This is a genomic window from Corynebacterium sp. KPL2825 (genome assembly GCF_037908445.1).
Lineage (GTDB): Bacteria > Actinomycetota > Actinomycetes > Mycobacteriales > Mycobacteriaceae > Corynebacterium > Corynebacterium kefirresidentii.
The window spans coordinates 1-56,273 of record NZ_JBBMGI010000008.1 but is presented as its reverse complement, the minus strand read 5'-3'; the positions used below and the strand labels follow the sequence as shown (position 1 = coordinate 56,273).

Annotated in this window: 53 protein-coding genes; 25 read left to right on the top strand and 28 right to left on the bottom strand. The window is 58.1% G+C overall.

The window, feature by feature from the left end:
• Positions 1-58 precede the first annotated feature (58 nt).
• Positions 59-529, bottom strand: coding sequence for an SdpI family protein (locus WMQ00_RS07690; protein WP_023020172.1), 471 nt, complete (start codon positions 527-529; stop codon positions 59-61).
• A gap of 192 nt (positions 530-721) precedes the next feature.
• On the opposite strand from WMQ00_RS07690, the gene WMQ00_RS07685 reads away from it, so the two are divergent.
• On the top strand, positions 722-1,933 hold the full coding sequence (locus tag WMQ00_RS07685; RefSeq protein ID WP_316330826.1) for a dicarboxylate/amino acid:cation symporter: 1,212 nt from the start codon (positions 722-724) through the stop codon (positions 1,931-1,933).
• A gap of 68 nt (positions 1,934-2,001) precedes the next feature.
• Here WMQ00_RS07685 and trpA read toward each other — a convergent pair whose 3' ends face one another.
• The 6 genes from trpA to WMQ00_RS07655 are packed head-to-tail and all read right to left on the bottom strand — an operon-like array spanning position 2,002 to position 8,690.
• A complete protein-coding gene (gene trpA / locus WMQ00_RS07680) occupies positions 2,002-2,868 on the bottom strand; it encodes a tryptophan synthase subunit alpha (RefSeq protein WP_023020170.1) in 867 nt (288 codons plus the stop codon).
• Entirely contained in the window at positions 2,868-4,073 is a 1,206-nt protein-coding gene (gene trpB, locus WMQ00_RS07675; RefSeq protein WP_340440848.1) for a tryptophan synthase subunit beta, read from the bottom strand. Before trpB ends, trpA begins: the two co-directional genes overlap by 1 nt.
• A gap of 13 nt (positions 4,074-4,086) precedes the next feature.
• Positions 4,087-5,493 (bottom strand): bifunctional indole-3-glycerol-phosphate synthase TrpC/phosphoribosylanthranilate isomerase TrpF, encoded by a 1,407-nt coding sequence (gene trpCF, locus WMQ00_RS07670; RefSeq protein WP_248100255.1) that lies wholly within the window; start codon positions 5,491-5,493, stop codon positions 4,087-4,089.
• Complete coding sequence (gene trpD / locus WMQ00_RS07665) at positions 5,493-6,527, bottom strand: anthranilate phosphoribosyltransferase (RefSeq protein ID WP_340440847.1); 1,035 nt, start codon at positions 6,525-6,527, stop codon at positions 5,493-5,495. The genes trpCF and trpD overlap by 1 nt, the downstream gene beginning before the upstream one ends.
• A gap of 1 nt (position 6,528) precedes the next feature.
• Positions 6,529-7,176, bottom strand: a complete 648-nt coding sequence (locus WMQ00_RS07660; protein ID WP_340440846.1) for an anthranilate synthase component II — start codon at positions 7,174-7,176, stop codon at positions 6,529-6,531.
• Complete coding sequence (locus tag WMQ00_RS07655; RefSeq protein ID WP_340440845.1) at positions 7,173-8,690, bottom strand: anthranilate synthase component 1; 1,518 nt, start codon at positions 8,688-8,690, stop codon at positions 7,173-7,175. The genes WMQ00_RS07660 and WMQ00_RS07655 overlap by 4 nt, the downstream gene beginning before the upstream one ends.
• 336 nt (positions 8,691-9,026) lie before the next feature.
• On the opposite strand from WMQ00_RS07655, the gene WMQ00_RS07650 reads away from it, so the two are divergent.
• Entirely contained in the window at positions 9,027-10,502 is a 1,476-nt protein-coding gene (locus WMQ00_RS07650) for an NAD-dependent succinate-semialdehyde dehydrogenase (protein WP_248100246.1), read from the top strand.
• A 328-nt stretch (positions 10,503-10,830) separates the two neighbouring features.
• Positions 10,831-12,042, top strand: coding sequence for an MFS transporter (locus tag WMQ00_RS07645; RefSeq protein WP_200288506.1), 1,212 nt, complete (start codon positions 10,831-10,833; stop codon positions 12,040-12,042).
• 168 nt (positions 12,043-12,210) lie between these two features.
• Here WMQ00_RS07645 and WMQ00_RS07640 read toward each other — a convergent pair whose 3' ends face one another.
• Together WMQ00_RS07640 and WMQ00_RS07635 are read right to left on the bottom strand one after the other, a co-directional pair.
• Positions 12,211-12,843, bottom strand: coding sequence for an MOSC domain-containing protein (locus WMQ00_RS07640; RefSeq protein WP_023020162.1), 633 nt, complete (start codon positions 12,841-12,843; stop codon positions 12,211-12,213).
• A gap of 10 nt (positions 12,844-12,853) precedes the next feature.
• Entirely contained in the window at positions 12,854-15,427 is a 2,574-nt protein-coding gene (locus WMQ00_RS07635; protein ID WP_340440844.1) for a hypothetical protein, read from the bottom strand.
• Positions 15,428-15,600: 173 nt separating this feature from the next.
• Here WMQ00_RS07635 and leuS point away from each other — a divergent pair, with 173 nt between their 5' ends.
• Positions 15,601-18,447 carry a leucine--tRNA ligase gene (leuS, locus tag WMQ00_RS07630; protein ID WP_340440843.1) on the top strand — a complete coding sequence of 949 codons (2,847 nt, stop codon included), beginning with the start codon at positions 15,601-15,603 and terminating at the stop codon, positions 18,445-18,447.
• Here leuS and WMQ00_RS07625 read toward each other — a convergent pair whose 3' ends face one another.
• Complete coding sequence (locus WMQ00_RS07625; RefSeq protein WP_340440842.1) at positions 18,448-19,089, bottom strand: hypothetical protein; 642 nt, start codon at positions 19,087-19,089, stop codon at positions 18,448-18,450. It abuts the gene before it with no gap.
• Positions 19,090-19,421: 332 nt separating this feature from the next.
• Here WMQ00_RS07625 and WMQ00_RS07620 point away from each other — a divergent pair, with 332 nt between their 5' ends.
• Entirely contained in the window at positions 19,422-19,892 is a 471-nt protein-coding gene (locus tag WMQ00_RS07620; RefSeq protein ID WP_200288508.1) for a MarR family winged helix-turn-helix transcriptional regulator, read from the top strand.
• A gap of 63 nt (positions 19,893-19,955) precedes the next feature.
• Here the strand turns inward: WMQ00_RS07620 and WMQ00_RS07615 are convergent, their stop codons facing one another.
• Positions 19,956-20,930: an MDR family oxidoreductase gene (locus WMQ00_RS07615; RefSeq protein WP_034655607.1), complete on the bottom strand. Its 975-nt coding sequence runs from the start codon at positions 20,928-20,930 to the stop codon at positions 19,956-19,958.
• Positions 20,931-21,008: 78 nt separating this feature from the next.
• On the opposite strand from WMQ00_RS07615, the gene WMQ00_RS07610 reads away from it, so the two are divergent.
• The gene (locus WMQ00_RS07610) at positions 21,009-21,599 is read left to right on the top strand and encodes a VanZ family protein (RefSeq protein ID WP_232212565.1); all 591 of its coding nucleotides are present in this window, start codon (positions 21,009-21,011) and stop codon (positions 21,597-21,599) included.
• Here the strand turns inward: WMQ00_RS07610 and WMQ00_RS07605 are convergent.
• The 4 genes from WMQ00_RS07605 to WMQ00_RS07590 all read right to left on the bottom strand — a co-directional run bounded on the left by WMQ00_RS07605 (position 21,596) and on the right by WMQ00_RS07590 (position 25,112).
• Positions 21,596-22,345, bottom strand: coding sequence for a DUF364 domain-containing protein (locus WMQ00_RS07605; RefSeq protein ID WP_239207693.1), 750 nt, complete (start codon positions 22,343-22,345; stop codon positions 21,596-21,598). The genes WMQ00_RS07610 and WMQ00_RS07605 overlap by 4 nt on opposite strands.
• An 82-nt stretch (positions 22,346-22,427) precedes the next feature.
• On the bottom strand, positions 22,428-23,402 hold the full coding sequence (locus tag WMQ00_RS07600; protein ID WP_340440841.1) for an NAD(P)-binding domain-containing protein: 975 nt from the start codon (positions 23,400-23,402) through the stop codon (positions 22,428-22,430).
• Positions 23,402-24,019, bottom strand: a complete 618-nt coding sequence (locus WMQ00_RS07595) for a response regulator (RefSeq protein WP_023020153.1) — start codon at positions 24,017-24,019, stop codon at positions 23,402-23,404. Before WMQ00_RS07595 ends, WMQ00_RS07600 begins: the two co-directional genes overlap by 1 nt.
• On the bottom strand, positions 24,012-25,112 hold the full coding sequence (locus WMQ00_RS07590; protein WP_308767208.1) for a sensor histidine kinase: 1,101 nt from the start codon (positions 25,110-25,112) through the stop codon (positions 24,012-24,014). The genes WMQ00_RS07595 and WMQ00_RS07590 overlap by 8 nt, the downstream gene beginning before the upstream one ends.
• Positions 25,113-25,265: 153 nt before the next feature.
• On the opposite strand from WMQ00_RS07590, the gene WMQ00_RS07585 reads away from it, so the two are divergent.
• Both WMQ00_RS07585 and WMQ00_RS07580 read left to right on the top strand, forming a co-directional pair.
• Positions 25,266-26,249 carry an ABC transporter permease gene (locus WMQ00_RS07585; protein WP_239207690.1) on the top strand — a complete coding sequence of 328 codons (984 nt, stop codon included), beginning with the start codon at positions 25,266-25,268 and terminating at the stop codon, positions 26,247-26,249.
• Position 26,250: 1 nt separating this feature from the next.
• Positions 26,251-26,892 carry an ABC transporter ATP-binding protein gene (locus WMQ00_RS07580; protein ID WP_023020150.1) on the top strand — a complete coding sequence of 214 codons (642 nt, stop codon included), beginning with the start codon at positions 26,251-26,253 and terminating at the stop codon, positions 26,890-26,892.
• Here WMQ00_RS07580 and WMQ00_RS07575 read toward each other — a convergent pair.
• Both WMQ00_RS07575 and WMQ00_RS07570 read right to left on the bottom strand, forming a co-directional pair.
• Entirely contained in the window at positions 26,889-28,466 is a 1,578-nt protein-coding gene (locus tag WMQ00_RS07575; RefSeq protein WP_239207689.1) for a bifunctional ADP-dependent NAD(P)H-hydrate dehydratase/NAD(P)H-hydrate epimerase, read from the bottom strand. The two genes, WMQ00_RS07580 and WMQ00_RS07575, sit on opposite strands and share 4 nt — an antisense overlap.
• An 18-nt stretch (positions 28,467-28,484) precedes the next feature.
• Positions 28,485-29,300, bottom strand: coding sequence for an Fpg/Nei family DNA glycosylase (locus tag WMQ00_RS07570; RefSeq protein ID WP_259825417.1), 816 nt, complete (start codon positions 29,298-29,300; stop codon positions 28,485-28,487).
• Between the two features lie 127 nt (positions 29,301-29,427).
• Here WMQ00_RS07570 and WMQ00_RS07565 point away from each other — a divergent pair, with 127 nt between their 5' ends.
• The 4 genes from WMQ00_RS07565 to WMQ00_RS07550 all read left to right on the top strand — a co-directional run bounded on the left by WMQ00_RS07565 (position 29,428) and on the right by WMQ00_RS07550 (position 33,254).
• Complete coding sequence (locus tag WMQ00_RS07565; RefSeq protein WP_023020147.1) at positions 29,428-30,924, top strand: DUF1846 domain-containing protein; 1,497 nt, start codon at positions 29,428-29,430, stop codon at positions 30,922-30,924.
• A gap of 112 nt (positions 30,925-31,036) precedes the next feature.
• A complete protein-coding gene (gene trhO, locus WMQ00_RS07560) occupies positions 31,037-31,978 on the top strand; it encodes an oxygen-dependent tRNA uridine(34) hydroxylase TrhO (protein ID WP_023020146.1) in 942 nt (313 codons plus the stop codon).
• Between the two features lie 370 nt (positions 31,979-32,348).
• On the top strand, positions 32,349-32,870 hold the full coding sequence (locus WMQ00_RS07555) for a hypothetical protein (protein WP_152687310.1): 522 nt from the start codon (positions 32,349-32,351) through the stop codon (positions 32,868-32,870).
• 21 nt (positions 32,871-32,891) lie between these two features.
• Positions 32,892-33,254, top strand: a complete 363-nt coding sequence (locus WMQ00_RS07550; RefSeq protein ID WP_023020145.1) for a hypothetical protein — start codon at positions 32,892-32,894, stop codon at positions 33,252-33,254.
• A 191-nt stretch (positions 33,255-33,445) separates the two neighbouring features.
• Here WMQ00_RS07550 and WMQ00_RS07545 read toward each other — a convergent pair whose 3' ends face one another.
• From WMQ00_RS07545 to WMQ00_RS07520, 6 genes are all read right to left on the bottom strand, one after another.
• On the bottom strand, positions 33,446-34,198 hold the full coding sequence (locus WMQ00_RS07545) for an aminotransferase class IV (protein WP_023020144.1): 753 nt from the start codon (positions 34,196-34,198) through the stop codon (positions 33,446-33,448).
• Positions 34,189-36,048 (bottom strand): chorismate-binding protein, encoded by a 1,860-nt coding sequence (locus tag WMQ00_RS07540; RefSeq protein WP_023020143.1) that lies wholly within the window; start codon positions 36,046-36,048, stop codon positions 34,189-34,191. Before WMQ00_RS07540 ends, WMQ00_RS07545 begins: the two co-directional genes overlap by 10 nt.
• 19 nt (positions 36,049-36,067) lie before the next feature.
• Positions 36,068-36,550 carry a hypothetical protein gene (locus tag WMQ00_RS07535; RefSeq protein ID WP_023020142.1) on the bottom strand — a complete coding sequence of 161 codons (483 nt, stop codon included), beginning with the start codon at positions 36,548-36,550 and terminating at the stop codon, positions 36,068-36,070.
• A gap of 9 nt (positions 36,551-36,559) precedes the next feature.
• On the bottom strand, positions 36,560-37,531 hold the full coding sequence (locus tag WMQ00_RS07530; protein ID WP_248100227.1) for a universal stress protein: 972 nt from the start codon (positions 37,529-37,531) through the stop codon (positions 36,560-36,562).
• Between the two features lie 89 nt (positions 37,532-37,620).
• Entirely contained in the window at positions 37,621-38,121 is a 501-nt protein-coding gene (locus WMQ00_RS07525; RefSeq protein WP_023020140.1) for a MarR family winged helix-turn-helix transcriptional regulator, read from the bottom strand.
• 54 nt (positions 38,122-38,175) lie between these two features.
• Positions 38,176-39,264, bottom strand: a complete 1,089-nt coding sequence (locus WMQ00_RS07520; protein ID WP_023020139.1) for an inositol-3-phosphate synthase — start codon at positions 39,262-39,264, stop codon at positions 38,176-38,178.
• 118 nt (positions 39,265-39,382) lie between these two features.
• Here WMQ00_RS07520 and WMQ00_RS07515 point away from each other — a divergent pair, with 118 nt between their 5' ends.
• The 8 genes from WMQ00_RS07515 (at position 39,383) to dnaB (ending at position 47,083) form a co-directional block, all read left to right on the top strand.
• A complete protein-coding gene (locus WMQ00_RS07515; protein ID WP_034655603.1) occupies positions 39,383-39,760 on the top strand; it encodes a DUF5318 family protein in 378 nt (125 codons plus the stop codon).
• 75 nt (positions 39,761-39,835) lie between these two features.
• On the top strand, positions 39,836-42,088 hold the full coding sequence (locus WMQ00_RS07510; protein ID WP_239206488.1) for a transglycosylase domain-containing protein: 2,253 nt from the start codon (positions 39,836-39,838) through the stop codon (positions 42,086-42,088).
• Between the two features lie 6 nt (positions 42,089-42,094).
• Positions 42,095-43,492 (top strand): glycosyltransferase family 87 protein, encoded by a 1,398-nt coding sequence (locus tag WMQ00_RS07505; protein ID WP_034655600.1) that lies wholly within the window; start codon positions 42,095-42,097, stop codon positions 43,490-43,492.
• On the top strand, positions 43,489-43,677 hold the full coding sequence (locus tag WMQ00_RS07500) for a hypothetical protein (RefSeq protein ID WP_023020135.1): 189 nt from the start codon (positions 43,489-43,491) through the stop codon (positions 43,675-43,677). Before WMQ00_RS07505 ends, WMQ00_RS07500 begins: the two co-directional genes overlap by 4 nt.
• Positions 43,678-43,799: 122 nt before the next feature.
• On the top strand, positions 43,800-44,090 hold the full coding sequence (gene rpsF, locus WMQ00_RS07495; RefSeq protein ID WP_023020134.1) for a 30S ribosomal protein S6: 291 nt from the start codon (positions 43,800-43,802) through the stop codon (positions 44,088-44,090).
• Between the two features lie 49 nt (positions 44,091-44,139).
• The gene (locus WMQ00_RS07490) at positions 44,140-44,688 is read left to right on the top strand and encodes a single-stranded DNA-binding protein (protein WP_023020133.1); all 549 of its coding nucleotides are present in this window, start codon (positions 44,140-44,142) and stop codon (positions 44,686-44,688) included.
• Between the two features lie 48 nt (positions 44,689-44,736).
• Positions 44,737-45,189 (top strand): 50S ribosomal protein L9, encoded by a 453-nt coding sequence (gene rplI / locus WMQ00_RS07485; RefSeq protein ID WP_023020132.1) that lies wholly within the window; start codon positions 44,737-44,739, stop codon positions 45,187-45,189.
• Positions 45,190-45,652: 463 nt separating this feature from the next.
• Positions 45,653-47,083 carry a replicative DNA helicase gene (dnaB, locus tag WMQ00_RS07480; RefSeq protein WP_023020131.1) on the top strand — a complete coding sequence of 477 codons (1,431 nt, stop codon included), beginning with the start codon at positions 45,653-45,655 and terminating at the stop codon, positions 47,081-47,083.
• 1 nt (position 47,084) lies between these two features.
• On the opposite strand, the gene WMQ00_RS07475 is transcribed toward dnaB, so the two are convergent.
• The 4 genes from WMQ00_RS07475 to WMQ00_RS07460 are packed head-to-tail and all read right to left on the bottom strand — an operon-like array spanning position 47,085 to position 51,251.
• The gene (locus WMQ00_RS07475) at positions 47,085-47,588 is read right to left on the bottom strand and encodes a VanZ family protein (RefSeq protein ID WP_023029499.1); all 504 of its coding nucleotides are present in this window, start codon (positions 47,586-47,588) and stop codon (positions 47,085-47,087) included.
• Positions 47,578-48,879 (bottom strand): MFS transporter, encoded by a 1,302-nt coding sequence (locus WMQ00_RS07470; protein ID WP_023020129.1) that lies wholly within the window; start codon positions 48,877-48,879, stop codon positions 47,578-47,580. The genes WMQ00_RS07475 and WMQ00_RS07470 overlap by 11 nt, the downstream gene beginning before the upstream one ends.
• Positions 48,880-48,888: 9 nt before the next feature.
• Positions 48,889-51,042: a heavy metal translocating P-type ATPase gene (locus WMQ00_RS07465; RefSeq protein ID WP_200288523.1), complete on the bottom strand. Its 2,154-nt coding sequence runs from the start codon at positions 51,040-51,042 to the stop codon at positions 48,889-48,891.
• Positions 51,043-51,050: 8 nt separating this feature from the next.
• Complete coding sequence (locus tag WMQ00_RS07460; protein ID WP_023020127.1) at positions 51,051-51,251, bottom strand: heavy-metal-associated domain-containing protein; 201 nt, start codon at positions 51,249-51,251, stop codon at positions 51,051-51,053.
• Between the two features lie 64 nt (positions 51,252-51,315).
• Here WMQ00_RS07460 and trxA point away from each other — a divergent pair, with 64 nt between their 5' ends.
• Entirely contained in the window at positions 51,316-51,738 is a 423-nt protein-coding gene (trxA, locus tag WMQ00_RS07455) for a thioredoxin (protein ID WP_374048517.1), read from the top strand.
• 84 nt (positions 51,739-51,822) lie between these two features.
• The gene (locus tag WMQ00_RS07450) at positions 51,823-52,560 is read left to right on the top strand and encodes a PspA/IM30 family protein (RefSeq protein WP_086588336.1); all 738 of its coding nucleotides are present in this window, start codon (positions 51,823-51,825) and stop codon (positions 52,558-52,560) included.
• Here WMQ00_RS07450 and WMQ00_RS07445 read toward each other — a convergent pair.
• Positions 52,557-53,654, bottom strand: coding sequence for an NYN domain-containing protein (locus WMQ00_RS07445; RefSeq protein WP_023020125.1), 1,098 nt, complete (start codon positions 53,652-53,654; stop codon positions 52,557-52,559). The genes WMQ00_RS07450 and WMQ00_RS07445 overlap by 4 nt on opposite strands.
• A 203-nt stretch (positions 53,655-53,857) precedes the next feature.
• On the opposite strand from WMQ00_RS07445, the gene WMQ00_RS07440 reads away from it, so the two are divergent.
• The 3 genes from WMQ00_RS07440 to WMQ00_RS07430 are packed head-to-tail and all read left to right on the top strand — an operon-like array spanning position 53,858 to position 56,000.
• The gene (locus WMQ00_RS07440; RefSeq protein ID WP_023020124.1) at positions 53,858-54,232 is read left to right on the top strand and encodes a GntR family transcriptional regulator; all 375 of its coding nucleotides are present in this window, start codon (positions 53,858-53,860) and stop codon (positions 54,230-54,232) included.
• Complete coding sequence (locus WMQ00_RS07435; RefSeq protein WP_023020123.1) at positions 54,229-55,032, top strand: AAA family ATPase; 804 nt, start codon at positions 54,229-54,231, stop codon at positions 55,030-55,032. The genes WMQ00_RS07440 and WMQ00_RS07435 overlap by 4 nt, the downstream gene beginning before the upstream one ends.
• Positions 55,029-56,000 carry a hypothetical protein gene (locus WMQ00_RS07430; RefSeq protein WP_023020122.1) on the top strand — a complete coding sequence of 324 codons (972 nt, stop codon included), beginning with the start codon at positions 55,029-55,031 and terminating at the stop codon, positions 55,998-56,000. The genes WMQ00_RS07435 and WMQ00_RS07430 overlap by 4 nt, the downstream gene beginning before the upstream one ends.
• The last annotated feature ends 273 nt before the right edge of the window (positions 56,001-56,273 follow it).

Here is a 56,273-nt window from a genome sequence, read left to right as displayed (position 1 = left end):
CCCCTCTGGATGAGGCGTAATTCTTATCCAGAGGGGGGCGGTTGTGCAGCAGGCGCTGCTATCTGTCAGATTCTCGTGCGGCGTGACGGAGTGCGTCGACATCGACCTGGGGTGCAGAAGCCGCGGCAGCCTCTTCCCCGCCGCAACCGTCGGAGCCACAATTGCAGGAATCTCCACAACCTTCTTCACTAGCGTGTGCCTGTTCGTAGAGGAACGCGGCACGCGAGCCGAGGTTGGAACCTACAGATAGGGCGAGAACTGCCGCCACAAAGGTAAGAACCGGAAGGAGCCACATCCAGCCCTCAGCGCTAAGGGCGACGATTCCACCGAAAATTAGGCAGACACCGCTGAGGATCCAGAATGGACCAGCGATGCGATGGGCGTTATCCCACGCTTCGCGAGACTTGCGGATTTCTTGCAGTCGCAAGCCAATGTAGTTATTTCCGGGTAGGCGCTTGGTTGAGGCCATGGTACCTACAACGATGAGGAAGACGGCGAGGATGAAGAAGATGATTCCCACTGCGATCATGTATTCAGTTTAGCCTTGTAGTGCTGAGATAAAAATTGCGCCTAGGCCGAGTGTTCTGTCGTTGTGTGCGCTCAGGTAGTATGCATTTAAGGTCGATTGATAGATATTAAATCGACCTTGGCCTCCGCACTGCGCTGTTTCGCCTCGGTCGTTTGGTCCTAGAGGTAGAGCACCCGATCTGATTGTAAGTATATGAATCTCAAGAAACTCTCGGAATCTTTGTTGTTCCGCATTATCGTTGCCATCATCCTTGGCGTGGTGGTCAGCCGATTCGCTCCAGAATGGTTTGGTCGCGTATTCGCCACCTTCAATGGACTATTTAGCAACTTCCTCAACTTCTTTATCCCGGTCCTCATTTTCGCGCTGATCGCTCCGTCCATTGCGGGTCTCGGGCGTGGTGCCGGTAAGTGGCTGGGGGTTACAGCGGGGATTTCCTATGGCTCCACTATTGTCGCCGGTCTTCTTGCCTTCGTGCTTGCCCACTGGCTCTACCCCACCATGCTTAGTGGTCAGAATCTGATTACTAATGTCTCCGATATTGATGAGGGTGCACTCTCTCCCTACTTCGAGGTGGAGATGGCGCCGCCTTTTGAGGTTATGACTGCCCTCTTGTTGTCGTTCTGCATCGGTGTAGCTATGACTACCGTGAAGTCCGATACCTTGTACGCTGTCACCAAGGAATTGGAGAACGTCGTAGTCAAGGTAATCTGGGGCTTTGTTGTGCCGATCTTGCCCTTCTACATCTTTGGCATGTTCTTGGGATTGGGCATGAATGGCAATTTGGGCTTGGTACTTTCGGCCTTTGCCAAGGTTTTGATTTTGGCGGTTGTTATGACCCTGGTCTACCTGGTCTTGCAATACATCATTGCTGGTGCGATTACCGGGAAGAATCCCTTCAAGGCTCTTCGCAATATGCTGCCGGCTTATTTCACGGCTTTGGGAACCTCCTCTTCTGCCGCGACCATCCCGGTGTCCTTGGAGTCTACGCTTAAGAATGGCATTTCAAAGCCGGTGGCAAGCTTTGTTATCCCGCTGTGCGCGACCATCCACTTGTCCGGTTCGATGATTAAGCTGACGCTCTATGCCTTTGCGATCGTGTATATGGCAAACCTTGATATTAGTACCGGTACTGGACTTGGCTTCATCTGCTTGTTAGGCATCATGATGATTGCGGCTCCGGGCGTTCCGGGTGGTGCCGTCATGGTGGCGGCCGGCCTTCTGGCAGACATGATGGGCTTTGATGATGGCATGGTGGCACTCATGATCGCCGCCTACATCGCCATCGACTCGGTCGGCACTGCCGCCAATGTCACCGGCGACGGTGCTATTGCGATGATCGTAGAGAAATTCGCAGGCGACAAGAATGACCCCTCCGAAGAGGAATCTGCAGAAGCAACCGCGTAGAGGCTCACCAAAACCAAACCTCTCGTTCAGCTGTCGAGAGCTGACGAGGGGTTTAATGCGTTGTGGGACTATTTTCGGGTCGCCGCCTTCATGCGGGTGACAAACTTAGCGAGTTCTTTGTGCAGCGCGGGGTCCACGCGAGCGCGGCCTGAGGTCCCTTCGATTTGGGTCCGCTCTGCAGCGGTTTCACGTGAAACGTGGCGATCAATGATTTTAGTAATGGCCGAGCCAGTAATAGCCCCCTCCGCTCCGGCTGCCACGGCATCGCGCACATGCTCGGGTGCTGAAATGCCGAAGCCGAGCAGTACCGGCGGGCCATCGAATCTATTGATGTTTGCTACGACTTCTTCAAGCCCGATGGTTTTAGATTCTCTTTCGGTACCTGTCACACCGTCGCGCGAAATGGCATAGATATAACCCCGCGAGCTGTGAGCGACGCCTTCGAGGGTGCTCGCGGTGGCACGAGCCGGGGCGATGAAGATCGGATCTATACCGGCCTTTTCTGCTGCAGCGATGAATGGAGCGCCTTCGCGTACGGGGACGTCGGGAAGCAAGATGCTATCCGCGCCTGCCTTAGCGAATTCGGAATAGAAGCGCTCGGAGCCGCGCGTGAAAGCCACGTTGCCATAGATCAACATGCCAATGGGAAGCTCAGGGAATTCTGAGCGAATCGTCCGCACCTGTTCTAGAGCGGAATCTACGGTGGCGCCAGCCGCTAGCGCCCTAAGGTGAGACGCCTGAATGGTCGGTCCATCGGCCACGGGATCAGAAAATGGGACGCCAAGTTCTAGTGCATCTGCACCGGCCGCGACAACGGTTCGTACAATGTCCAGCGTGTCCTCCGGGGTGGGATCGCCCAACATGAGGAAGGGGACGAACGCGCCCTCTCCCCTTTCGCGCAGTGATCGGAATAGGTTCTCGTATCGATTGCTCATTAGTGCTTCTCCTGCAGTTTAAATTCTGGGTGGGCCTCAAGTGCGCGGCGAACATGGTCGATATCTTTATCGCCGCGACCAGACAAAGAGACCACAATGGTGATGTCCTCATCCTTCCGTTTCAAGGCATAAGCAAGAGCATGGGAAGACTCAAGGGCGGGAATGATCCCTTCCCGCTGGGATAGCAGTTGGAACGCTTCCAATGCCTCGGCGTCTGTAATGCCCACGTATTGTGCTCGGCCGCTGGAGTGAAGGTAAGCATGCTGTGGACCGACTCCCGGGTAGTCGAGTCCGGCGGAAATGGAGTATGACTCTTCCACTTGGCCGTCTGCGTTCCTCATGAGGTAGCTGCGTGCGCCGTGGAGTATTCCTACGGTCCCGTTGTTGATGGTGGCACCGTGCTTGCCGGAGTCCAGTCCTTCACCGCCCGGTTCAGTGCCGACGAGTTCCACTTTTTCCTCCGCAATGAAGTCTGCGAACATACCGATTGCATTGGAACCGCCTCCGACACAGGCGACGACTACATCCGGCAGGCCGCCGGTACGCTCAAGCATCTGCTGCTTAGCTTCTTCGGAAATGACCTTATGGAACTCCCGGACGATAGTCGGGAAAGGGTGTGGCCCAGCCGCAGTGCCGAGGAGATAGTGGGATTCATGGAACGTAGCGGTCCAATCGCGGAGCGCTTCATTCACCGCGTCCTTAAGCGTTCCGGACCCGGTATCAACGGCTACGACTTTCGCGTTCATTAGCTCCATACGGAAGACATTGGGCTGCTGCCGCGCGACGTCTTTTGCCCCCATATAGACCACACACTCGAGCCCTAAGAGTGCGCAAGCCAGTGCGGTGGCGGTGCCGTGCTGGCCCGCTCCCGTTTCTGCAATGATGCGAGTCTTTCCCATACGTTTGGCGAGGAGGGCCTGTCCGAGGACTTGGTTCGTCTTGTGCGCGCCACCGTGTACGAGGTCCTCACGTTTGAGGAAGATCCTCACCTTACCGCCTAAATTTTTTGCCTCTGTCAGTGGCGTGGGCCGGCCAAGGTAGTCACGCAGAAGGCCGCTGAGCTCTTCGCGAAAGGACGGGTCATTCTGTGCTTCTACAAAAGCCTTCTCAAGTTGGTCGAGGGCGGGGATAAGGGATTCTGGGACGAACTGTCCACCGAATTCACCAAGGTATGCTGGAAGGAGTGTTTCACGTGAAACGGTCATGATCGTGTCCTTTCTATGGGTGTGTATAGCGTCGGATGATGTGGAAGGCTTGGGACACAAGCGAGGAATCCTTGCGGCCGGGTGCGTACTCTAGACCCGAATTGAGATCGAGCCCCATCGTGCCGATCGACAGAGCCTCTTCGAGGTTGTCTAACCGGAGGCCACCGGCGAGGAAGGATTTATCCTTAACTTCAGGGGGGATAGTGCTCCACTCGAATGAGCTTCCTGACCCGCCGCTTCCGGAGTCCAGGACTAGCGCTTCTACTTCTGGGACAAGGTCAGTTGCCAGTCCTGCGAAATCGGGGCTGAGCATATCGACGGCACGCCAGACGGATAATCCGCCCGCGACGCTGCGTACCTGGCGTAGGAATTCTCTTTCCGCTTCCCCACTTCCTTGGAATGGGGTGTGGAGCTGAAGTGCCTTGAGTCCTGGGAGCTCAGAAAGTCTCTGTAGCTCTTCGATATCCGAAGAACGTGTCACGGCCACGTAGTCCAGACCCGGCTCTGCGGAGATGATGTCACGCGCGGTTTCACGTGAAACAGTGCGCGGCGATTCCCGTACGAAGATAAGTCCTCCGTAGCGGGCCCCTGCAGCACGCGCCGCTTGCGCAGCGGAGGCAGAGTTAAGCCCGCATACTTTATTGCCACCGTAGACAAGATCGCGAGCGGCGCGATCGATATCCTCTTGGCGGCTGAGTTGTGAGCCTACAAGGAATGCGTGCACGTGAGAGCCCAGCCGGCGGACGGTGGCATTGTCGCGGATTCCGGATTCCGAGACGATCGTTTTTCCTTCAGGGATATGGCTAGCGAGGCGCTCGGTTCGTTCTAGGTCGATGCTGAGATCGTGGAGGTTGCGGTTATTGATACCGATGATGTCGCCACCTAATTGCAGCGCTCGTTCCACCTCTTCCTCGGTGATGGCTTCAGTCAGGACGTCTAACCCCAGTTCATCAGCCAGCGCCTTGAGTTTAACGTAGGTGTCATCATCCACGATGGACATCATGAGCAAGATGGCATCGGCTCCGTAGTGTCGCGCGGCGTAAACCTGAATGGGGTCAACAATGAAGTCTTTGCACAGCACCGGCAGGTGGGTAGATTGGGCGACGGTTTGCAGATGGTCATAGTCGCCGCCAAAGCGCGCAGGCTCGCACAGCACCGAAATGGCGGAGGCATAGCGTGAGTAGATGCGAGCGATATCGCCCGGACGGTAGTCCGCGCGAATCAACCCCAGGGATGGCGAGGCAGACTTACATTCCATGATGAAGCGATTGGTGCCATCGAGGGCTTCGACAAGCGAACGCTCCGAAGGCGGTACGCTAGCGAGGTCCACGTAGGACAACCTGTCGCGAATGGCCGGCAGATGAGTGCGGCGCTGGGCGACGATCTCTTGTAGCACGGTTGGCAATTCCTTCGCCGTCATTAGTTCTTCTCCCCTACCGCATAGTTGGCGCTTTCGTGGATATGGAGCCACTTTTCGACAGCGCCGCTATTAATCAGATCCTTAGCGTGAGAGACTCCTGCTGCGATACTCCTCGTGGTCCCGTTGAGGTAAAACATGGCTCCGGCGGTGGCAGCGATGGCGTCCACGTGTGCGGGCTTACCTCGGCCGGCAAATACCGCGCGGAGGGCTAAGGCATTTGCAGCGCCATCCCCACCGGCAAGCTCCGCGAGCTCGTGGCGCTCGATACCGAGCTCTTCAGGGGTGAGTTGGTAGGTGATAATGTCGCCGTTCCTGAGCTCCCAAGCCTGCGTGGTGCCATGAGTGGCAATCTCATCCGTGCCGGCTCCATGGACGACTAAGGCGCGCTCGCGGCCAAGTTCTCGAAAGACCTCTGCAATGAGTTGGCCTTGATCTGGGTTTGCAATGCCCATGATTTGGAGTGATGGGTGTCCTGGGGACAAGAGCGGGCCGAGGGTATTAAATATGGTTGAGATGCCCAGTGCCTTGCGCACCGGTTGGACGTGGGCGATGGCTGGGTTGTAGGCGGGGGCGAAAAGAAACGTAAAGTTCGAGGCCTCAAATTGGCGGACCGCTCGGGCGGCGTCTAAGTCGAGCGGGATATTAAGAGCCTCGAGTACATCCGCAGATCCGGACTTGGAAGAGACCGAGCGGTTGCCGTGCTTGATCATCTTCACTCCCCCGGCAGCGGCGACGAGCGAGGCCCCCGTCGTGATATTGATGGTATTTGCGCTATCGCCCCCAGTGCCGGCCGAATCCATAAGGCCTTTTCCGGTGATGGGGAAGGGATAGCCCACCTTTAAGAAAGCCTTGGCGGCGCCGGCAACGTCCGCGAAAGTCTCGCCCCGAGCCCGGATATGAGCGAGCAATGCCGCGATATGGATATCGTCGTAGGCGCCCACGGCCAAGGGGGTAAATACCTCCGTGGCTTCTTCGATGGTGGGTTGTGGATTGCTTAGATAGGCCTGAAAGGTCCGCAGTGGTGTTCGGCTCATTTTAGTTTTCCTTCTCCATAGTGGTGTGGGTAGATAGTTGGCGAATGCAGCGTTGGAGCATTACGGGTCCAGTGGGTGTGAGGACGGATTCTGGGTGGAATTGCAGACCTAGCCCCATACCGTCTTTTGTCTCCGCGGCCATCACTACTTCGCCGATATCTGAGGAAGTGTGTGCTAGGCAGCGCATCTCGTGCGGGATATCCGTACAGCCGAGCGAGTGGTAGCGTGCCACCGGAATCTGTGTGCCGAGACTATTTGGTTGATCAGGTTCGGTATCGGTGGCAAGCCCTTGGAGTACGGGATGCTGAACCCCGGCTGGCGTGAGAGTCATCGGAACGGATTTCCCGTGTACCGGGCCGGAGGGCGCAACTGCCCCACCGTGGTATTCAAGAAGCGCTTGGAAGCCGAGGCAGACGCCGAGAATGGGAGTGGTGCCCAGGGTGGCGTCGATAAGCTCCATCATGCAGCCGGCCGACCGTGGATGGCCGGGTCCGGGGGAAAGCACAATTATGTCGGGCCGCGCCGCCAATACCTCATCGACCGCAACGGTGTTACGAAATACTGTGGTATCGAACCCAGCTAGGGCATCGACGAGGTTATAAACAAAAGAATCGTGGTTATCCAGAAGGACAATGTGTGGCGAACTCATCGCTGCACCTCCAACTCGGCACCGTGTGCTACGGCAATGGCATTGAGCACGGCGTAGGCCTTATGCACCGTTTCATCGGCCTCGGCCTGTGGGACGGAATCTTTGACAACACCGGCACCGGCTTGCACTACTGCGGTGCCGTCTTGGACGTAGGCGGAGCGGATGACAATGCAGTTATCCATGGCGCCATCGCCGCGCAAGTAACCTACTGCCCCGCCGTAGGATCCGCGGCGTGTCCCTTCCGTTTGCCGCACCAGCTCGGTGGCACGAAGCTTGGGCGCACCCGTCAGGGTGCCCATGTTCATACAGGCTCGATAGGCATCGAGCGCATCGAAATCTGAGTGGAGCTTCGCCGTGACTCGGGAGACCAAATGCATCACACGGGAGTAGCGGTCCACCTGCAATAGCTCTGCCACCTGGCGGCTACGAGGAACGGCCACCCGCGCGAGATCATTGCGTGCTAGGTCTACCAGCATCGTGTGTTCCGCAATCTCTTTGTGGTCAGTACGCATCTCTAATTCATTGCGGATATCAAGCTCATGGCTGATGCTCCCATCCGGGCGCAGCCCGCGCGGCCGAGTGCCAGCGATGGGATAGAGCTGCACTCCCCTATCTTCCGGCGTGAACCTGAGATTGGATTCTGGCGACGCGCCAAATAGCTCATAGCCGTCGCCACGAACGTAAAACATATAGGGCGAAGGGTTAGTGTCTCGTAACGTCCGGTAGGCCGCGAGGGCGCTTGGACATTCCAGCGCGAAGGAACGCGCGGGCACTACTTGGTAGATATCGCCGGCGTGAATCTTGCGTTGGAGCTTTTCCACGTCTGCGCGAAACGTTGCGTCATCCGCATCAGCCACCGCACGGATCTTGCTTCTCTGTGGTGCCGTGGGGCGTGGGGTCTCCGGCCGCGTGGCTAGGGAATCAAGTTCCGCTTTAAGGTGGTCTTCGTCGATATCCCAGCCCTCTAGGCGCGCAGTTCTTTGCAGGTGGTCTACCTCCAGGACCGTTTGAGCCACCAAGAACTCATAGTCTGGGTAGGAATTCGGCCCCGGTTTAACCTCGGGGAGATCTTCGAAGGTGGCCAGGTAGTCATAAGCGAACCCGCCCCCTAGAAATGGTAGTAGCGGAGAGGAATAGGTGGCCTCTAATTGGAAGAATCGCAGAATGTCAGCGGTTGATTCAGCAAGGAGTCGCTGCCGCTCGTCGGGTTCGGCAGAAGGCGGGAATTCGAATACAGCGGTAGTAGTTTCACGTGAAACTAGGCGGTGGCGGAACCGGTCTCGGAGAGGAGGAAGGAGCACCTCCCCCGCGTTGGTGAGGGCCCGCACCTCCACCCTGTGGCCATGGCACGTGACTCTGAGTGCTGCCTTGAGGATGGCGAGACAGTTGAGGTTTTTCTTAGTCTCGATGTCTGCGCTTTCGAGCAACAGGGAGTCGTGCGGTTGCGCGAGCGCGTCAAATGTGGCGGCCGCATCGCTGTCGTAGGGTATGTCGCGGGTAGCCGTGTATGGCATTGCAGTGCCCTTTCGGAGAGGGTGGGTATGGGAAACGAAAATTAAACTTCCACGAGCACAGGCACAAAAACGCCAAAAGGCCCGCAGAATGCGAGCCTGAAAATAGCTTGCGAAAGATGGCCCGCGGGTTACGCGCGCCACCACCAAGCAGTAGTCATGTTCTTCATGGCAGCTACTTTAACCCAAATTTCTATAACTCGGAAGATATTGCCGATAAATATTCTCACAGCCCGAGCTGGCTTTCTCGCAGAAGAACGTATTCGGGACTTTAAAGACTTTAAAGAAACGAGTGGGGTACTGTTGGGTGCATTAACAAAGGGAAGAAAGGTGATGTAAATGACTATGAGTCCTAATGAGGTAGTGGCAAAGGTTCCTACCCAACTTTTGATTGGAGGCGAGTGGCGAAAGGCATCTTCCGGCGAGACTTTCACGGTGGAAAATCCCGCCACCGGAGAGACCATTGCTACGCTCGATTCTGCTAATTCCGCTGATGCGGTAGCCGCTCTAGATGCTGCTTGTGCGGTGCAAGATGAGTGGGCACGAACCACTCCGCGCGAGCGGGCGAATATCCTCCGCCGGGCCTTCGAGCTGGTACACGAGCGCGCCGATGAGTTCGCGACGCTGATGACACTTGAAATGGGAAAGCCTTTTGCCGAGTCTCAAGGTGAGGTCACCTATGGTGCTGAGTACCTGCGCTGGTTTAGCGAAGAGGCAACGCGCGATTATGGCCGCTATTCCCCCGTTCCGGAGGGCACTTTGCGTATGGTCACACGCCGCAAGCCGGTCGGGCCATGCCTGCTAATTACCCCATGGAACTTTCCCCTCGCGATGGCCACGCGCAAGGTGGCGCCTGCTGTTGCGGCAGGCTGCACCATGGTTCTGAAACCGGCCAAGCTCACCCCACTGACTACGCAGTACTTTGCGCAAACCATGCTCGATGCCGGCCTGCCCAAGGGCGTGCTCAATGTGGTTTCCGGAAGCTCTGCCTCAGCCATTTCGGAGCCTTTGCTTGCCGACGATCGCCTGCGCAAGCTTTCCTTCACCGGCTCCACCCCAGTGGGCAAGACTCTACTGAAGGGTGCCGCGGATAATGTGCTGCGCACCTCCATGGAGCTGGGCGGCAATGCTCCGTTCATCGTCTTTGAGGATGCGGATATCGATCAGGCCGTAGCAGGGGCCATGGGTGCGAAGATGCGCAATATTGGTGAGGCCTGCACTGCGGCCAACCGTTTCATAGTGCACGAGTCCGTGGCGGAAGAGTTTACGCAGAAGTTGGCGGCGGAGTTTAACAAGCTCGTCGTGGGCAATGGCCTGGACGAAGGCGTTACCTGCGGTCCCCTCATTGAGGCCAAGGCGCTCGACAATATTGCCGCCTTAGTGGATGACGCAGTGGAAAAGGGCGCCACCGTTGTTACCGGTGGCAAGCGTGGCGAAGGTGAGGGTCACTTTTATGCCCCCACGATCTTGAGCAATGTTTCACGTGAAACCCGCGTGGCCCAGGAGGAAATTTTCGGCCCGGTTGCACCTATCTTTACCTTCAGCGAGGAGGCGGAAGCCCTAGAGTTAGCAAACGAGACGGAATATGGTCTTGCGTCCTATGTTTTTACGGAAAACTCAGACCGCCTGTGGCGCGTGGCCGATGGTCTCGAATTTGGCCTGATGGGATTCAATGCCGGTGTCATCTCCAACGCCGCTGCCCCATTCGGCGGCGTCAAGCAATCCGGTTTGGGCCGCGAAGGTGGCGCCGAAGGTATTGAGGAATATACCTCAGTTCAATACCTGGGCATCCGTGACCCTTATGTCAATGTTTAGAAACGCAAGCGTCTGAAAAGACACACAGGCCAGCCGGGCTCCCTTTCGGGGCCCGGCTGCGGCTTAATAATGTAAACATTCATTAAAAATGAGCCCGTTTTCCCGAACTAAAGCATTTATCCTGCTCAAACCGTCAATATTGTTTGCATTGGGCTGCAAAAAGTGAGGCCGAACAAGACCAAGAGAGCCTTTTGATTAACCATTGAAGCTTGAGGGGCGTATAGTTCCTCTCCGTATAATTTAATTCGTATTTCCTTCGACTGCGCAGCGTGGCCTCATGGCCTGCTCGTGGAGAGGGAATTTTCTTTTTGTTATTTGGAGTGAGTATATGACGTCTACTGAATCTGCAGCGGCTAAGCCGCAGCTGATTACACCCACGTTCGTTCTCGCGTGGGTGGCTAATTTCTGTCAGTTTTTGGTCTTCTACCTGTCCGTGACCACCATGGCCCTCTACGCGGTAGAGAGCTTCGGGGCATCGGATACCGTGGGTGGTTTTGCCTCCAGCGCCTTTGTTCTGGGCGCGACGTGTATGCGCGTATTCTCGGGCTGGCTCGTGGACCGCGTAGGCCACAAGAAGGCCGCCCTGACCTCTCTAGTCTTCGTCACAGTTGTTGCTGTGGCGTATTTTTTTGCACAGAACGTCGCCGTTCTTATCATTGTCCGTTTCCTGCACGGCACGGGTTACGCTTTGACCTCCACCGCGCTTATGGCGGTGGCACAGTCCGTCATTCCGCACGAGCGCCGCGCGGAGGGTACTGGCTACTTCGCCCTCGGTACTACCTTGGCAACGGCCTTCGGCCCAGCACTCGGCCTCTTCTTGGCTAATAACATTGGCTACAACACGCTCTTTGCTGTAGCGCTAGGCGCTAATGTCGTGTCTTTGGTCCTGGCCTTGGTGCTGCGCTACCCAGCTGAAGTTTCCGCCGAGAAGCCGGCCTTTACGCTGCGCAATGCCGTGCACCCCAACGTGGTTCCCATCGGCCTGTTTATGTTGTTGGTCGGAATCGCCTACTCCGGTGTGGTCACCTATCTCAACGCTTATGCGCGCAAGGAAGACCTTGTTACCGGTGCAGGTCTGTTCTTTATTGGTTACGCAGTAACCATGCTTATCATGCGCTTTGTTTTGGGCCGCATCCAAGACCACAAGGGCGATAACGCCGTTATGTACCTCGGCCTTGCAGCCTTTATTATCGCTCTGCTCCTCATGGGCTTCCCCACCAACGACGTCATGCTGGTGGTTGCAGGCGCCTGCACCGGCCTAGGTTTCGGTACCCTCAGCCCCGCCTGCCAGGCTATCTCTGTGCGCTCGGTACCCGCCGCACAGATGGGCGCGGGCATCTCCACCATGTTCCTCCTGATGGACCTAGGCATTGGCCTGGCTCCGTTCGGCCTAGGCCCCATTGTTGGGGCAACCGGCTTTGACACCATGTACCTCATCCTTGCGGCCCTCGTAGTCATCGCAGCCATCTACTACTTCTTTGTGCACGGTCGCTTCCCCAAGGCCAAGGGGCACCATCTACACTTCGACGAAGGTAAGTAACACGGCACTCCCCTGTTAGCCTGAAGCATTAAAAGCACACCAGCCACCGAGGTTGGTGTGCTTTCGCTTTAGGTAGACCGTGCGGTTGTAGTTTGAGGGTCCGGAGGCTGGGGGTCGCGCGCAGCGCAGGAACGGAAAACTCGCCGAATAAGAGTCCAGGGTGTAGGGCTAGGCGCGCAGACTGTTGTTCTGGTGAGGGGGCAAGCAGCCAGCCTCGATTACGCGCTGGGCAAGGGTACGGTTGCCCATTTTGGCGGCAAAGGCGATGCGCATAGTGATGTCATGGTTGGGTGGCGCATCCATTGTGATGCAGTCGCCGGGTTGGATGCGGCCGGGAGAAATAATGCGCAGATAAGTACCGCAATCGCCACGGGCGGTCCAACGCTTGAGCCACCCGCGCTCCCCTAGCCAGCCGGCAAAGGTGGAACAGGGTTGGCGGGGAACGGATACCTCAAGTACAGCGGTGCCGATTCTTAGGCGTTGGTTAATGAGTAGAGCGGACAGATCGACGCCTTGGGTGGTGAGGTTTTCACCAAAGCAGCCAGACGCCAGCGGGCGGGAAAGCTCGGATTGCCAGTAGTCCAACTCTTCGCGGGCGTAGGCGTAGATGGCTTTATCATTGCCGCCATGATGTTGGGTATCACCAATTATATCGCCGCGCACGCCGGAACCGTCGCCATAATGGGGGCCGGGCGCAGCCACATCGATGAAGGATTGCGGCTGCTTATCGATGCCCGAAAACTCGTGCCGCCCGCTCGGGTCTGGCCGGCGGACGGCGACATTGGTGGAAATGACCTGCATGCCTGCCACACTAGCTGAGCGTGAGCGCCTCCGCGGTGAGAATATCGCGGTAAAACAGCTGCGGAGCGAGGGAGACGGCCTCGGCTAGCTGCGGGAGGGCGCCGTCAAGCGCGGCGGCGAAAGCGGGATCAGCCAGCTTGCCATTGGCCACGCCGCGCGCCGTGATGGCAAAGACGTAGGAGATAAACGGCATCCAGGCGGAATCGCCGAGCTCCGAATTGCCATCACCAAAGGCATCGAGCGCGAGCAAGGTGTGCAGTACGGACTTATCCACACCTAGCTGCTGCAGCGTTATCCGCAGCTGCAGGGCGGTGCTGCGCAGGTTGGAGATGGTGCCCAGGCGGGTGAGCGCGAGGTCGTTGGCAAAGCATTCGCGCAGTGCAGCGATTCGGTGAGCATCGTCGCAGAGCTGATCGTTGGCCGTCGATGGTGTGGGCGCCTCACCTGTGGCGCTCATCAGCAGCATTGGGCGGGTGACATCGTCGACGCCGGTGGACGGCACGCGCGCGAGCGCGGCGGAGCCGTGGGCTTCGATGTAGTCATGGGCGGCGTCGGCAAGCGCGGCCAGCAGTGAGGAAGGCTTTTCGGCCGGCTCCTCGCGGCGGAAATTGCGGGAGACCAAGCCGGTGCGGACAAAGGCGCGCATGCGCTGGCCCGGCTCAAAATCCGCCGCCATGAGGGCATCCATGCTGGCACGCGGATCGGCCTCAATCTCCTTGATGATCGCCTCGAAAGTTTCCTTGGCCTTGGGCGCTAGGCGGCGCATAGCCGCGTAGGTGGGCCACAACCCTTCGGTGTTTGCGGTTTCACCGTCCTGGAAGATGATAAGCGCGCTCGCCGGCGGGTACTGCGGCGCGGCCAAGTCGCTGGCCGGTTCGTCCTCCCGGAAATCCACGATGAGGTGGCCGGCATCCAGCAGCTCCTCGGGCAGCTCGAAGCCTTCCTCGGTGGGGTCCAGTGGCATCGGCTCGCCTGCGGGATTGCCCAGTGGCCAAGCCCATGCCAGCAGCTCCACCTCTTCCTCGTGTGGCTGCTCGGGGACGAGGATGCCATCCTCGATGGTGGCGCGGGAGACCAACGGAGCTTTGCGCACGGTGGCGATGGCGGCATAGATGAGGTCGCTGGCCGCCGTGGCTTCATATTCCATAACGCGCCGGTCAAAGCTGCGCTTTTGGTGCGCTGCGCGCTCCTTTTCCGGCAGGCCCTCGAGATACTCCTCATAGGAGAGCGTGGACCACAAGAGATAAAGCTCCAGCGAGGTCTTTTTCGTCAGTGCAGATTTCAGCGCGCGATTCGGCACGGATAGGCTGGGAGCCGCCTCCGTAGAGCCATTGGCGGTGACGAGGTCCCTGATCTTTTGGTTTTTATCAATGACCACGAATTTTGCCAGCGGTAATGGCTCCGGCGAGTGGATGGTAAAGAGGGCATCGGCATCGAGCTGATCTGCCAGGATGACTTGTTTATCGAGGTAATCGACTGGTTCGGCCGCGGTGCGCTTGACCCGGGTACGAATCGTCGCCGGTTCCACCTGGAAGGTCAGCTCATAGCCGGCCTCGCTGCCGATGGTCTCCTCGCGCACGCTCTCGTCCTCACCAAAGACGCGCTGGCCATTTTCCATCTGGATGGGCTTGCTCGGCGCAGAGGCCAAGGCGTAGCTAAACGGTGAAAGATTGCCTAGGGCGTCGATGAAGCGGAAGTTAGTGCCGCGCGGGCCCTCGTTTTTGGCGCGCATATGCAGTGTTTCCGCGAAGTTAAGGTACTGGATATCCACCAGTTCCTCATCCTTGTACAAGCTAAAGCGGTAACGACCTACCCAGGGATCTTCGAAGGCATCTGCCGGGAGCACCTCGTGGATGCCCTCCGGTAGCTCATCCTCCAGCACGGCCTCTTCTTCCCCACCGATGGGGACATAGGTCAATTCCATGCTGAGCTCTGTGTTCGCGATGACGCGCGGTGACTGGGTATAGACCAGCTCGCCATCTAGCCCGTGGGCATTGGGCAGCGACTTGACGGCCATATCCCAGGCAAAGTCAGGGCTGCCAGACACCTTGATGGTGGCGGGCTCCTGTTGTGGTGCCTCCACCGTGAAGGATTGGCTCACCTCTAACGGGAAGATGGACCAACCCTCCCAGGCGCCGTGTGGGCGAGCTTCGCCGGCCTTAGCCTTGGTGAATTCCGTGCCAGCAGGGGCGATGCAGGTATATGAGCCTTTAGGCATCGCTGCGGTGGTATCGACCGGACGATGGGTGGAATCCAGCACTAAGCCGCCATTGGCCACGCCGGCGAATTCCAAGGTGTGCTCCTCAAAGGAGACGCTCAGGTGGCTAAAGGGGTGGGGCATGCTGATCCATAGCCCAGGCTCCTCGCCCTCCACGTAGTAGAACTTACGAGTGTCCTCGCTGTCGTCGAGCAGCTGAGCGGACACGGTCCACTGGGGATCCTCTGGCTCATAACCTGCGGTTAAGGCTGGTAGGTACAGCTCCAGAGTGTGGGTAGCTGGGGAGAGGCGCAGGTGCGGAATCCCCTGAAATACCGCTGCGTCTGCAAAAGATGAAAGCTGGCTGCGAAACTTCTCCTGGCTCATTTACCCCAGCCTAGATCATTTTCATGCAGATCTGCATTTTGGCTGCGAGCGGGGGAAATGACCCGAAAGCCGGGGGTGAGTCCAGCGGAGATTTTGGGTGCGCGTGCCCAGCAGGACGCGGAACGGGCAGCGAACTACACCGCACCGGCACGCGGCTATTACACTGTGTGATTATGAATACCCAGAGCGATTCCACCTCGTACCGCTATACCCCGGAGCTGGCGAACCAGATCGAGAAAACCTGGCAGCAGTACTGGAAAGACAATGGCACTTTCAACGCCCCGAACCCGGTAGGCGAGCTCGCCTCCGATGCGGGCGAGCTGCCTAAGGAAAAGCTCAATGTGCAGGATATGTTCCCCTATCCCTCCGGTGCGGGCCTGCACGTGGGACACCCGCTGGGTTATATCGCCACCGATACCTATGCTCGCTATAACCGCATGCTGGGCAAGAACGTGCTGCACACTTTGGGCTACGATGCCTTCGGCCTGCCGGCCGAGCAGTACGCCATCCAGACCGGTACGCACCCACGGACCACCACCGAGGCGAATATTGAAAACATGCGCCGCCAGTTGGGCATGTTGGGACTCGGCCACGATCCGCGCCGCTCCGTAGAATCTACGGATCCGGAGTTTTTCAAGTGGACGCAGTGGATTTTCCTGCAGATTTATAACTCCTGGTTCGATGAGGAGCAGCAAAAGGCTCGCCCCATTGCGGAGCTCATCGAGGAACTAGAGGCCAATAAGCGCACTACCAAGGACGGCCGCTACTACGAGGACCTCACCGAAGAGGAAAAGGCCGCGGCTATCGATGAATTCCGCTTGGTCTACCTGTCTAATTCCACGGTGAACTGGTGCCCAGGCTTGGGTACCGTGCTGGCAAACGAGGAGGTCACCGCAGAGGGCAAGTCCGAGCGCGGCAACTTCCCCGTATTTCGCAAGAATTTGTCCCAGTGGATGATGCGCATTACCGCCTATTCCGATCGTCTGCTCGATGATCAAGAGCTTTTGGATTGGCCGGAGAAGGTCAAGTCCATGCAGCGCAATTGGATTGGGCGTTCCCGCGGCGCGGAGGTCTCCTTCCCCGCTGAGGGCTATGAGATCGAGGTCTTTACCACTCGACCGGATACGCTTTTCGGCGCCGAGTACGTGGTGCTGGCCCCAGAGCATGAGCTTGTCGATGCCCTCCTCTCCCCCATCCCTTATGACGATGACGTAGACGAGCGTTGGACCTACGGTCACGATGATCCCAAGGAGGCCGTGGAGTCCTACCGCACCGATATTGCCGCCAAGTCTGATCTAGAGCGGCAGGAAAACAAGGAAAAGACCGGCGTCTTCCTGGGTACCTATGCCACCAATCCGGTTTCTGGGAAAAAGGTCCCGATCTTTATCGCCGACTACGTGCTGACCGGCTACGGCACCGGCGCCATCATGGCAGTTCCAGCGCACGATACCCGTGACTACGAGTTTGCCAAGACCTTCGGCCTGCCCATTACGGAGGTTGTTTCTGGCGGCAACGTGGACGAAGAAGCCTGGACCGAGGACGGTGCCCTGGTTAATTCTGCCAATGACAAGGGCCTAGATCTCAACGGCCTGAATAAGGCCGAGGCTATTGCCAAGGCCATTGAATGGCTGGAAAAGGACGGCTCTGGCCGGGAAAAGGTGCAGTATAAGCTGCGGGATTGGCTCTTCGCCCGCCAGCGCTACTGGGGCGAACCCTTCCCCATCGTCTATGACAAGGATGGCTTTGCCCACGCCCTGCCAGAATCCATGCTGCCAGTGGAGCTTCCACAGGTAGAAGATTATAAGCCGGTTTCTTTTGATCCAGAGGATAAGGATTCCGAACCACAACCCCCGCTAGCTAAGGTGCGCGACTGGGTCGAGGTAGAACTTGATTTGGGTGACGGCCCGCAGACCTACTTCCGCGATACCAACGTAATGCCGCAGTGGGCAGGTTCTTCCTGGTACCAACTGCGCTACATCGATCCCCGCAACGATGAGGCATTCTGCGATATCGAAAACGAGCGTTATTGGACGGGCCCGCGACCGGACCAGCATGGTCCACAGGATCCGGGCGGTGTCGACCTTTATGTCGGCGGTGTCGAGCACGCCGTATTGCACCTGCTTTACTCCCGCTTCTGGCATAAGGTGCTCTTTGACCTGGGATTTGTCAGCTCTCAAGAGCCCTACCGTCGCCTGTACAACCAGGGGTATATCCAGGCCTATGCCTACACCGATTCCCGCGGCGTGTACGTGCCAGCTGCTGAGGTAGAAGAAAAGGACGGCAAGTTCTACTACAACGGAGAAGAGGTCAATCAGGAATACGGCAAGATGGGCAAGTCCCTGAAGAATGCTGTAGCTCCGGACGATATCTGCCGCGTCTTTGGTGCCGATACCCTGCGTGTGTATGAAATGTCCATGGGTCCGTTGGACACCTCCCGCCCGTGGGCTACCAAGGACGTCGTCGGCTCCCAGCGCTTCCTGCAGCGCCTGTGGCGCCTTGCCGTCAATGAGGACACCGGAGAGCTGGCCACTACCGACGCCAATTTGAGCGAGGATGATCTCAAGCAGCTGCACCGCACCATCGCGGGCGTGCGCGATGATTATGAGAACCTGCGGCTTAATACCGTGGTGGCCAAGCTCATCGAGTACGTCAACTACCTGACCAAAACCTATCGCACCGAGGCACCGCGCGCCGCCGTGGAACCAATCGCCCAGTTGGTCTCCCCCATCGCCCCGCATATCGCGGAAGAACTGTGGCAGCGCTTTGGCCACGACGAGACCATTACCTATCAGCCCTTCCCCGCCTTTGAGGAAAAGTACCTGGTAGATGATGAAATCGAGGTGCCCGTACAGATCAACGGCAAGGTAAAGGCCCGCATCAACGTAGCTGCCGATGCCGACCAGGAGGCGGTCTTCGAGGTTGTTCTGGCCGATGCCAAGATCGCCGAACTGACTAGTGGAAAGAACGTAGTGAAGAAGATCTACGTGCCGGGCCGCATGGTCAACCTCGTCGTCAAGTAGTCACTCCTCCCAAAACTCCGTGGCGCACAGCGCTATGCCGTGTGCCCGGATTCCCTGGCCGACCTCCAGTTTCTCGTTCACAATGAGCGGCAGGCCGTCGAGGTCGCATACCCAAAACTCCCCCATGCCCAGCTCATTGCTGTGCTTGGCGATGTGCCCGATGGTTCCCGCCACCTCTACCTGCGGGTTGAGCATGCTGGGCTTTAAGTTCCGATAAAAGCGCTCGGTAGCAGGAGAATTCAAAGAAAATTCCTCCGGCTCCCCCACCTCGTACCGCAAGGCCACAACCGCCGGCTGGACCTGTCCCTCTAGCTTTTCGCCTCCGACGGGGTTTCCCGCTGGCAGGGCAAAGGGTGCATCCGCCAGTGCTGCGAACCGTAAATCCCCCGTCTCCACAATGCCGATATAGGGCGTTGCGCGATAAATCGTTCCTAGGGCCTGTTCCCCTCCCCGATACAAAGGAACTGCGGCCCACTTCCCTTCGTACTCCATCGCGGTGACCGCCATATCGGACGGATCTGCGTGAAAAAGGACTCGATCAAATCCAGGTGCATCCCATATTTCGCGGCTTGTGGGTAGCTCTGCGATGAGCTCTTCTATATCCATTAGATCAAAACCACATGTGCTAAATAGCTTATCCATGCTCGCCATTTTAAACACTTCGGTCGCTTCTCCCGAGACGCCGTTTGTTCCAGCGGACGGATCGCTACTAAGACTTTTTGTTTAACTATTTAATTTTTGCGGCAATAACATAACGGATTAAATATTTGGATAACCCGGCCAATAGTGTTCCAAAAGCAAAGCAATTATGACTTTGGCCCTAAAGATGTAGGGGCATTAAATTGTTGACATGCTATACGCCCGCCGTATTAAAGTAGTAGGAGTTGTTGTATCAACTCCCGATCGCCTAATGGGTTGCTAGATCAACTGCGCTGTTTAAGCTGTTAAATAACGGCAATCGAAGGAGGATAGCCATGCGTGTGGAGCAGAGTGCGGCATGGGGAGATTTTGTCACTATGCAAGAGGCGCTCCACGTGCGACTTTCTACACAGTTGCAGAGAGACTCTAGTCTGAGCGAGGCGGACTATGCGGTGTTAGCGGTGTTGCATCGCCGCCGCAAGATTCATACCCGTCCGCATGAATTGGGGACGGAACTACGATGGGAAAAATCGCGCCTGCATCGACAGCTGGTGCGCATGGAATCACGAAAATTGGTCTCCAGGCGGGAAGCGCCGGAACTTGGGCCTCGAGCCATTGAAGTCACTGTGACGGAAAAGGGGAGTGCTGCCTTCAGTGCGGCAATAGCGCGCCATACCGCCGCAGTTGATGAAATCGTGGTGAGCACCCTTAGTGACGAAGACCTACAAACTTTGGGGGAAATTTCTCGGAAGTTGTTGCGTGGGATTGATGAGCAGGGCGCTGGAGAGTTCGCTTCTGAAGCCTAACCGCGTATGCAAAAGGCACCCGCCATGACGGCGGGTGCCCGGGAAAATTAGCTAGGGCGCAGCCTAGGAAATCTTGAGGACGGTGCGTCCGTGGTGGGTGCCCTCTAGAAGGGACTTGGATTCCTCGACCACGTCCGAAAGTGGAATCGTTGTGGTCAGGGACTCAAGAATGGAACGGTCTAGCTTGCGGGCCAAGAGCTGCCAAGCGTTCTGGCGGTAGTGCAGTGGGGCGTCTACGGAATTGACGCCTGCCAAGTGCACATTGCGCAGAATGAATGGCAGCACGGTGGTGGGAAGATCCGGGCCGGCGGCCATACCGGTGGAGGCGACGGTACCGCCCCAAACCGTGCGAGCCAATACATTGGCCAAGACATGGGAACCGGAGGTATCGACAGCACCGGCATAGGTAGCCTTCTGCAAGGGTTTTCCGGCCTCGGCGAACTCGGCGCGGTCCACAATGGTGTGGGCACCGAGCTCGTGAAGATACTGGGAATAGTCATCTGGACGGCCGGTCATGGCGTGGACCTCGTACCCGGCATTGGACAGGAGGTTCACGGCGATGGAGCCGACACCGCCAGTTGCGCCGGTGACCAAAACGGGGCCATCGGGAAGCCCGCGCAAAGAGTTGACGCACAGTGCAGCGGTATAACCCGCGGTGCCGACAGCAGCTGCCTGTTCTGCGGTGAAGTCTGCGGGGAGCGCGACGGTGGCCTGGGAGTTAACGCGCTGCTTCGGGGTGTAGCCGCCGTGGCGGAACTCGCCAAGGCCATCACCGAAGGAGGCGACCAAGGTACCCACCGGTAGACGCTCTACGCTGGACTCGGCAACGGTGCCGACCACGTCGATGCCTGGAACCAAGGGGCTGGTGCGCATCACACCGCGGTCGCCCGCGATTGCCATGGCGTCCTTGTAATTCAGGGAAGAATAAGAAACATCAACGGTAAGGTCACCCTCGCTGAGGAACTCTCCCTCTTCAAAGGAGGTCGTGACGGTTTTGTCTTCGTTGCGAGTTACTAGTAGCGTGCTCATGCTCACCATCGTACGTTAAATGTGATGCAGGGATTCGACAGCGAATCTCCCGGGAATTTTTCAGACAGGCTTGTTAACTTGGGCATTATGACGACGACCACTGGATCCACCCGCACTTCGCACCAGGTAAGGGCGCAAGGCGCGCCTTCCAAGCGCACGTTGTGGCGCAGTGCTGGCGTTGCCTGCGTGGTCGTTGTGGTGGCTATTGCCGTAGCTACAGTGGGCAAGCCGTTTATTGATATTCCCGGCGTGCTCGATGCCTCTGCACATGCCCGCCGCAGCCTGGATCTGCAAATGTTCAACGGCTTTAATAACCCTCATCCGTGGTGGGGGCCGTGGACCAATACCTTGGGCAATATAGCGCTCTTTTTCCCACTTGGCGCGTGCTTGGTAGTGATGGGGCAAAATTCGCGCCACGTCCGCTTTGGCCGTGGCGGAACCATCCTTCTAGCGATGGCGCTCAGCTTGGGCATCGAAACTACCCAATATGTATTCTCACTGGGCTTTAGCGATGTCGACGATGTGGTTTTCAATACCCTTGGAGCGTCCTTGGGCGCGTTCCTAGTTAGCCGCAAGAGCGCACAGGCGCAGCTGCGAGCCGTCCGCGCTATCGGCTGGATGGCTGCATTGGGCTTGGGTGCCCTCGCCGCTGCGATTGTGGCCGGAGTAATTGTCTAAGTACCCAGGCTGACGCGGTGCCCGAAATTAAACATATCGAGGGAATCTCCCTCTTCGAGGCACTCAAACATACCGGCGGCGTCGGTGGGAACTATGCCGGTTACCTGTGATACCCCGTAGTCCTGAAGGAGAATAGGGGCCAGAGGCGTTGAGGGCCCCAAGATTACATTGATGGACTCGCGGGAGAGCTCGAGCAGGCGGGGCGCGGTCTTATTAACAAAGGCGGAGCCGGTAATGAAGACATAATCGCACTCGGGCAGTATGTACTCGGCGGCGGAATCGGGGTAGTCGCCCTCATTGAGCGAACGCTCTAGCATATAAAAATCCGCCGCCTGGTTGAGCGCCTTAGGCGCAAAAGGGAAGTGGCCAATTACGGCGACCTTCTTACCCGCGACGGCTTCGCGGAAGGGATCGAAGATTTGGGGCCAGGGGGCGTCGGCAAGCGCAAAGCCATGTTCATCAGCCACGGAAGGCGTGGCGTAATAGGAATTGAGCGCAGCCATGCCGAAGGACGCCTCTGAGAAATTCCAACTCTTGGCCAGCTGTGCGATGGCACGTAAGGGAACGCCGGAGTACTCAGCGCTCATCTGGGCGGGGCGGGAGGTTGCTGACATGGTCATGGCCACGCCGCAGCTAGGACTTTCGGTGTAAACGCGGGTCCACCGCGGGTTTTGGGCAGCGCGGGAGACCACTATGTCACGGGGAATGGCATCGATGAGGTCATCGTAGAGATCCCAGGCGGACATGAATAAACCAGCTTTTCCTTATTGTTTGGCACTGCTTGTGAGGAGGCAGTTTAGTCGAATAGGTGGGGAGCACCCTATAGCTTTAGTCACATATATTCGCAACGGCTTGCGCAGTCTGTTTAGCAAAGGGGCTTACCCCAGTAATGGTGGCGGAGCCGGGTCCGGTCCAGGTGCCGTAGCCTACGAGGAAGAGACCGTCGACGGTGGGGGAGGTACCATCAAGGAGCCCGCGGATAGGCCGGAGGGCAGGCCGGAAGCCGGTACACCAGATGAGGTGGTCTGTGTTGACCTCATCGAGGGATGAAAACATTGGAGTGGCCTGCAAGAGCCCGGAATCCCGCGCCCGCAAGACAGGTGGGACCATCACGATATCGCCCAGGTTCGAATCCGCGCCGGGGTCTGGTTCGCCGCGCAGCATTGCGTTGAGGCGGGCGCGATTGCGCTGAAACAGGACTCGACCATCAACATCATCGGGCATCCACCGCGGGGAGCTGCGGGTGTACCAGGTTGTCTCTACGCCGGAGAGTAGGAGCTCGGCCGCGATTTGGGCACCGGAATTGGCCGCGCCCACGACCGCCACGGTAGATTCGGCAAAGTCCGCGGGGCCTGGATAGAAGGCGGAATGCCATTGCCTTCCGCCAAAGTTGCCGGGGTAGTAGGGAATAAAAGGTGCGGACCACGTTCCCGTTGCCGCTACGACCGTGCGCGAGGTGAGTTTCTCTTCCCCCGCATAAACGTGGAAGTACGCGCCGTCATGGGTCACCTCATCCACTGTGACTGGCCGACGAATGGGCAGTTCATAACGCTGCTCATAGCGTGCAAAATAATCAATAACATGGCTGGCCGGTGGAAAGCCCTCGTAGTGGGGCATGGGCCATCCCGGCAGGTTGGAAGAGGTCGCATTGCTAAAAAGCGTCAGGGAGGGCCAGGTATGGCGCCAGGCTGCGCCAGGACCGGATTCTGCATCCAGAAGGACAAACTCTAGGCCCTTCTTGCGCAGGTAATAACCCACCGCGAGGCCTGCCTGGCCGGCACCAATGACTATGCAGTCCAGCATCAAATGAGCTTTCTCTCTCGTGCCACGGTCACCGCGGCGGTGCGGGTTTCCACGCCCAACTTTTGGAAAATATGGATGAGGTGGGTCTTGACCGTGGCCTCGGAAATGAACAGCTGCTTGGCTAGCTCCTTATTAGAGGAACCGCTAGATAACGCCCGCAAGATTTCCAGCTCGCGGGTGGACAGTGATTCTTGCGGTCGGCCTACACGCTGGGCGAGGAGATCCACAACCTCCGGCGCTAGGGTGCGGCGGTGCGCGGCGGTATTGAGCACGGCTTCGTGCAACGCCTGCTCGGGGGAGTCCTTGAGCAGGTAGCCCATCGCGCCGGCTTCCACGGCGGCGAGGATATCGGCCTGCGTGTCATAGGTGGTCAAGATGAGCACGGGCGGGCCGCCGGCGTCTACTACGCGCTTGGTGGCTGCGATGCCATCCACGTCGGGCATCTGGATATCGCAGACCACAGCGTCTACCTGCGGGGCATCTGCAGTAAAAAGCTTATCCACATCCGCGCCGGTGGAGCCCTCCATTACTACCTCGACATCGGAGAAGGTATTGAGGATGGCGCGCAGGCCGGCGCGGACCACTGGGTGATCATCAATCAGCATGACATTAACCATTGCTTCGCTCCTTCAGCGGGATACGGACGGCCAGGGCGGTGCCTTCGCCCGATTCTAGGTTCATAGTGCCGCCCACGCTCTCCACGCGGTCGCGCAGGCCGGTAAGCCCGAAGCCATGATCCTTATTATCCCTGCTAGGGGAGGCGGTTACGCCGCATCCATTATCAACAACGTCCAGGGTGACAGCATCTTCGAAAAGTCCGAGCGTGACCACTGCGCGCGAGGCGTGGGCGTGTTTGATGACGTTGTTGAGACCCTCCTGCGCGGCCCGCACAATGACCTTTTTGATCTGGGCAGGCACCTTGCCGCTGCCGGAGACCACCAGTTCAAAGGTGGTATCTTCGCCCAAGGCTTTCACGCGGCTGCGCATTTGGGATAGCAGGGAATTGAGCTGGGTTTCCAGCCGCTCATCGGGGCCGGCGAGCTCTCGGACAAAGCGGCGGGCCTCGGCGAGATTCTCGCTGGCGACTTCCTCGATAATTTCCAGCTGTTCTTCTTTGGTTGCTGGATCAGTGGTGCCGCGGGCCGCACGGGAGAGCAGCAGAATAGAACTAAGACCTTGTGCGACGGTGTCATGAATCTCGCGAGAGAGCCGCTCGCGCTCCTCCAGCCGGCCGGCTTGGTGCTCGCTTGCGGCTAGCTCGGCCTGGGTTTCGCGCAGCTGCCTAGCGATGTCCCTGTGGTGCGCCGCCTCCGCCTGCAGTCGCCGCTGGATGAAAAAGACCGTGGCCGCAAAGGCGGTACCGATAAGCGGTCCTACCGCCGCAGCGATGGACCAGCCCTCAGGATGTAGCCAGGCGGGGATGAAAGCGGCAGCCGCCCACAATATGGCGATGGATACCAACCCAGGAACGGTGGGCAAGGCGCGCAGAAAGACAAAAATAAGCGGGAATTCCAGCCACATGAAATCCTGCGCATGGACCATCAAGCCCAGCCAGAGGAGGCAAAGTCCACCCAGCCAAAGCCACGTGGGCAACCAGCGTTGTGCGGCATACACCACGGCGAGTGCGATGGCTAGGCCAATAACGCGGGCATCGAGCCGGCCGTCCACGTAGGCACGCGCTACGCCGAAGACCAGCAGAAACGCGAACATGGCGTGCAAACCATAGACCCATAATTTCTGTCCTTTAAACACAACCACCCAGGATATCCGCGCAAGGGTGGACAGTGAATCAACCACTTGGTTGACTAGAGGTTCAGCGAGCTGGCCGATTACTTCTGACCTGCATAAAGCGAATATAGAAGTATGTTCCTAGCAATCAGAGAAATCACCACAGCGCGCGGCCGCTTCGCGCTTATCGGCGGCACGGTTGCGCTCATCACCCTTTTGCTGGTGATGCTCTCCGGCCTAACGGAGGGCCTTTCCAAGCAAAATACTTCCGCTTTGGAGTCCCTGGAAAAGGAGTACCCGTATATTTCCTTCTCTACCGAGGACCCCTCCTTCAGCGAGTCCGCGATGCATGCCGGCGATATCGCCAGCGACGGTATTCCCCTCGGCGCGGCGCAGACCAAGCTGGAGGGTCACGGCGGCGTTGCCGTCCTCAGCTTGCCAGCCGGCACCCAGGTTCCGGGCACCGATAAGACCATCCCAGAGCAGGGCGTGCTCCTGCCAGATTCCATCGATGCGGCCGAAACCGTCACCCTAGGCGGCACCGATTTCTCGGTGGAGGGCACTGTTCCGGAGACCATGTACTCCCACTCTGCGGTGGTATGGGCTTCCACCGAGTCTTGGCAGCAGATTAGCCACGCCCCGAAGGGCGTGGTGAGCACCGCCGCACTGTATAAGCATGAGGTTCCCGGCTCCGTCAAGGTTTCTAAGTCCTTCACCGGTCTGGCGGGCTATCAGTCTGAACGCGGCTCGCTGCTTACCATGCAGGGCTTCTTGTACGGCATCTCCGCGCTAGTCACCGTCGCTTTCTTGACCGTATGGACCATTCAGCGCACCCGAGACCTGTCCATTTTGCGCGCGCTGGGCGCCACCGTGCGCTACCTGCTGCGCGATGCCCTGGCACAAGCCGCCATCATCTTGGCTGCCGGCACCATCCTGGGCGCTGTCGTTGGGTGGGCGCTCGGCGCGCTCGCCTCCGGCACCGTTCCTTTCGATGTCTCTTTGCGCAGCATTGCCGTTCCTGCGGTTGGTATTTGGGTCCTCGGTATGGCCGGCGCCCTCGTCGCTACCCGCCGCGTAGCTAAAGCCAACCCACTCGATGCACTTGGAGGAAACGCTTAACATGTCCACCATTCTTGATATTCGCAATGCCACCGTGACCTACCAGGACGGCGAGACAACCACTACTGCGCTTGCCGACGCCTCCCTCAAGGCCGAATCCAATAGCCTGACCGCCATCGTGGGCGAGTCTGGCTCCGGCAAGTCCACTCTGTTATCCGTAGCCGCTGGGCTTATTACCCCGGATTCTGGTTTCGTACAGGTAGATGGCACCCGGTCCATCATCTTTCAGCAGGCCAACTTGCTGTCCTCGCTCAATGTGCGCGACCAACTATTGATTATGGATCACATCGCTGGCCGCAAGCTGCGCCCACAGCGTGCCGATGAGCTATTGGACTTTGTGGGCCTGGCAGGTATGGGAAACCGCCGCATGGGCCAGATGTCTGGCGGCCAGCGCCAGCGCGTCAATATCGCTCGTGCGCTCATGGAGCAGCCAGACCTGCTGCTGGCGGATGAGCCTACCTCTGCGCTCGATTCTCACCTTTCCCAGGAGATCATCCGCCTTTTGCGCGATGTCACCCAGGAGATGAAGACCGCTACCGTGCTGGTGACCCACGACCGCTCCCTGCTGACCTTCGCTGACCGCGTGGTCGAGGTCAAAGACGGCCACGTTTCTGAGCAGGAGAAGGTTTCCGCGCTCAGCTAGCGTCGCATCACTAGCAACCGTGCGATTGCTTGGGGCACCGCCGCGGCAATCTGGGAGGCGGAGCAAATTCCGAAGCCGTCTGGGGTATGGGCGGCAATAGCGGCAGCGTGTTGGTGTATGGCTGCGGCGTGCAAGATCTCCGCAATGATCCCCTTCGCATCCACCTCAGCGATATTCAGCTGGGCTAGCGTGGCGCCAAGGATGCCAGAAAGCACGTCACCGGATCCGGCGGTAGCTGCATAGGAGTGTCCCGCGTTCATGCCATAAATTTCCTGACCGGGGGCCGTGACCGTGGTGATCCGGCCTTTGTGCAGGATAAAGCAGTCGAGCGCTAAGGCAAGCTCCTGTAGGCGTACGCCTAAACCCTCCGAAAGATCGAGTGCGCGGCCAAGCGTAGCCGTATAGAGCCGCTCAAATTCCCCGGCATGCGGGGTCAGAATGGCGCAGGGATGATCGCGCACAAGTTTGCGCAGATCCTCATTTGTTGCGAGCACCGTGAGCGCATCCGCATCGATAATTGTAGGCAGCTTGCGTGCCAGCACAGCCTGTAATTCCGCTGCCGCTTTCGGCCCGGTGCCTCGCCCTGGGCCTACCACCCAGGCTTGAGCATGGACCTTTTCTTCGGCGCATGCATGGGGCACTACCTCCGGCAGGCTTGCGACTACAGAGTCATTTCCTACGACGCGGACCATGGAGGGGGTGGCCCGCACCGCGCCCGTGGCGGCGAGTATGCCCGCGCCGGGAAAGGTAGTGCTGCCAGCGCATACCGCGGTAACCCCACCGGTGTACTTGGTGCTTTTCGCCCCCGGCGTCGGATCCAGAATTGGCCCCGTGCAGCCCACCGGCTTTGGGGCGGTAACCAGGCCTTGGTCACCCGTGAGTACCGGCTCGGTTGGCCACTGATAGGGCAAGGGGATGGTGGGTTCATTGGCGATATGGCCCACCGGTTCTGCGGTGGCAGACAGCTCTTCTGCAAAAGAGCGCGGCGCGCCTGGCAAGAGGAGATCGCAGAGCACCACCGCGCCGCATTCTGGGGCACAGAAGTGTCCGGCGCGGGCCCAGCCAAAGCTAATGGTCACGTCCGCTTCCACCGCATCGGTCGCAGCCACACCGGTATCGGCGTTAATCCCGGAGGGAATATCCACCGCTAGGACTGGAACGCCACGCTTTTTGGCTTCGGCATAGGCGCTGAGCGGGGCACCGGAAAGGCCGCGGGTGGAGGAGAGGCCGGCGACGGCGTCGATAAGCAGATCGGCATCCCCCAGACTGTGCACAATGGTCCCGCCGGCTGCGGTAAACGCCTGCAGTGCGGGTTCGTGGGCGCTATTCGCCGCGAGGATGGCCTCGACTGAATAACCATCCTCCGCCAGGAAAGCGCCAGCGTAGAGGCCATCGCCGCCATTGCCGCCTGGGCCGACGAGGATACTCACTCGCCGCCCAGGGCCGAGCATGGCTGCGGCCGTGGCTGCTACGCCGCGCGCGGCCAAGCGCATGAGCTCATCGGCAAAGTTTTGCTGGGCTAGAAGGGAATCCTCCGCCGCACGGACGGCAGCAACGCTATAGGCATATCGCATGCCCGCCAGGATAGGCCTTTAAGGAGCCGGCTGGCAGGTCGGACACCAGAATAGGTTGCGTCCCTCCATGACTCTTTCCGCCACTGGGGTGCCGCACACATAGCAGGGCAAACCGGCGCGGCGATAGACATATACCTCCCCGCCATGGTCGTCTTTACGCGGTTCGCGCCCCATGGCTTCGGGAGAATGCTCGGGCCGAACCGTATCGATGCGGCCGTGCTCCACCCCGTACTCCATTAGCTGCACTAGGTCGGCCCACGTGGCGTCAAAGGTTTCACGGGAAACGTCGCGGCCAGGCAGGAAAGGGGAGAGGCCATGGCGAAAGAGGGTTTCTGCGCGGTAAATATTGCCCACGCCGGCATAGAGGTGCTGGTCCATCATCAGCGAGCCAATGCTGCGTCGCGATTTGTGCACCTTGGCCCATAAGGCCTCCACATCGGCGTCTGGGCGCAGCGGATCCTGGCCTACCTTGGCCAGTTGTGCGCGGTACTCCTCTTCTGTAAGCAAGCGGCAAAACTGTGGTCCGCGCAGGTTGGCGGCCTCGGTGCCATTATCAATGCGCACCCGAATCTGTCCGCCGGTCTCCTCGCGGGGCTCGAAGCGCAGCTTGCCGATGAGCCCTAAGTGAATATAGAGGATATGGCGCGGATCCGGAGCGGTGAAGTGTACAAAAAGATGCTTACCGTAGGTCTCGGCCAGCTCGATGCGCTCGCCATCGAGAATCTCCGCCTCCGCCGCGAAGCGCCCCTGCGGGCTGGTCACGCGCAGCGGCATACCGCGATAATCCGCGTTGAATTTATTGGCTAGGCGGTGGATGACGTGACCTTCAGGCATAGAAGCCAGTCTAATCGGGAAGAATTTTCGGCCAAACCTGCCGCTAACCAGCCCACTTATTTGGGAGGTGACAATAGCGTAAACTCGAAATGCGGAATGATTTAACTCAGGGGAAGGCTTTCAAATCATGACGCACAAAATCGGCTTTGACCGCGAGAAATATATCGAGCTGCAGTCAAAGCACATTCACGCCCGCCGCGAGGAAATCGGCGGCAAACTCTATTTGGAGATGGGCGGCAAACTTTTTGACGATATGCACGCCTCCCGCGTGCTGCCGGGTTTCACCCCGGACAATAAAATCGCGATGCTGGAGCGCATCAAAGAGGACGTAGAAATCCTCATTTGCATCAATGCCAAGGACATCTCCCGCCAGAAGGTGCGCGCCGACCTAGGCATCCTCTACGAAGATGACCTGCTGCGCCTTGTAGATGTATTCCGCAGCCGCGGATTCTTGGTGGAAAACATCGTCATGACCCAGCTGGAGGAGGGAAACTCCCAAGCCGAGGCCTTCATCGAAAAGGCAGAGCGCCTTGGCCTCAAGGTGGCCCGACACCGCGTTATCCCTGGGTACCCCACCAATACGGACCTAATCGTGTCCGAAGAGGGTTTTGGCCGCAATGAGTTTGCGGAAACCTCCCGCGATCTTGTCGTTGTCACCGCGCCGGGCCCTGGCTCCGGCAAGCTGGCCACTGCGCTCTCGCAGGTTTACCACGAGCACCAGCGCGGCAATAATGCTGGCTACGCTAAGTTTGAAACTTTCCCTATCTGGAATCTCCCCCTTGAACACCCCGTGAACTTGGCCTATGAGGCCGCCACGGTGGACCTCAACGATTCCAATATTATTGACCACTTCCATCTGTCCGCCCACGGTGAATCCACCGTGAACTATAACCGTGATGTGGAAGCATTCCCGCTGCTGCGCACCTTGTTGGAAAAGCTCACCGGCACCACCCCGTATGAGTCTCCCACGGACATGGGCGTGAACATGGCTGGGTTCTGCATTACTGATGACGCCGTGTGCCGCGCCGCCGCCCAGCAAGAAATCATCCGCCGCTACTTTAAGGCTCAGGTGGAAGAGGCCCGCGCTGGCTTGGGTACCGAACAATCTGAGCGTGCCGCGGTCATCATGGCTAAGGCCGGCATCAAGGTAGAAGATCGCCCCGTGGTGGCGCCCGCGCGCCAACGTGCGGAAGAAACCGGCGAGCCTGCCTCTGCTATGCAGCTGCACGACGGCACCATGATCACCGGCCGTACCGCGCCTCTGCTGGGCTGCTCGGCCGCGATGCTGCTCAACGCCCTGAAGCACCTGGCCGGCATCGATGACGATATCCATCTGCTTTCGCCCGAATCCATCGAGCCGATTCAAACGCTTAAGACCAAGCACCTGGGTTCCAAGAATCCACGCCTGCATACCGACGAGGTGCTCATCGCCCTGTCCGTGTCTGCAGCTAAGGATGACAATGCCCGAAAGGCGCTGGAACAGATCAAGGAGCTTGCCGGGTGCGACGTTCACACCACCACCATCCTGGGTTCGGTGGATGAGGGAATCTTCCGCAATTTGGGCGTGCTCGTGACCTCTGATCCCGTCTTTGCCCGCAAGAAAGCGCTGTACCAGAAGCGCTAGGTTCTGCGTAGTAGAGGGTCGGCCCTTTCAGCCCGTGCTGGAGGGGCCGCAGTCTTATAAAGAACAACTACAAGATTGGGGATCTACCCAGCTGCGGGCCTAAGATTGGGGCGTGACTATTGGCAAAGTTCTCCTGTATTACTGCTTTACCCCCATCGAAGATCCCACCGCAATCATGCTGTGGCAGCGCACCCTGTGCGAGTCCCTGGGTCTCAAGGGCCGCATCCTCATCTCTGAGCACGGCATCAACGGCACCGTAGGTGGCGATATGGAAGCCTGCAAGCGCTACGTCCGCCAGACCAAGGAATACCCAGGCTTTAAGCGCATGCAGTTCAAGTGGTCCGAGGGCGGAGCGGATGACTTCCCGCGCCTTTCGGTCAAGGTGCGCGATGAAATCGTGGCCTTTGGCGCGCCGGGCGAGCTGAAGGTGGATGAAAACGGCGTCGTCGGGGGCGGCGTGCACCTCAAGCCAGAAGAGGTTAATAAACTAGTAGAAGAACGTGGCGAGGAAGTCGTCTTCTTTGATGGGCGCAACGCCATGGAGGCAGAGATTGGCAAGTTTAAAAATGCCGTCGTGCCCGATGTGAAAACCACGCATGACTTCATCGAAGAAATTGAGTCCGGCAAGTACGACTGGATGAAAGATAAGCCGGTGGTGTCCTATTGCACCGGCGGTATTCGCTGCGAGATCCTGTCTTCGTTGATGAAGAATCGTGGTTTCAAAGAGGTCTACCAGATCGATGGTGGCATCGTGCGCTATGGCGAAAAGTACGGCAATGATGGCCTGTGGGAAGGCTCAATGTACGTCTTTGATAAGCGCATGCACCATGAGTTTGGCCAAGGACTCCAGGACCCAGGCTTTATCCAGCTGGGCCATTGCGTGCACTGTGGCAAAGGCACGAATACCTTCCACAATTGCATCAATGAAGATACCTGCCGCCAGCAGGTGCTTATATGTGATGACTGCATCCAGCACGTAGAAACCCAACACTGCGGCCGGCCAGATTGCGCCGAGGTAGCAGCAAAATTCGTCGACCAAGATTCCAAGGCTTGATTAGAAATTGCTAGGTACTTTAAAACAGGCGCGAGATCGCTAGATGCAGCGCCCAGCAGATGCTTTGCTTCGTCTTTGCGTGGGCTGAGTGTTAACCAAAGTATTAATAAGATTTTACTGCCATTTTACTTGCTGCATAGTATTTTCAAGTATGTTGATTTTTATAGGTCCAGCTTTGGCCGTTGCGCTGCAAAGATCGTACGCATCGGTGGCAGGCGGGCCTAAGGTTTTCACATTTGACTTGAGGAGTTTAGTTTATGCCCAATTTTAAGATGAAGGGGGGCGCGTTGCCGCGGCTGCACTCGTTGCCCTAGGTGCGATTTCTGTTGCAGTTCCGTCCGCCGTTGCGGCTGAACAAACTGATGAGACGGTGAACGCGGTTAATGATGCTGTTGGAAAAGAATTGCCTCCCGAGGTTGCTAAGCAATTGGATGAGTGGGCAGCATCTCAGAATCTTGATCTCGATGCCGAATTTGAAGAGGAACCTGTAACTACATCTACCGAGACTCAAAAGGCTCTTGCTGATAAGCACATTGTAATGTTCAACCGAGCAGGGGTTGAACCCCCACCGGGTTATGTGTATGACCCTTCAAAGGGAAATCTGAATGACTATTGTACGAATTCTCCCGATCAGTTCCCCGCTCCTGGCGACAATGCTGATTTCTCTGGCGCATGCGCAAAGCACGACATGTGCTACGGAGCCCATCAGGATCCCGGTGAGCGTGTGGGCTGCAATATTCAACTAAATAAGGACATGGTTCATATTTGCAAGAGCGTTTATCCAAATGCTGCCGATCCGCGTAGGGGAGGCTGTCTTTCTACTGCAGGAACCTATTTTGCTTTTGTGACTGCAGTTCATCCTAGCCAGTGGAACCCTACGATTTCGGGATAAGAGAAGCAAAGGAGAGTAACTATGGCAAGTGGAAACCTCCGTCCGCTTTGGCCTGAATTGGTGGCGGCCGTCTTAGGGGTGGCTCTCGTTCTTATGGCCCCAGTCAGAATCGGTTGGATCGGCACTGTGGTCATTATTCTATCTGCGGTTTCCGCAATTACCACGTTAATTCTCTCGAAACAGTCCGCGAAAGTTCAGTTGACAGGAATGATCATCGGCATCATTGCCATTGCAGTCGGTCTGTTAATCGGTTTAAAAAATGATGGGCAAACTGCGATCTTCTCGCCGGCCCTTGTTTGGGTATTTGGTGCGGGACTAGTGATGTCGACCCTTTGTACCTTGATAGCTCGAAAGTTGAAAGTTAATTCAAAGCAAACAGCTTAGGATTTTGAGTCTTTTCTCCGGCGGCCTCGTCTACCTATCGAACATAGTAGGCGGGGCCGCTCTCGTGCTTACTGACTGGGTGGTTAGGTGTTTGTAGAGGACAGTCGACTTAGAGAGTCAGTACCCATGACTGGTTACGGTCAACATGCAGTGCAAACGCAGTTGGCAGCCCAGCTAGCCAAGCAGGAGAGCTAGTCGCGCGCCGTTTCCTTGTGGAAGGAGTCCCACCACCACTGTTGCCAGGTGGCGGTGTGCTGGTTGCAGGGCGGATAGATGATGCCGGTAGGTGTGTATAGTTCGGTCACCGGGCTGATTCCGTGCAGCGAGTTGAGGAACCACAGGGGGCATTCGGTGGCGAGCTCCGGGGTGAGCGGGCGTGTTTCGGTCCGTATGCCTAGGGCCGCGGCGCGCTGGGTGACCTGGTGCAGCGTGATGCTGGGCAGCGCCGTCCCGGTGGAGAGAATAAGCGTCTCCTCCTCCCAGGCGACGAGCGCGCCGGTGGTGGTCTCCACCATGGCACCGGAGGAATCCACAATGACGGTGTCATCGGCACCGTCGTCCTGGTATTCGGCGCGGTAGCGTGCCAGTGCCGGGAAATCGGGGCCCTTGACAAAAGGCTGCGAGCGCGGGTCGGGTGCCTGCGCATAGGTTAGCCGGGTGACTGGGCGTGCAGGGGGTGCGGGGCGAATATCGAGGCGCAGTTGTCCTGCGGCTAGCGAGATGCGGGGAAAAAGATCGCCGGGGGCGAAGCGCTGTAGCATCGCAGGCACGAACCCAGCGGGAAGCGGCCCCGCCACCGACTCGAAGCGCCGGAGGTGAAGGCGAAGGGCGCTTGAGTGGGCGTCGCCAAGCATCCGCCAAGAATCCGCAACGTCAAAGGGACCGGGATGGGGTTGGCTGGGAATAAAGCCGCCCTCGTGCCAGAGATAGGTACTCACTGCCATGCCCCTAATACGGACTGCGCCTTAAGGTTGCGCTCTTCTAGCTCGGCGGCCGGATCCGAATCCAAAACGATGGCCCCGCCGGACCCGATAGTGACCTCACCGCTCGCGCGTACGGCCGTGCGGATGACCACGCTGAGATCGGCTTGCCCATCGAAGCCCAAGTAGCCCACCACGCCGGAGTAGACCCCGCGCGGGCCGGTCTCGAGCTGATCGATGATTTCGCAGGTGCGCAGCTTTGGCGCGCCCGTCATCGAGCCGGGAGGAAAGGTGGCGCGGAGGGCATCGACCGCAGTGGCATTGGCGCGCAGCGCTCCGGTAATGGTGGACACCAATTGATGAACCGTGGCATAGCTTTCTACCTGCATCAACTTCGGTACGCGCACGCTGCCGGGCTCGCATACCCGGGAAAGGTCATTGCGCAGCAGGTCGACGATCATGAGGTTTTCGGCGCGCGTCTTCGGGTCCGTGGTCAGCAACGTCGGATCCTGGTCGGCGGAGATAGTGCCCTTAATCGGCTTGGCTTCCACCTCACGGCCGCGCACGGTGAGGAAGCGCTCAGGCGAGGTGCTGCAGACTTCCACGCCATCGAAGACGAGGTGCGCGGCATAGGGAGCGGGATTGTGTGAGCGCAGTTGGGAATAAAGCTCCCCCTCGGCCCCGGCCGAGTAGGTATCGGTCAGGCAGACTTCGTAGCTCTCCCCGGCGTGCAGGAACTCCTGAGCGCGCTTAATCCGCTCCAGGTAGCCGGGGCTGCGCCAGGCGCCTGCGCTTAGCGACGCCCCGCTGCCCTCCCCAGTCTCCTGTGGTTCATCCGCACTCAAGGCGGCTTCTAATCGGTCCAGCAGTTGCTCGGCGCCGTCGCCAGCCAGGCAGCACAGATGCGCTGTTTCTTCCCGGTGGTCATAGACCATAAAAGACTGCGGCCGCACAAAATAAGCATCTGGGTAAGGGGAGCGGTGGCTTGACTCAATGGGCAGGGTGAGCTGGGCGCACTCATAGCCTAGGTAGCCGATGAGCCCGCCGGTGAAAGGAAGTTCTGGGGCGTTGGCGACGCGGGTAGCGAGCTCGCGGTCCAAGAGGGCAAGGATATCGGGGGCGTCACCGAGCCGATAGCGGAAAGAACGACTCAACGTGCCGGCAGTATCTCCGAGGATGGAGTAGCGCCCGCGCGGATCCGCGGAGTCGAGGAAGAAGGCATCTTTTCCTTCGGCGCGCAGGGTAGCAAAGACCCGCGGGCAGTCCACCGCGCCGGGCACCTCGCGGTGGATCAGGCGGAACCCACCCAGGAAGTTGCGCATAATATCCCGGCCGTGCTGGGTAAGCACCGACTCCGGGTGGAATTGCACGCCCCAGTGAGGCAAACCATCGACCTTGAGCGCTTGAATGACGCCATCCTCGCTACGGGCATGAACGGTGATACCGGGGACCTCGTCAATCTGCAAGGAGTGGTAGCGCACTACCTCGAAATTTTGCGGGATTCCGGCAAAGATGCCCTCGCCCGAGTGGCTAATAGTGGAGACAAAACCGTGGCGCGGTTGTGGCGCACGAGAAACCTGAGCGCCGGCCAACAGGCCCAGCCCTTGGTGGCCGAGGCATACGCCCAGCACCGGAATCTCGGCCGCTGCTGCGGCGGTGATGATGGCTCGGGCAGCACCGAAGTCCTCCTCCCGCTCAGGCGTGCCCGGACCAGGAGAAATCACCACATGAGAAAATTCGCCGGCACGGACGCGCTCGGCCAGACCTTCCGCCTCGCCGGCAGCAATAACGAGTGGGTGACGGCCGTCTACCTCTGCAATGAGGTGAGCCAGGTTGAAGGTATAAGAATCGTAATTATCAAGCAGGAGGATCATCGGGAGGGGGGGAAGTTTTCTAGGCGGCAGCCGAGTCCATGAGAAATAGCTGGATATCGGTAATGGTCCAGAGCATGAAATTGCAGGCCATCACCCAGAAAATGGCCATCCAACTCCGCCAGCGCAGATAGCGGTGTAGCTTGCGCACCATGATGATGGCGCAGCCAATCATGCCGAAGAAGGGAATGATCGGGGTGGTCAGGCTAAAGAAGGTGCGCTGCCCATCGGTGCAGAGCCACGTAGCGGTGCCATCTTCGCATAAAGGACCGCCCAAAAGCCTAGCGGCGAGCGCGACCGCGAAGCCATAGAGCGCGGAGATGACAAGGACTGCGAGCATGTACCAGACGGCTTGCCGGGTAGAGCGGCGGTTAGCAGCGGCAATCTCTAAAGGATCCGGCTCATCGGCCAGCTCATCGAAACTCTGCGGTTCTGGGCGGCGCAGATTGGCATAGTCAGCATCGGATGTCAGATCGTTTTCGGGATGCTCTGGTCGCTGGCTCATACCCCAATCCTAACCGCAGGCTGGGTGGACCAAGATGGGCACCCGAATATGCGGCAGCAGCTCCGTGGCAGTAGAACCCAAGAAAACGCGGGCGATGGGGCCTTGCGGGGTGGAGGCCATAAGCATGAGATCGCCCTTTTTCCACTTGAGCGAATCCACTGCGCCGCCCCAGCCGGCACCGGAACCAATTTCAGAGGTGACATCCAGCTCTGGGAATTTCTCCTGGATGCAATCGCGGGCGCGATCCAGCATGGCAAGGGAATCCTCGAGCCACTCCGCCGCCAGCTCGAGCGCCATATCGTGCTTATCCTTCGACGGGGTACTGAGCAAGCCCTTTGCCGAGAAAGCCAGCAGGCGCAGCGGCAGGTTCCAGCGATTGGCAAGCTCGGCTGCGGCGAGCATCTCATGATCTTCGCGCGGGCTGCGTTCAGTAATGGCAAAGTTAAAGCGGGTGACGCCGTGCTTGGATAGCTTTACCTTGCGAGGCACCAAGCCCAATGGTTGAGGAGAAAAATGCAGCAAGGTATCGGCCGTAGAGCCGGCGAAGAAACGCCCCTTGGGCGCGGCCTGGTTGGGCCCCAAAATGATGAGGTCTGCCTCGAACTTCTTGGCCATTTCCGTCAGCAGCTGGGGGCGCGAAGGGCCGTCGACCAATAGGGAGGGTTTCTCATCCCAGCAGCTACGCGGCACGCCGGCCTCATCGAGGGCGGCACGGGTAGCGGCGGCACAAGCCTCCTTTTGTTCTTTAAACCATTTTTTATATTTTCCGCCTAGTTTGCTGAGGGAAGTAGTAGTCCACGGCTGGAATACGGTAGAGATGACGCGTACCTGGATATCAGCGGTACGGGAAAGCCACGCGGCACACTCGAGTGCCTCGGTGCCGGAGGAAGCGGGGCTCCAAGAAATAAGGATGCGAAGTGGCTTTTCGGCCGAGCCTTTGCTCAAGGCTGGGAGATGCCCATCGGAAATATCAGTTGCCATACGATATGAACTAGTGAACGATTACGGTTATTTCGCTTCCCTCAATTATCACGTTAAGCCGGAGAAAAATGAAATCACCGCGGGCAAAACTAGCGCTGTTCGCCGTTCATTGTGGGGCGATAGACATCTGCAAGCTTGGAGATGACAGTGGCTACTTCATTCGCGGTATCCAAATCTTCAGGCTCTAGCCACCGCATGATTTCTGCCAAGGCCGAGGCGCGCTGCTGTGAAACGATGGCGAGTTCAGATTCGCCCAATTGCGTCAGCGCTACCAGGACACCGCGGCGGTCTTCCTCATCGCGGTGGCGTTCTACGTAGCCGTGGCGCTCTAGCTGATAGAGCGCGTTAGAGGCGGTGGGCATGCGGATAAGCTCTGCCTGCGCGATGGTGGATACGCGTGATGGACCCCGCATACGCAGCTGGTTCATGATGGATACCTGGGAGGTGGTCAAAGAAGAGCCCTCTGCCGTGCGCTGGAAAATAAGGATGAGCTTATTGAGCGCCGGTTGGATGGAACGCGCGACCTCGACGGCATCCTCGTATGTAGACGGGGATTGAGCGGGGCCCTTCTCCTCATGTTGCTGCGTCATAGAAAACGATTGTATAGCTCGTTTTCTCTGCGCGGTAGTTTGGAAGTTAAAAAGTTAGCTTCCGGCAATAAAATCTTCCAGCTCGGCGCGTGCCACGTCATCGGCCTTTTGCACCGGCGGGGACTTCATCAGGTAGGACGAGGCAGGCAGTACTGGGCCGGCAACCCCGCGGTCGAGGGCAATCTTGGCGGCGCGCACAGCATCAATGATGATGCCGGCAGAGTTAGGTGAGTCCCAGACCTCCAGCTTGTACTCTAAGTTCAGCGGGACTTCGCCGAAGGCAGATCCTTCCAAACGGACATAGGCCCATTTGCGGTCATCGAGCCATTCCACATAATCCGAAGGGCCGATGTGAACATTGCGGTCCTCGCGCTTGCCGGCGATAGGCGAGTTGTGCAGGTTAGAGGTGACGGCCTGCGTTTTGGAAATCTTCTTTGATTCGAGGCGCTCGCGTTCGAGCATATTCTTAAAGTCCATATTGCCGCCCACATTGAGCTGCATGGTGCGCTCCAAGCGCACGCCGCGGTCCTCGAAGAGTTTTGCCATGACGCGGTGCGTAATGGTGGCACCTACCTGGGATTTAATATCATCGCCCACAATGGGCAGCCCGGCGTCTTCAAACTTCTTCGCCCATTCTGGATCAGAGGCAATAAAGACCGGCAGGGCATTGACGAAGGCGCAACCGGCATCGATGGCCGCTTGCGCGTAGAACTTATCCGCATCTTCGGAGCCCACCGGCAGGTAGGAAACTACGACGTCGGCGCCGGATTCGCGAAGGACAGCGGGGACGTCGGCAAGCGGGGCTTCTGATTCCGCAATGGACTCTTGGTAGTAACGGCCCAAGCCATCCAGGGTAGGCCCGCGCTGCACGGTAACGCCCAGGTTCGGGACGTCGGTAATAGAAATGGTGCAATTGCGGGAGCTGCGCGTGGCCTCCGCAAGGTCCTTGCCCACTTTGTCCGCATCCACGTCGAAAGCGGCAACAAATTCCACGTCGCCGACGTGATACGGGCCAAACTGGGTGTGCATCAAACCGGGAATATCTGCATCGGCAGCGGCGTTGCGATAAAACTCCACGCCTTCAATGAGGGACGTGGCGCAATTGCCGACGCCCACGATGGCGACCTTTACCTTCTCGGACAAGGTTTACTCCTTTTATATCCATGAATTGTGGTTGTCAGTGACTGCGCAAGACTAAGCCGAAAATTATGCCCTGCGGTGGCATAACACCATGTGGATCGATCAAGAAGAGGTAATTAGGATGATCCGGGTGAATTCCGTTGCCTATAAGCATGTGCTCTCCCACGAGTGGGAACGCGCCCACCATCTGCGCGAATTTCGCGCTGGGCAGCTCACACGGGAAGAGGTATGCGATGCCGATTTTCTGCTGCGCGCCGCAGCTGAGCACCACGGGCGCACCATGGATAAAGAATGCCCAGTGTGCGGCGAGCCTTTGCGGCTTACCCGCTGGGTCTATGGAGAGAACCTCGGCCGGCGTGCTGGGAGCGCCCGTAGTGATAAAGAAATAGCGGAATTTGTAGCCGAGGGCTTGGAGTTTACGGTGCACGAGGTGGAGGTATGTCGCCAGTGCCGGTGGAACCACTTGTTGCGTTCTGCTACTGCTTTTAACGCGTGTTAGTTTCCGGCGCACCGCCTTAGGCAGTAAGCTGCAATTATTTAGTTTGTGATCAGGGATGAATGAGGACACGAATCAGTGACCGAGAAGGAATCTACCGGCAAGTCCACTAAGGTGGCTCGCCCCAGCAAAAAGCAGGCGAAGAAGAAACGCCGCATCTGGCCGTGGGTCGTTTTGGCGTTCCTACTGGTCTTTGTGGCATTGCCCGCAGGACTTTTTGCCTATGCGTACTCGCAATACACCGTTCCGGAGCCCAAGGACCTGGCCAATAACCAAGTCTCCACCATTTACGCGGGCGATAACCAGACCCAGCTCGCCCGTTTGGTGCCGCCGGAAGGCAACCGTACCCACGTAAACCTGGATGAGATCCCGGACTATGTGCAGGACTCCGTGCTTGCCGCGGAGGACCGCGATTTCTGGGATAACTCCGGCTTCTCCTTCACCGGCCTCGGCCGCGCCGTGGTGGGTAAGGTAACCGGCAACGCTGATGCTGGTGGCGGTTCCACCATTACCCAGCAGTATGTGAAGAACACGCTGGTGGGTAATGAGTACTCCTATGTGCGCAAGATTCGCGAGCTTATCTACTCGGTGAAAATGACCAATGAGTGGGAAAAGAAGGATATTCTCAACGCCTACCTCAACACCGTGTACTTCGGACGCAATGCCTACGGCATTCAGGCCGCATCCAACGCCTACTTTAATAAGGACGCCAAGGACCTCACCCCGGAGGAAGGCGCCATGCTCGCCGGCCTCATCCAGTCCCCGTCCGGACTCGACCCCCGCGTGAACCAAGAGGGCTCCGAGGACCGCTGGAACTACGTCCTAGATGGCCTCGTGGGCATGGGTGACCTCACCCAAGAACAGCGCGATGGGATGACTTTCCCGGAGACCCGCGACCCAACCGAGTACTCGGCTTATACTGAGGCCCCGGGCGCCAACGGTCACATCAAAGATCAGGTCATCCGTGAGCTGGAAGAGGTAGGCATCACCGAAAACGAGGTGTCCACCGGTGGTCTGCGCATTACCACCACCATTGATATGAACGTGCAGAACAACACCATCCAGGCAGTCGATGAGCAGATGGCTCCCCTGCAGGAAGATGCACGTGCGGCTTCCGTCACCATCGACCCAAAGACCGGTGCGGTCCGCGGGTACTTCGGTGGCCACGATTCCAATGGTTGGGATTACGCCAACTCCCCGCTGCAGACCGGTTCGACTTTCAAGATCATGGCCCTAGCAGCTGCCCTGCAGCAGGGAATTAGCCTGGATACTAATTACTCTTCTGCTCCTTATCAGCTGCCGGGATCCGATGTGGTTACCAACGTGGGCGGTGGCTGCGGCGTATGCAACCTGCGCGAGGCTACCAAGCAGTCCCTGAATACCTCCTTCCTGCGCCTGCAGGCGGACCTGAAGAACGGTACGCAGGACACCGCGGATATGGCGCATGCCCTGGGTGTGGCTAAGTCCCTGCCGGGCATTGAGAAGACGCTGACGGAAAAGGGCAAGCAGCCATTCGAGGGCATCGTCCTGGGTCAGTACCAGTCCCGCCCGCTCGATATGGCTACCGCGATGTCCACCCTGGCTAACCAGGGTGTGTGGCATAATCCCCACTTTGTGCAGCGCGTAGAAAACGCCGCCGGCGAAGTGCTGTACGAGCACCCTGAAGATGAAGGCGAGCGCCGCGTATCGTCCAATGTGGCCAATAACGTCCTCGAGGCCATGGAGCCGGTAGCCGCGTGGTCCAATGGCGCCCTTGCGGGCGGCCGCGCTTCTGCCTCTAAGACCGGTACGACCCAGATGGGCGATACCGGAAATAACAAGGATGCCTGGATGGTTGGTGCCACCCCGCAGCTGGCCACTGCCGTGTGGGTAGGTACCGCAGATAACACCTCCGCCATTTTCGATCAGTACGGTGGCATCATGTACGGCGCGGGCGCGCCGACCAAGATTTGGAAGGCCGTGCTGGATAACTCCCTGGCCAACTCCGAATTCCAAAACTTCCCGGCCGCCTATCCACTGGGATTCGGCAATATGGGCGCCGGAACGGCCGCCCCGGCCTATGACCCGAGCTGGGATAGCGGCGCTGGCGATACGCAAAACTACGAGGCTCCAGAGCAGCAGGCTGCGCCGGAAGAAGAGACCAAGCCGGTCCAGCCACAAGAGAAGCCGGAGAGCCCGAAGCCAGCGCCAAGTCCACAGCGTGGCAACCGTGGCAACAATGGCAACAATGGCAACAATGGCAACAACAACCAAGCACCGGCCCAGCAAGAGGCTCCGTCCTTAGATGACCTCATTGGTCCGAATAGCGACCTGGCAGACCTTCTAGGGTAGGCGGCAGTGACAGTGAATTCGCACCAGCGCATTCCCGTCTCCTCAGAGCCGTTGGCCCGCGGAGTAATTGAATTCCTCGGCGGGCCAATGGGCCGTTTTGCCGGCGTTCGCCCCACTCAATGGTGGACCCCGCTGCGCGCCATCATCGCCGTCGGTTGGGTATTTCTGGCTTGCGGATTCCTCTCCAAAGCCAATTGTGCCGGCGGTACCCGCGGTGATGACGGGGTTATTAGCTTGAATTGGGCAGCAAACCGCCAGTACACCTCTTTCTGCTATAACGACATCATCCCGCTCTACGGCGGCCGTGGCCTCGATGAAGGCGGCTTCCCCTATGCCTATTCTTGGCAGGAGGGCGACCTGACCCGCTATATGGAATACCCGGTCCTCGCGGGCTTATTCCAAGGAATGATGGGGTGGATCGCCCGCAATACCTATTCCCTTGTGGAGTGGGCCGGAATCCCGGAGGCCGGTTGGTACTTCGGCCTCACCGCCCTGGTCATGTCCTGTATCTGGGTCGGCGTGCTTTATATGGTCTACCTGTTGGTAGGCAATCGCACGTGGGACACCATCCTCGTAGCGGCCAGCCCCCTTATCATCATTCACGCCTTTAGCAACTGGGATATCCCCTCCATCGCCTTTGCCGTAGGCGCGCTTCTGGCCGCCGCGCGCAAGCGGCCGGTGGTAGCAGGTGTCCTTATCGGCCTTGGCGCCTCTTTCAAGCTATGGCCGGTCTTCATCTTGGGGGCATTCTTGGTCTTGGCGGTGCGCAACCGCCGTTGGTCGCAATTTTTCCTAGCCTTACTTGGCGCGTCCGTAGCTTGGATTGCGGTCAACGCGCCGGTGGCAATGAAATACCCGGATGCGTGGCGAGAATTTTTCCGCCTCAACCAAGAGCGCGGTGCGGAGTGGACCACCATCTACTCAGTGCTCAGCCGCAATACCGGCATGAGTTTTAGCCCAGAGTTTCTCAATACCTTCAGCTTGGTGGCTTTTTTGGCTCTTTGCGCAGCAATTGCGGTGCTGGGTCTGCGCAGCGCGCGAACCCCGCGCATGGCAGAGCTGGTCTACCTCATCGTGGCTGCCTTTTTATTGGTCAACAAGGTGTGGTCGCCGCAGTATTCGCTTTGGCTGGTGGTCCCCGCAGCTCTGGCGTTGCCGCGCTGGCGTCTGGTCTTTAGCTGGGCGCTTGTCGACGCCCTGGTATGGCCGCTATTGATGTGGCACATGCTGGGCACGGACAATAAGGGCATTCCGCACGAGCTTCTCGACGTCGCCGTTATTTCCCGCGATGCCCTCATTATCGCCATGGCTGTATTTATCATTCGCCAGATGTGTGGGAAGGTCACGGATAAGGTGCGCGATGCGCATGGTAGCAGTGATCCTTTGGCAGGAGCATTCGCATGATTGTTACCTATATCGGGATGGCCTCCATCTTCTTAGGCTTTCTCTGCGTGATGGGTGCCTTTTGGCTGTTTCATAACCGCGAGGATCGGCGCGGGCCCATCGTTTTAGGGATCTTGGCTATCCTTTTCCTCACCATCATTCCGGCGACAGCCGCTGTGTTTTTCGCCGCAACTACCACCGGTTAGATTTCTTTTCGCCGGTCACTTGCGGTACTGTAGTGGGGTTGCTTGACGCAACGTACCCTCCTGCTGCATCCGCAAAGGTGATGCAGCCGAAAACTACTAGACCATAGGAGGTGATGAGGTCCGTGCGTCACTACGAAGTCATGATCATTCTGGATCCTAATCAGGATGAGCGCACCGTAACCCCGTCCCTGGATAAGTTCCTCGAAATCGTCCGCCAGGATGGCGGCAAGGTTGAGAACCTTGATGTATGGGGCAAGCGTCGTCTTGCATACCCCATCAACAAGAAGGAAGAGGGCATTTATGCCGTCGTCAACTTGGAGTGCGAGCACACTTCGGTTGCCGAGCTCGACCGCCGTCTGAACCTGAACGACACCATCCTGCGTACCAAGGTTCTGCGCACCGACAGCAAGTAACGGATACTGGGATCAAGCACAATCCACGTAACCGATAAGGAGTAAAGACATGGCACAGGGAGATACCAATATCACGGTGGTAGGCAACATCGTTGCTGACCCCGAGCTGCGCTTCACCCCGGCGGGTGCGGCAGTAGCTAACTTCCGCGTCGCCTCCACCCCTCGTCGCTATAACTCGCAGACGAACCAGTGGGAAGACGGCGAAGCTATGTTCCTGACCTGCAACGTATGGCGTCAGGCGGCAGAAAACGTCGCCGAAACCCTGTCTAAGGGCATGCGCGTCATCGTTACCGGACGCTTGAAGCAGCGTTCCTTCCAGACCCGCGAGGGTGAAAACCGCACCGTATTCGAGATTGACGTCGACGAAGTCGGCCCGTCTCTGCGCTACGCCACCGCACAGGTAAACCGCAATCCACGTGAGGGCGGCAATAACTTTAGCGGCGGCCAGCAGCGCTCGAATAACAATAATCAGGGCGGTTTTGGAGGCGGCCAGCAACAGCAGCCGCAGCAGCAGAACCAGGCTCCTTCTGAGGATCCGTGGAACTCCGCGCCACCAGCTGGTGGTTTCGGAGGCGCTGATTCTGAACCTCCGTTCTAAGTCTGTCACCCGCAACTATTCAACTAACTCAATTGAAAGGCAGGGATCATGAAGCTGATCCTCACCGCTGCCGTTGAGAACCTCGGCGCCGCTGGCGAAATTGTTGAGGTTAAGGACGGCTACGGACGTAACTACCTGCTTCCTCGCGGCCTGGCTATCGTGGCTACCCGCGGCGCAGAGAAGCAGATTGAGGGCATCAAGCGCGCCCAGGAAGCTCGCGAGATTCGCGACCTGGATCACGCACGTGAGGTCCGCAACCAGCTCGAGCAGCTGACGGATGTCAAGGTAGAGGTTAAGACCTCCGAATCCGGTAAGCTCTTCGGTTCCGTTAAAGCAGAAGACATTGTCAACGCCGTCTCCAAGGCCGGTGGCCCAAAGCTGGATAAGCGCATTGTTGTGCTTCCAAAGGGCCTGGTCAAGAAGACCGGCAACTACCAGGTCGAGCTGAAGCTGCACGCTGATGTTATCGGCAAGGTGAACTTCTCGGTCGTTGCTGCCTAACTAGGCGCACGACGGTCCATATAGACCCAAAGACAACAGCAACGCTTTAGGCCTCAAGTTCCTGCTATGTGAGGTGGCAGGCTCTTGGGGCCTTTAGCGCGTTTTCACCGGCTTGTGGATAACTGTGGAAATCTGTGGATAACTCTCCAGCTCATTAACTTTGCGTTTACACCTCGGTTGCTTTATTAACCCGCAGGTCAGGGCCCTTATCCACTGTTAATGTGCCACTTTTCACATCTGCGAAAACCCGTCGTGAGCAGGGGATATGATGTGTGCAGGTCATGGAGGTTTTGAGTTATCCACAAGCATATGCAGGGCAATTGCGGCCCGAGTATGCCGCGACCAGCAATTTCCACACCATCCTGTGGATAACTTCCGGCTTTATACCCAGGGGGTAGTGTCCCGGCGCTAGACTAAACTGAAATTCCGTTACGCTCGCTCGAATAGCTACAAGGGGGAAGACATGACCAACGCCAGCTTTGACGATGAACACCTGCCGCCGGAGCCGCCGCCCGAGGAGGAACCGGCCCCACGCCGTCGCTTTCAGCAGGAAGAGCCAAAGCGCTATGGAGAATTCCGCCAGCCCCCCGCAGACCGGGAGGCGGAGCAGGGCGTCCTAGGCGCAATGCTGCTGAGCCCCCATACGGTGATGGAAGTCATTGAGGAACTGGAACCGGAGGACTTTTACTATCCGGCCCATACCCTGATCTACCGCGCCATGCTGGACCTTTATTCTGAGGGTAAAGACGTCGATGCTGTCATTTTGGCCTCTCAGCTGGATCGCTTTAATAACCTCGAACGCGTTGGTGGCGCCCCCTATCTGCACACGCTGCTGGCCACGGTGCCGACGGCGGCAAATGCCCGCTATTACGCAGAGATCGTGGCGGAGAAGGCCGTGTTGCGCAAGCTGGTTGATGCCGGCACCCGCGTAGTACAGCTAGGATTTTCCGGCACCGAGGATGCAGAGATCGAGTCCGTCCTGGACCGCGCCCAGCAGGAAGTCTTCGCCGTCGCCCAGCGCAAAACTGCGGAAGATTACCGAGTCTTGGGTGACCTCATTGACCCCACCATTGATGAGCTGGCAGCACTGCAGCAAGCCGGCGGTGTGGAACTAGGCGTGCCAACTGGTTTTATCGATCTAGATAAGCTGACTAACGGTCTCCACGCGGGCCAGATGGTCATCGTCGCTGCTCGTCCCGGTGTGGGTAAATCGACCCTAGCCATGGATTTCATGCGGTCCTGCTCCTTGCAGCATGGTAAGTCCTCGGTAATCTTCTCCCTCGAGATGTCAGCCTCGGAGATTGTCATGCGCCTGCTCTCGGCGGAATCAGAAGTCAAGCTGGCCGATATGCGCGGCGGCCGTGTCTCCACCGAGGACTGGGCGAAAATTGATGAGACCCTCAACCGAGTGCAAGACGCCCCGCTGTTTATTGATGACTCTCCAAACCTGACGATGATGGAGATTCGTTCCAAGGCTCGCCGCCTAAAGCAGCAGCACGGGCTGGATTTGATCGTCTTGGACTACCTGCAGCTGATGTCTTCGGGTAAAAAGGTTGAGTCCCGCCAGCAAGAGGTTTCCGAATTCTCCCGCCAGCTCAAGCTTTTGGCCAAGGAGCTAGAGGTTCCTCTCATCGCAATTTCGCAGCTGAACCGTGGACCCGAGGCGCGTACTGATAAAAAGCCGCAGCTTGCTGACCTCCGTGAGTCCGGCTCCTTGGAGCAGGACGCCGATATGGTCATGCTGCTGTACCGTCCTGACTCCCAGGATCGCGATAATGAGCGCGCCGGCGAGGCGGATATTATCCTAGCCAAGCACCGTGGCGGTCCAATCGATACCGTGCAGGTGGCACACCAGCTGCACTACTCCAAGTTCGTCAATATGGCCCACGGATAAATTACAGGTCGACCACCGCATTGGGATCGCCCAATCGTGGGCCGAGGATAACCAACACCAGGAAAACCGCAGCTGCGGCAAGCGCTAACCAGCGCCAGACGGGGAAGAAGCGTTCGCCACATAGGCGGGCGAACGCCGCACCGATGAGTGCGCCCACGGTGTTAAATATGAGGTCATCAATATCCGTTCGCCCAAGGGCAAACGCATATTGGCACACCTCCAGCACTAGGCTCAGGCCAAATCCCCACGCCACAGTGGTTTTAATGGAACGGCACAGACTAAACACCAGCATTCCAAACGGGATAAAGAAGGCCGTGTTTCCCGCGTACTCAAATAGCGGACCAAACCAGCTGCCGCCGCAGAATTCATCCAGCGGCACCCAGCGCAGTTCTCGCGCACGCTGATTTTCCGGTTTCCACAAATAGCCGATTTGGTAGAAAGGCTTGAGCGTGGTCAATGCGACCATAACGGCCGTCCACGCGGCGAGGGAGAGCCTACTGAGCAAGCGCTATTCCTTTCTGCTCGGGCAGACTGAAGGCGGCGGCAGCCGCAATGCCAAATGCTGCGGCGAATACAATAAATAACCAGGCCGTCCCACCCGCAGCAAGCAGTGGCGGGACGATTAGTGGGGCCGCAATAGATGCTAGCCTACCGAAGCCTGCTGCCGCTCCCGTACCACGCCCTCGCAATGAAGTGGGATACAGCTCCGGACCGATGGCATAGAGGGCTCCCCAGGCGCCGAGGTTGAAGAAGGAGAGCAGACAACCAGCCAGGATGATCAATGCTTCCGTAGCTGCTGCTCCATATAGGCCGGCTGCTGCTGCCGAGCCGAGCAGGAATACCGCGAGGGTTACCCGCCTGCCCCAGAGCTCGATGAGCCAAGCTGCCACCGCGTAGCCAGGCAGCTGGGCAAGGGTGATAATGAGGGTAAAACTAAAAGACTTCACTAGGGAGAAACCGTCGGCTACTAGCAGAGAGGGAATCCAGATGAAGGCGCCATAGTAGGAGAGGTTTACACAGAACCAAATGGTCCACAACGCCGCGGTCCTCCTTCGTAGCTGCGGACTCCAGATAGACGCTGCGGGGGAAGGTGTGGGCTCTGGGAGGGCATCGTCCAGCGGGCGATTTTCCGCCGCGGCTTCGAAACTGGCAACGATAGCTTCGGCCTCATCATGGCGGCCTTTGGATTCAAGGAAACGCACAGATTCTGGTAGACCGCGGCGCACATAGATTGAATACGCGGCTGGCAGCATGCCAAGGGCCAGGGCCCAGCGCCAACCGGATTCAGATGTGCTCACCACGAAAGTGCCGATGATGGCCGCAAGGATCCATCCCAAGGCCCAGAATGCCTCGAGAATGACTACCATCCTTCCGCGGACCCGCCGAGGCGCGAATTCGGATATGAGCGTGGAGGCAACTGGTAGCTCGGCTCCGAGGCCCAACCCAACGATGAATCGGAAGAAGATGAGAACCGTAAGTCCCCCAGCTAGCGCGGATGCCCCTGTTGCCAAGCCGTAGACAAGCAAGGTGAGAGAAAAGACATTGCGGCGGCCGAATTTATCTGCCAGCAATCCGCCAAAGGTTGCACCGAGCGCCATGCCAAGGAAGCCTGCCGAGGCCAACCAGGAGGTCTGGCTGGCACCTAGATCCCAGTGAACGGCAAGGGCGGCCATGATGAAGGAGATTAACCCGACATCCATAGCATCAAGCGCCCATCCAAGGCCGGAACCTAAGAGTAGGCGCTTGTGCTTAGAGGTGACGGGAAGGCGATCGAGACGTTCGGTGCGGCTGAGCATGCGATAATACTATCGCTGAACAGAAAAACCTTTCAGGCGTAGTGAGTTGGTAACCACAAAAACCGAGCTCAGTGCCATCGCGAGGCCGGAAAATAATGGGTTGAGCAGGCCAAGCGCGGCAACAGGAATGAGTATGACGTTATAGGCAAAGGCCCAGAAAAGGTTGCCCTTGATAATTGCTAGCGTGCGGCGCGAGAGCCGAATGGCATCAGCAGCGCAGCGTAGATCGCCGTTCATCAGGGTGATATCAGAGGCTTCAATTGCCACGTCGGTACCCGCGCCCATGGCGAGCCCAAGGTCCGCCTGGGCAAGGGCGGCGGCGTCGTTAATGCCGTCGCCGACCATCGCCACGGTATGCCCGGAGCGTTGCAGTTCCTTGATGCTATCTACCTTGTCTTCTGGGAGGACTTCGGCTCTGACGTGCTCGATTCCTACCTCGGCGGCCACGGCGTGGGCGGCTCCAGCGTTATCACCGGTTAGCAGGTAAGGGGTAAGCCCAAGTTCCTTCATCTGTGCCACTGCGGCGGCAGAGCTGGGCTTGATGGTATCGCGGACCTCAATGATTCCGGCAGGTTGGCCGTCCACGGAGACAACCACCGGCGTGGCACCAGAGTCTTGTGCCTCGCGGAATGGTGCTTTTAAGTCCCCCAAGGGGCCTTGCGGCTTGCCGACGCCCACTCGGACCCCCTCTACAGTTCCTTCCACGCCGCCTGGAACTACTGCGAATTCGGTAGCCGGTTCCACGCTGCATTCCTGGGCAATGGCACGGGCGATGGGGTGTTCGGAATTGTGCTCGACGGCCGCGGCCAGCTCGAGCACGTCACCGTGGACGGCGGTAACGGACATCTCTCCAGCCGTGACCGTGCCGGTTTTATCCATCACAATGGTGTCGATTTGGCGCGTAGACTCCAAGATTTCCGGGCCCTTAATGACAAGCCCGAGCTGTGCGCCGCGGCCGGTGCCGACGAGGATAGCGGTGGGCGTCGCCAAGCCCATGGCGCATGGGCAGGCCACAATGAGAACGGATACGGCGGCGATAAAGGCCGGGGCTATCCCGCCGAAGAAGAGGTGAACAATCAGCGTAAGCGCAGCTACCGCAATCACCACAGGGACGAAGACCTGCGCGATGCGGTCCACGAGGCGCTGCACTGGTGCCTTGGAGGTTTGGGCATCTGTGACGAGCTGGGCCATCTGGGCCAGTACCGTATCCTCGCCCACCTTGGTGGCTCGCACCTCAATGCGGCCCGAAGCGTTGATGGTTGCACCAGTGACCGCATCGCCGGTACTCACCTCAACGGGTACTGGCTCGCCGGTAATCATGGACGTATCGACGGCCGAGTTGCCCGCCTTCACGATGCCATCGGTGGCGATCTTTTCGCCTGGGCGGACTACGAAGACATCGCCTACCTGCAGCTGTGCAATAGGGATGCGCCGCTCGCCCTGTGCGGTAAGTACCGAGGCTTCCTTAGCTCCTAAGGAGAGCAGCTCCCGCAGCGCCTCCGAAGACTGGCCTTTGGCCCGCGCCTCGAACCAGCGGCCGAGCAGCAGGAACGTAATGACCATGCCTACGGATTCAAAATAGATGTGGTCCATTTGTGCCGCGTTTGCATCCAGCGACATGTGCATCTTCATGCCCGGTTCGCCCGCGTTGCCGACAAACAGTGCCCACAGCGACCAGAAGTAGGCCGCCGAAGTTCCCATGGTGATGAGCGTGTCCATGGTGAAAGAACCGTGCTTAAGGTTCGTCCACGTGGCGGTGTGGAAAGGTGCGCCACCAAAGATGTAGACGATGGTAGCGATGATGGCGCAGGCCCACTGCCAATTGGGAAATTGCAGGGCCGGCGACATCGATACCACCATGAGCGGCAGCGATAAAGCTCCGGCGACAATGGTGCGGCGCAGCAACGCGTCGCCATCGTCCTTCTTAGGCTGGGGATCCTCTGCCTTCGTCTCGGCCATGTCGAAAGCGCCGTAACCTGCGCCCTCAACCACCGAAATGAGCTCCTGCGGGCTAACCGTCTGGGAGTCATACTCGATGGCCGCTGCCTCGGTGGCAAAGTTGACGCTGGCGCTTACCCCGTCAAGCTTGTTGAGTTTGCGCTCGACGCGGGAGGAGCAGGAAGTGCACGTCATGCCCGTGACGCCAAGGTCCAAGTGGGACATGGCGGTGCCTACTTCAACGTGTAGCCGGCCTCAGTTACAGCGGCCGCTACCTGTTCATCGGTGAAATCGGTGCCACTAACCGTAACCGCGCCGGTGGTGTGGTCTGCAGTGACTTCGCTAACGCCGGAGATTTCGCCGACTTCTTCCTTTACTGACATTTCGCAATGTCCGCAGGTCATGCCCTCTACGGTGTAGTTCTTGGTGCTCATAATGATCCTTCCTTTGGGTTGATTTCTGTACCGATTTTATACCCCCTAGGGGTATGTGACAAGGATGATTCAGGTACGTTGGGGGAATAAAGCGATACGTAAAGGAGTTAGATCAAGCATGGCTACTATCGATGTCACCGAAGAAAACTTTGAAGAAACCGTTACCGGCGAAGGCATTACGCTCGTAGACGCTTGGGCCGATTGGTGCGGACCGTGCAAGCGCTTTGCGCCGGTTTTTGAAAAGGCCTCCGAAGAGCACACGGATGCTACCTTTGCCAAGCTGGATACCGAGGCTAACCAAGGCCTCGCATCCGCACTGGAGATTCAGTCCATTCCAACGCTGATGATTTTCCGCGATGGCATCTTGGTATTCCGTGAGGCTGGCGCGCTGCCCCCTGCAGCATTGGAAGACCTACTCAAGCAGGTTAAGGAACTCGACATGGCAGAGGTCCGCCGCCAGGTAGAAGAGCAAAATGCGCAGGGCTAATACCTACTAGCTTCCTCGGCGCTTTCTGGTGAGTATCGCTAAACTCGCTAGAAAGCGTCTTTTTTATTTCCAAAGGAGAAGATAATGGCTAACCCTTTCAGCAAAGGTTGGAAGTACATGATGAGTTCCTTCGATCAGAAGATTGATGAGAACGCTGATCCGAAGGTGCAGATCCAGCAGGCTGTTCAGGCAGCCAAGGAGCAGCACCAGCAGATTTCTGAGCACGCCGCAGAAATCATCGGCCATAAGTCTCAGCTGGAAATGCAGATGGACCGCCTGGTGAAGTCCCAGCAGGACTACCAATCTCAAACCCAGCGTGCATTGGAACTGGCAGATGCGGCGGAGGATCCGCAAAAGGCTGCCGAATATAACCAGGCTGCGGAAGTTGTTGCTTCTCAGCTGGTTGCAGTGGAGCAGGAACTGGAAGACGTCAAGCAGCAGTACGCTGCCGCAGAGCAAGCTGCCGCGCAGGCCAAGAGCCAGCAGCAGCAGTCTGAGGCGCGCTTGAAGGAGCAGCTAGCCCAGGTTAGCCAGCTGGAGGCCCAAGCGGATCAAGCAGCGATGCAAGAAAAGAACGCTCAGGCCATTGAATCCATGAATCAGCTAAACCCGGATGATTCCGTGCCTACTCTTGATTCTGTGCGCGCCAAGATTGAAAAGCGCTACGCCGATGCCCTGGGCGCGCAAGAATTGCAGCATGCTACCGGCGGTGATCGCATTAGTGAGATTAAAGCGGCCGGCAATGACATGAAGGCGACTGCGCGCCTTGATGCCATCCGGGCGGATATTAAGAAGAAGAAAGAGCTCGAGTCCGGCGATTAATTCTGCCGGCGAACGTTAATTAAAACCCCACGAATCCCCGAGTGGAAACCATCGCGCAGGTTCACGCGCTGAGTTTCGGTCAGGGTGTATTCGTGCAGGGTTTCGCAGGCAAATTGCAGTAATGGGCGGTCGATCTCCGGGGGAAGCCCGCCGCCCGAAAGCAGGTGTGCCTGGTCGCGCTGCTCGGTGCTAGCAGCGTTATCGAACCACCACGAGGCGTATTGCTGGCCCACGTCAAAGGGGGACTGGAATCCAGCCGAGCTCCACACTTCTTCTGGCAGCGGAACATATTTAGAGCGCAGTTTGCGGCGAGGAGCCATCATGGATGGCTTTGGTGCTGGTTTTTCCGCGGGAGAGTCCTCCTCGGCGGGGGAATCCTCTGCAGCATCCACCTTGGGCGGAGCCGGCTTGGGCGTTGGGGCCGGGGTGGGCTTTTCGGTAGCACCGAAGGCTGCTTCCACCTCCGAAGGCTCGCCGCATTCGTCCGGCTCCGGCATTTCCTCGCTGTCCTTGTGCGCGTTTTCGCGCACCACTGGCGGAAGCGGGCCTTCCAATACCTGCAATTCCATAGCATCGGCGAAGTCCTCGCGCGGGTCCAAAATGGTGGTGGAATCGCACGCATGGCGCAGGGCGGAGGACATGGAGTCCCAGCCAAATCCATAAAGATGCACGCGGATGCCATTGTCCACGGCTGCCTGGGCACCGGGAATCATGTCTGCATCGCCGCTGACGAGAACAAAATCAGTGAATTGACCCTTCATGGCGGCGATGACCATATCCGCCACCAACCGGGTATCCACGGCCTTTTGGGTGCGGCGCTCACCCCACTCGATGAGCTGGCCAGTGCGTAGTTGTACGCCTTCGCAGGTGCGCAACGCCCGTTGGTAGCGGTGCGGGCCGGTATCGGGAATGCCGTCATACCAGTATTGGCGTTGGATCGGGGTTCCCAGTTGGTTCTCGATCATCCCGCCCATCGTGCTGACCACCTCGGGTAGATCGATTTCTAGTTGCGCGCGAGCTCCGGTGTCCCATGAGTTATAAAAGCTTGCGAGCAAGTATGAGGTATCGACAAAGACAAGTGTGCGTTCAAGCATGGCTCCTAAGTTCCGTTCTAATTGTTCTAAATAAAATTCTTTGTGGTTTCCAGTGTGCCCCATTAGTCACAAAACGTCGATAACCTTGGACAAAATCCCAGCGCAGTAGGGGCAAAAAAGTTTTCTCTACGGAAGTATTGCAGCGGTGGACTGTTGCCGATATGGTTGGTTACACAAGTAGCTAACCAACGAACCGAGGGTTAATGGATAATTCCACCCAACCACTCTTCCGCCAGATTGCTTCCTTGGTGGAAGACGCCATTGTGGACGGAACCCTGGGCGAGGGGGACCGGGCTCCGTCCACTAATGAGCTTGCTGACTTCCACAACATCAACCCGGCCACCGCTCGCAAGGGGATAAGCCTCCTAGTGGATATTGGTGTGCTGGATAAGCGTCGCGGCATCGGCATGTTTGTCGCAGACGGTGCCCTGGCGAAGATCCGCGAGCGCCGCAGGGCCGATTTTGCGGCGGAATACATGGCCCCGCTTGTGGATGAAGCTGTGCGGCTGGGGTACCACCGCGCCCAACTCCATGACCTATTTGATCGCGTTGCAGAAAGCCGAGGAATGTACTCATGATTAAGACACGAGATTTCACCTTTGCCGATGGCCTGACGCACGGCCTAGTTGGCCCCAACGGCATAGGCAAAACCACGCTCCTGCGCAAGATCGCCGGCCAAATCCAATCAGGCGGGATAACGGTCTTCGGGGAGAACCCTTTTGATAATCAATCGGTTCTCAACCGAGTCATTTTGATGGGGATTGATAACCCGCTACCGGATTCCTGGGGCATCGGAAAGCTGGGCGTCATAGGAAAGGCACGGTGGCCGCGATGGGACGATGAGCGGTTTAATGAGCTGCTGGTTCGCTTTGATGTTCCGGCCAAGGCTTATTCTTCCCTTTCCCGCGGGCAAAAGTCTGCGGTGGGCTTCATCTTCGCCGTTGCATCTGGCTGCGAAGTCATGCTTCTCGACGAACCCTATCTCGGCCTCGATGCACAGCGCCGGGAGCTCTTTTATCAGGTGCTGCGAGAGGAACACGGCCGCACCATGGTCATTTCCACCCATCACCTCAATGAGGTGGCGGGCCTTCTCGATACCGTTTCTCTCATGGGAGATAATCCAATTTCCGGTCCAATCGATGACTTCATCGAGGGGATTCTGGAGCTCACTGGTCCATCCGAGTCTCTCACCGCAGCGGCCGAGGAGCTGGGCCTTCCTGAGCTGACTAGGACAACCACGTCCTTAGGGGATCGCGTGCTTATCGACGCCCGCTCCGCTTCGACCGATCCCATTTTTCGCATTGCCCAGGCCAACGGCCTGCGTGTCAATGAGGTCTCTTTAGAGCGTGCGGTGCTGGCATTAGAGGAGAGAGCATGAAACTACTGTGGTACCTAGGCGATTGGTGGCTCTGGACCTTTTTCCTGTTCGCATTATTGGTCATGCCAGTCATGGCAGAGGGAACATGGAGCGTGCTCCCCGTAATCGCTTCCTTGGGGCTCGTGCTCTCCCTGCAGCCTGACTTTCAGAAATATCAACTAGTGGGCTTGGGATCGAAAATCTGGAACGAACATCGTCGCATTCTCGTCGCGCTACTCGCACTAGCGGCAGCCGTGGGCGCTCTCACTGTGCAGCTGTGGTGGGCATTGCCTGTTTATGCAGTCGCGACGCTATGGGCCATGTATCGCAGCGCCACTCCGAAACGCTCCGGGTACACCACTGTTGGCGTGCAACCTTCGAGCGGATTTGGTTGGTTCCCCCGCACCTTGGCCGGGCAAACGATCTATCGCCCGCAGGCCAAAGCTTGGTGTGGGGCGTGTTTGGCGCAGATGATTGGCTTAGTTCTCTACCAGTATGAGGACGCGGCTTCAGTGCTCGAATTCCTCGGCATCTTCATCTGGGTACTGACTGTTGTGCTGCTCGGGGCGGTCTTGGGCAGCTTAAGAAAATCCCTCCGCGAATACACGGTTATGGGAGGAAGTCGTAGAGATTGGGCCCTGCATACTGCAGTGCTCGGCCTGATACCTGTCCTCGCAGCCATCAGTATCAGCGCAGCACTGACGAATGACAGTGAACTCGTTACGGCCATCGCATTGCTTAGTGCGACCTGTGCCCCGGTTTTGGTCACGCTGGAATTTCTGGGAAAGAAGAACTGGTACCTATTCATCCTCTATGCGGTCCTCATAGCCGGAATAGTCGTCATTTACGTCCAGACCCCCATCCCCGCAATTGCCAAGTTCTTCTTGGCGGTGGCCTTCTATGCAGTATGGGCATTGACCCTCCCCAGCTACATTCGCCGAGCGAATGTTCACGGCGGCGGAATGAGTCGTTGGATGGGCGTATCTTAAAGCTCCCAAAATAGTAATTGTCCTGGGGATTTGTGTTTTTTTGAGTCGCTGTGTAACTTAATACGAGTCAGCGCGACCGACAGCGCCCCACAGGAACAAGAAAGTTCCTGGCTGAAGCGGCGATAGGAAAACAGGCCCTGACAAAATAAATTTTTCGCTCACGACGAGCTACACACGCAAGTGTGTCGTTGTTGTGTGGTGGTGATGTTTGAGAACTCAATAGTGTGCCAATGTACTTTTTATTTTTTGTGTGCATGGTTGTGTGTTGATTGG

Bases quoted from the DNA above. Each gene is read 5' to 3' on its own strand.
- WMQ00_RS07640 (WP_023020162.1), bottom strand. From the start codon at position 12,843: ATGCAGGTCATTTCCACCAATGTCGCCGTCCGCCGGCCAGACCCGAGC.
- WMQ00_RS07685 (WP_316330826.1), top strand. From the start codon at position 722: ATGAATCTCAAGAAACTCTCGGAATCTTTGTTGTTCCGCATTATCGTT.
- WMQ00_RS07605 (WP_239207693.1), bottom strand. From the start codon at position 22,345: ATGTCCGCCTGGGATCTCTACGATGACCTCATCGATGCCATTCCCCGT.
- WMQ00_RS07590 (WP_308767208.1), bottom strand. From the start codon at position 25,112: ATGTTCGCGTTTCTGCTGGTCTTCGGCGTAGCGCGTGCCTACGTGGAC.
- WMQ00_RS07650 (WP_248100246.1), top strand. From the start codon at position 9,027: ATGACTATGAGTCCTAATGAGGTAGTGGCAAAGGTTCCTACCCAACTT.
- WMQ00_RS07545 (WP_023020144.1), bottom strand. From the start codon at position 34,198: ATGGCAGTGAGTACCTATCTCTGGCACGAGGGCGGCTTTATTCCCAGC.
- trpB (WP_340440848.1), bottom strand. From the start codon at position 4,073: ATGACCGTTTCACGTGAAACACTCCTTCCAGCATACCTTGGTGAATTC.
- trpD (WP_340440847.1), bottom strand. From the start codon at position 6,527: ATGAGCCGAACACCACTGCGGACCTTTCAGGCCTATCTAAGCAATCCA.
- WMQ00_RS07430 (WP_023020122.1), top strand. From the start codon at position 55,029: ATGAAACTACTGTGGTACCTAGGCGATTGGTGGCTCTGGACCTTTTTC.
- WMQ00_RS07660 (WP_340440846.1), bottom strand. From the start codon at position 7,176: ATGAGTTCGCCACACATTGTCCTTCTGGATAACCACGATTCTTTTGTT.
- WMQ00_RS07460 (WP_023020127.1), bottom strand. From the start codon at position 51,251: ATGAGCACCAAGAACTACACCGTAGAGGGCATGACCTGCGGACATTGC.
- WMQ00_RS07625 (WP_340440842.1), bottom strand. From the start codon at position 19,089: ATGGATAAGCTATTTAGCACATGTGGTTTTGATCTAATGGATATAGAA.
- WMQ00_RS07575 (WP_239207689.1), bottom strand. From the start codon at position 28,466: ATGCGATATGCCTATAGCGTTGCTGCCGTCCGTGCGGCGGAGGATTCC.
- WMQ00_RS07610 (WP_232212565.1), top strand. From the start codon at position 21,009: ATGACGACGACCACTGGATCCACCCGCACTTCGCACCAGGTAAGGGCG.
- WMQ00_RS07435 (WP_023020123.1), top strand. From the start codon at position 54,229: ATGATTAAGACACGAGATTTCACCTTTGCCGATGGCCTGACGCACGGC.
- trpCF (WP_248100255.1), bottom strand. From the start codon at position 5,493: ATGACGGCGAAGGAATTGCCAACCGTGCTACAAGAGATCGTCGCCCAG.
- WMQ00_RS07570 (WP_259825417.1), bottom strand. From the start codon at position 29,300: ATGCCTGAAGGTCACGTCATCCACCGCCTAGCCAATAAATTCAACGCG.
- WMQ00_RS07525 (WP_023020140.1), bottom strand. From the start codon at position 38,121: ATGACGCAGCAACATGAGGAGAAGGGCCCCGCTCAATCCCCGTCTACA.
- WMQ00_RS07690 (WP_023020172.1), bottom strand. From the start codon at position 529: ATGATCGCAGTGGGAATCATCTTCTTCATCCTCGCCGTCTTCCTCATC.
- WMQ00_RS07530 (WP_248100227.1), bottom strand. From the start codon at position 37,531: ATGGCAACTGATATTTCCGATGGGCATCTCCCAGCCTTGAGCAAAGGC.
- WMQ00_RS07550 (WP_023020145.1), top strand. From the start codon at position 32,892: ATGGCAAGTGGAAACCTCCGTCCGCTTTGGCCTGAATTGGTGGCGGCC.
- WMQ00_RS07585 (WP_239207690.1), top strand. From the start codon at position 25,266: ATGTTCCTAGCAATCAGAGAAATCACCACAGCGCGCGGCCGCTTCGCG.
- rplI (WP_023020132.1), top strand. From the start codon at position 44,737: ATGAAGCTGATCCTCACCGCTGCCGTTGAGAACCTCGGCGCCGCTGGC.
- WMQ00_RS07490 (WP_023020133.1), top strand. From the start codon at position 44,140: ATGGCACAGGGAGATACCAATATCACGGTGGTAGGCAACATCGTTGCT.
- WMQ00_RS07515 (WP_034655603.1), top strand. From the start codon at position 39,383: ATGATCCGGGTGAATTCCGTTGCCTATAAGCATGTGCTCTCCCACGAG.
- WMQ00_RS07600 (WP_340440841.1), bottom strand. From the start codon at position 23,402: ATGCTGGACTGCATAGTCATTGGTGCCGGCCAGGCAGGCCTCGCGGTG.
- trpA (WP_023020170.1), bottom strand. From the start codon at position 2,868: ATGAGCAATCGATACGAGAACCTATTCCGATCACTGCGCGAAAGGGGA.
- WMQ00_RS07635 (WP_340440844.1), bottom strand. From the start codon at position 15,427: ATGAGCCAGGAGAAGTTTCGCAGCCAGCTTTCATCTTTTGCAGACGCA.
- WMQ00_RS07445 (WP_023020125.1), bottom strand. From the start codon at position 53,654: ATGCTTGAACGCACACTTGTCTTTGTCGATACCTCATACTTGCTCGCA.
- WMQ00_RS07645 (WP_200288506.1), top strand. From the start codon at position 10,831: ATGACGTCTACTGAATCTGCAGCGGCTAAGCCGCAGCTGATTACACCC.
- WMQ00_RS07535 (WP_023020142.1), bottom strand. From the start codon at position 36,550: ATGAGCCAGCGACCAGAGCATCCCGAAAACGATCTGACATCCGATGCT.
- leuS (WP_340440843.1), top strand. From the start codon at position 15,601: ATGAATACCCAGAGCGATTCCACCTCGTACCGCTATACCCCGGAGCTG.
- trxA (WP_374048517.1), top strand. From the start codon at position 51,316: ATGATTCAGGTACGTTGGGGGAATAAAGCGATACGTAAAGGAGTTAGA.
- WMQ00_RS07440 (WP_023020124.1), top strand. From the start codon at position 53,858: ATGGATAATTCCACCCAACCACTCTTCCGCCAGATTGCTTCCTTGGTG.
- dnaB (WP_023020131.1), top strand. From the start codon at position 45,653: ATGACCAACGCCAGCTTTGACGATGAACACCTGCCGCCGGAGCCGCCG.
- WMQ00_RS07450 (WP_086588336.1), top strand. From the start codon at position 51,823: ATGGCTAACCCTTTCAGCAAAGGTTGGAAGTACATGATGAGTTCCTTC.
- WMQ00_RS07540 (WP_023020143.1), bottom strand. From the start codon at position 36,048: ATGATCCTCCTGCTTGATAATTACGATTCTTATACCTTCAACCTGGCT.
- WMQ00_RS07655 (WP_340440845.1), bottom strand. From the start codon at position 8,690: ATGCCATACACGGCTACCCGCGACATACCCTACGACAGCGATGCGGCC.
- WMQ00_RS07615 (WP_034655607.1), bottom strand. From the start codon at position 20,930: ATGGTGAGCATGAGCACGCTACTAGTAACTCGCAACGAAGACAAAACC.
- WMQ00_RS07565 (WP_023020147.1), top strand. From the start codon at position 29,428: ATGACGCACAAAATCGGCTTTGACCGCGAGAAATATATCGAGCTGCAG.
- WMQ00_RS07620 (WP_200288508.1), top strand. From the start codon at position 19,422: ATGCGTGTGGAGCAGAGTGCGGCATGGGGAGATTTTGTCACTATGCAA.
- WMQ00_RS07465 (WP_200288523.1), bottom strand. From the start codon at position 51,042: ATGTCCCACTTGGACCTTGGCGTCACGGGCATGACGTGCACTTCCTGC.
- WMQ00_RS07595 (WP_023020153.1), bottom strand. From the start codon at position 24,019: ATGGTTAATGTCATGCTGATTGATGATCACCCAGTGGTCCGCGCCGGC.
- WMQ00_RS07580 (WP_023020150.1), top strand. From the start codon at position 26,251: ATGTCCACCATTCTTGATATTCGCAATGCCACCGTGACCTACCAGGAC.
- WMQ00_RS07500 (WP_023020135.1), top strand. From the start codon at position 43,489: ATGATTGTTACCTATATCGGGATGGCCTCCATCTTCTTAGGCTTTCTC.
- WMQ00_RS07470 (WP_023020129.1), bottom strand. From the start codon at position 48,879: ATGCTCAGCCGCACCGAACGTCTCGATCGCCTTCCCGTCACCTCTAAG.